Origin of the sequence: Candidatus Accumulibacter contiguus, from assembly GCF_012940005.1 — a bacterium.
Taxonomy (GTDB): domain Bacteria; phylum Pseudomonadota; class Gammaproteobacteria; order Burkholderiales; family Rhodocyclaceae; genus Accumulibacter; species Accumulibacter contiguus.
This window is the reverse complement of the sequence record NZ_SPMX01000057.1, coordinates 1-46,938: the sequence shown is the minus strand read 5'-3', so window position 1 is coordinate 46,938 and position 46,938 is coordinate 1. Positions and strand designations below refer to the sequence as shown.

Annotated in this window: 41 protein-coding genes and 6 pseudogenes; 16 read left to right on the top strand and 31 right to left on the bottom strand. The window is 60.5% G+C overall.

Going from position 1 to position 46,938, the window contains the following annotated elements; genetic code table 11:
- Window position 1: 1 nt before the first annotated feature.
- Window positions 2-328, top strand: a complete 327-nt coding sequence (locus E4Q08_RS24985) for a DUF6399 domain-containing protein (RefSeq protein WP_248594820.1) — start codon at window positions 2-4, stop codon at window positions 326-328.
- Between the two features lie 246 nt (window positions 329-574).
- Here E4Q08_RS24985 and E4Q08_RS17645 read toward each other — a convergent pair whose 3' ends face one another.
- The 10 genes and pseudogenes from E4Q08_RS17645 to E4Q08_RS17600 all read right to left on the bottom strand — a co-directional run bounded on the left by E4Q08_RS17645 (window position 575) and on the right by E4Q08_RS17600 (window position 8,635).
- Window positions 575-2,026 carry a metallophosphoesterase gene (locus E4Q08_RS17645; RefSeq protein WP_248594984.1) on the bottom strand — a complete coding sequence of 484 codons (1,452 nt, stop codon included), beginning with the start codon at window positions 2,024-2,026 and terminating at the stop codon, window positions 575-577.
- A gap of 5 nt (window positions 2,027-2,031) precedes the next feature.
- Window positions 2,032-2,265 (bottom strand): hypothetical protein, encoded by a 234-nt coding sequence (locus E4Q08_RS17640; RefSeq protein ID WP_169071322.1) that lies wholly within the window; start codon window positions 2,263-2,265, stop codon window positions 2,032-2,034.
- Window positions 2,258-2,647, bottom strand: a complete 390-nt coding sequence (locus E4Q08_RS17635; RefSeq protein WP_169071321.1) for a hypothetical protein — start codon at window positions 2,645-2,647, stop codon at window positions 2,258-2,260. Before E4Q08_RS17635 ends, E4Q08_RS17640 begins: the two co-directional genes overlap by 8 nt.
- A gap of 42 nt (window positions 2,648-2,689) precedes the next feature.
- The gene (locus tag E4Q08_RS17630; protein ID WP_169071320.1) at window positions 2,690-3,958 is read right to left on the bottom strand and encodes an inorganic phosphate transporter; all 1,269 of its coding nucleotides are present in this window, start codon (window positions 3,956-3,958) and stop codon (window positions 2,690-2,692) included.
- Window positions 3,959-4,080: 122 nt separating this feature from the next.
- Window positions 4,081-4,761 (bottom strand): TIGR00153 family protein, encoded by a 681-nt coding sequence (locus E4Q08_RS17625; protein WP_169071319.1) that lies wholly within the window; start codon window positions 4,759-4,761, stop codon window positions 4,081-4,083.
- Window positions 4,683-5,501, bottom strand: coding sequence for a DUF47 domain-containing protein (locus E4Q08_RS17620; RefSeq protein ID WP_169071318.1), 819 nt, complete (start codon window positions 5,499-5,501; stop codon window positions 4,683-4,685). The genes E4Q08_RS17625 and E4Q08_RS17620 overlap by 79 nt, the downstream gene beginning before the upstream one ends.
- An 84-nt stretch (window positions 5,502-5,585) precedes the next feature.
- Window positions 5,586-6,600: pseudogene (locus E4Q08_RS17615) on the bottom strand (inorganic phosphate transporter).
- A 13-nt stretch (window positions 6,601-6,613) separates the two neighbouring features.
- Window positions 6,614-7,060: a DUF47 domain-containing protein gene (locus tag E4Q08_RS17610; RefSeq protein ID WP_308240164.1), complete on the bottom strand. Its 447-nt coding sequence runs from the start codon at window positions 7,058-7,060 to the stop codon at window positions 6,614-6,616.
- A 376-nt stretch (window positions 7,061-7,436) separates the two neighbouring features.
- Complete coding sequence (locus E4Q08_RS17605) at window positions 7,437-8,081, bottom strand: hypothetical protein (protein ID WP_169071317.1); 645 nt, start codon at window positions 8,079-8,081, stop codon at window positions 7,437-7,439.
- Window positions 8,081-8,635 carry a ParA family partition ATPase gene (locus tag E4Q08_RS17600; RefSeq protein WP_248594981.1) on the bottom strand — a complete coding sequence of 185 codons (555 nt, stop codon included), beginning with the start codon at window positions 8,633-8,635 and terminating at the stop codon, window positions 8,081-8,083. The genes E4Q08_RS17605 and E4Q08_RS17600 overlap by 1 nt, the downstream gene beginning before the upstream one ends.
- A gap of 207 nt (window positions 8,636-8,842) precedes the next feature.
- On the opposite strand from E4Q08_RS17600, the gene E4Q08_RS17595 reads away from it, so the two are divergent.
- Entirely contained in the window at window positions 8,843-9,004 is a 162-nt protein-coding gene (locus E4Q08_RS17595) for a hypothetical protein (RefSeq protein WP_169071316.1), read from the top strand.
- Here the strand turns inward: E4Q08_RS17595 and E4Q08_RS17590 are convergent.
- From E4Q08_RS17590 to ylqF, 3 genes are all read right to left on the bottom strand, one after another.
- Entirely contained in the window at window positions 8,982-11,678 is a 2,697-nt protein-coding gene (locus tag E4Q08_RS17590) for a winged helix-turn-helix domain-containing protein (RefSeq protein WP_169071315.1), read from the bottom strand. The genes E4Q08_RS17595 and E4Q08_RS17590 overlap by 23 nt on opposite strands.
- Before the next feature lie 128 nt (window positions 11,679-11,806).
- A complete protein-coding gene (yihG, locus tag E4Q08_RS17585) occupies window positions 11,807-12,703 on the bottom strand; it encodes a 1-acylglycerol-3-phosphate O-acyltransferase, YihG family (RefSeq protein ID WP_169071314.1) in 897 nt (298 codons plus the stop codon).
- Window positions 12,704-12,706: 3 nt separating this feature from the next.
- Window positions 12,707-13,636 carry a ribosome biogenesis GTPase YlqF gene (gene ylqF, locus E4Q08_RS17580; protein WP_169071313.1) on the bottom strand — a complete coding sequence of 310 codons (930 nt, stop codon included), beginning with the start codon at window positions 13,634-13,636 and terminating at the stop codon, window positions 12,707-12,709.
- Window positions 13,637-13,762: 126 nt separating this feature from the next.
- Between ylqF and E4Q08_RS17575 the strand changes: the two genes are divergently transcribed.
- From E4Q08_RS17575 to nadB, 4 genes are all read left to right on the top strand, one after another.
- The gene (locus E4Q08_RS17575; protein WP_169071312.1) at window positions 13,763-14,584 is read left to right on the top strand and encodes a class I SAM-dependent methyltransferase; all 822 of its coding nucleotides are present in this window, start codon (window positions 13,763-13,765) and stop codon (window positions 14,582-14,584) included.
- Window positions 14,585-14,641: 57 nt separating this feature from the next.
- A complete protein-coding gene (locus E4Q08_RS17570) occupies window positions 14,642-14,959 on the top strand; it encodes a hypothetical protein (protein WP_034916705.1) in 318 nt (105 codons plus the stop codon).
- A gap of 133 nt (window positions 14,960-15,092) precedes the next feature.
- Window positions 15,093-16,037 (top strand): UTP--glucose-1-phosphate uridylyltransferase GalU, encoded by a 945-nt coding sequence (galU, locus tag E4Q08_RS17565; RefSeq protein WP_034916707.1) that lies wholly within the window; start codon window positions 15,093-15,095, stop codon window positions 16,035-16,037.
- A gap of 48 nt (window positions 16,038-16,085) precedes the next feature.
- Window positions 16,086-17,675, top strand: coding sequence for an L-aspartate oxidase (gene nadB / locus E4Q08_RS17560; RefSeq protein WP_034916709.1), 1,590 nt, complete (start codon window positions 16,086-16,088; stop codon window positions 17,673-17,675).
- On the opposite strand, the gene E4Q08_RS17555 is transcribed toward nadB, so the two are convergent.
- The 9 genes from E4Q08_RS17555 to E4Q08_RS17515 all read right to left on the bottom strand — a co-directional run bounded on the left by E4Q08_RS17555 (window position 17,641) and on the right by E4Q08_RS17515 (window position 24,239).
- Window positions 17,641-18,075: a protein YgfX gene (locus tag E4Q08_RS17555; protein WP_169071311.1), complete on the bottom strand. Its 435-nt coding sequence runs from the start codon at window positions 18,073-18,075 to the stop codon at window positions 17,641-17,643. The two genes, nadB and E4Q08_RS17555, sit on opposite strands and share 35 nt — an antisense overlap.
- Window positions 18,076-18,117: 42 nt before the next feature.
- A complete protein-coding gene (gene fabF / locus E4Q08_RS17550; RefSeq protein WP_034916728.1) occupies window positions 18,118-19,356 on the bottom strand; it encodes a beta-ketoacyl-ACP synthase II in 1,239 nt (412 codons plus the stop codon).
- Window positions 19,357-19,461: 105 nt separating this feature from the next.
- A complete protein-coding gene (gene acpP / locus E4Q08_RS17545; protein WP_034899680.1) occupies window positions 19,462-19,698 on the bottom strand; it encodes an acyl carrier protein in 237 nt (78 codons plus the stop codon).
- Window positions 19,699-19,815: 117 nt separating this feature from the next.
- On the bottom strand, window positions 19,816-20,556 hold the full coding sequence (fabG, locus tag E4Q08_RS17540; protein ID WP_034916713.1) for a 3-oxoacyl-ACP reductase FabG: 741 nt from the start codon (window positions 20,554-20,556) through the stop codon (window positions 19,816-19,818).
- Between the two features lie 5 nt (window positions 20,557-20,561).
- Complete coding sequence (fabD, locus tag E4Q08_RS17535; protein ID WP_169071310.1) at window positions 20,562-21,503, bottom strand: ACP S-malonyltransferase; 942 nt, start codon at window positions 21,501-21,503, stop codon at window positions 20,562-20,564.
- An 11-nt stretch (window positions 21,504-21,514) separates the two neighbouring features.
- Window positions 21,515-22,474: a beta-ketoacyl-ACP synthase III gene (locus E4Q08_RS17530; protein ID WP_034916717.1), complete on the bottom strand. Its 960-nt coding sequence runs from the start codon at window positions 22,472-22,474 to the stop codon at window positions 21,515-21,517.
- Window position 22,475: 1 nt separating this feature from the next.
- A complete protein-coding gene (plsX, locus tag E4Q08_RS17525; protein WP_034916719.1) occupies window positions 22,476-23,489 on the bottom strand; it encodes a phosphate acyltransferase PlsX in 1,014 nt (337 codons plus the stop codon).
- 63 nt (window positions 23,490-23,552) lie between these two features.
- Entirely contained in the window at window positions 23,553-23,732 is a 180-nt protein-coding gene (rpmF, locus tag E4Q08_RS17520) for a 50S ribosomal protein L32 (protein WP_034916721.1), read from the bottom strand.
- 15 nt (window positions 23,733-23,747) lie between these two features.
- Complete coding sequence (locus E4Q08_RS17515; protein ID WP_211203476.1) at window positions 23,748-24,239, bottom strand: YceD family protein; 492 nt, start codon at window positions 24,237-24,239, stop codon at window positions 23,748-23,750.
- Between the two features lie 140 nt (window positions 24,240-24,379).
- On the opposite strand from E4Q08_RS17515, the gene E4Q08_RS17510 reads away from it, so the two are divergent.
- Together E4Q08_RS17510 and E4Q08_RS17505 are read left to right on the top strand one after the other, a co-directional pair.
- Entirely contained in the window at window positions 24,380-24,958 is a 579-nt protein-coding gene (locus tag E4Q08_RS17510; RefSeq protein ID WP_034916731.1) for a Maf family protein, read from the top strand.
- Between the two features lie 33 nt (window positions 24,959-24,991).
- On the top strand, window positions 24,992-25,702 hold the full coding sequence (locus E4Q08_RS17505) for an SAM-dependent methyltransferase (RefSeq protein ID WP_169071309.1): 711 nt from the start codon (window positions 24,992-24,994) through the stop codon (window positions 25,700-25,702).
- Between the two features lie 15 nt (window positions 25,703-25,717).
- Here the strand turns inward: E4Q08_RS17505 and E4Q08_RS17500 are convergent, their stop codons facing one another.
- The 3 genes and pseudogenes from E4Q08_RS17500 to E4Q08_RS17490 all read right to left on the bottom strand — a co-directional run bounded on the left by E4Q08_RS17500 (window position 25,718) and on the right by E4Q08_RS17490 (window position 28,039).
- The gene (locus tag E4Q08_RS17500; RefSeq protein ID WP_169071308.1) at window positions 25,718-26,671 is read right to left on the bottom strand and encodes a S49 family peptidase; all 954 of its coding nucleotides are present in this window, start codon (window positions 26,669-26,671) and stop codon (window positions 25,718-25,720) included.
- A complete protein-coding gene (locus E4Q08_RS17495; protein ID WP_034916733.1) occupies window positions 26,668-27,027 on the bottom strand; it encodes a Rieske (2Fe-2S) protein in 360 nt (119 codons plus the stop codon). The genes E4Q08_RS17500 and E4Q08_RS17495 overlap by 4 nt, the downstream gene beginning before the upstream one ends.
- A gap of 18 nt (window positions 27,028-27,045) precedes the next feature.
- Window positions 27,046-28,039: pseudogene (locus tag E4Q08_RS17490) on the bottom strand (RluA family pseudouridine synthase).
- Window positions 28,040-28,443: 404 nt separating this feature from the next.
- Between E4Q08_RS17490 and E4Q08_RS17485 the strand changes: the two are divergent.
- A complete protein-coding gene (locus tag E4Q08_RS17485) occupies window positions 28,444-31,242 on the top strand; it encodes an Rne/Rng family ribonuclease (RefSeq protein ID WP_169071307.1) in 2,799 nt (932 codons plus the stop codon).
- Window positions 31,243-31,279: 37 nt separating this feature from the next.
- Here the strand turns inward: E4Q08_RS17485 and E4Q08_RS17480 are convergent, their stop codons facing one another.
- The 4 genes and pseudogenes from E4Q08_RS17480 to E4Q08_RS17465 all read right to left on the bottom strand — a co-directional run bounded on the left by E4Q08_RS17480 (window position 31,280) and on the right by E4Q08_RS17465 (window position 36,323).
- The gene (locus E4Q08_RS17480) at window positions 31,280-32,179 is read right to left on the bottom strand and encodes a hydrolase 1, exosortase A system-associated (protein ID WP_169071306.1); all 900 of its coding nucleotides are present in this window, start codon (window positions 32,177-32,179) and stop codon (window positions 31,280-31,282) included.
- Window positions 32,176-32,922 (bottom strand): annotated as a pseudogene (locus E4Q08_RS17475) (hydrolase 2, exosortase A system-associated); the annotation flags it as partial. The pseudogene E4Q08_RS17475 and the gene E4Q08_RS17480, both read right to left, overlap by 4 nt.
- Before the next feature lie 81 nt (window positions 32,923-33,003).
- Window positions 33,004-35,979 (bottom strand): VanZ family protein, encoded by a 2,976-nt coding sequence (locus E4Q08_RS17470; RefSeq protein WP_372703787.1) that lies wholly within the window; start codon window positions 35,977-35,979, stop codon window positions 33,004-33,006.
- Complete coding sequence (locus E4Q08_RS17465; protein ID WP_169071304.1) at window positions 35,925-36,323, bottom strand: hypothetical protein; 399 nt, start codon at window positions 36,321-36,323, stop codon at window positions 35,925-35,927. Before E4Q08_RS17465 ends, E4Q08_RS17470 begins: the two co-directional genes overlap by 55 nt.
- A 288-nt stretch (window positions 36,324-36,611) precedes the next feature.
- Here E4Q08_RS17465 and E4Q08_RS17460 point away from each other — a divergent pair, with 288 nt between their 5' ends.
- The 4 genes and pseudogenes from E4Q08_RS17460 to E4Q08_RS17450 all read left to right on the top strand — a co-directional run bounded on the left by E4Q08_RS17460 (window position 36,612) and on the right by E4Q08_RS17450 (window position 42,795).
- Window positions 36,612-38,405, top strand: a complete 1,794-nt coding sequence (locus tag E4Q08_RS17460) for an asparagine synthetase B family protein (RefSeq protein ID WP_169071303.1) — start codon at window positions 36,612-36,614, stop codon at window positions 38,403-38,405.
- Window positions 38,406-38,408: 3 nt separating this feature from the next.
- Window positions 38,409-39,023: pseudogene (locus E4Q08_RS24980) on the top strand (DegT/DnrJ/EryC1/StrS family aminotransferase); the annotation flags it as partial.
- 452 nt (window positions 39,024-39,475) lie between these two features.
- The gene (locus E4Q08_RS17455) at window positions 39,476-41,779 is read left to right on the top strand and encodes a GNAT family N-acetyltransferase (RefSeq protein WP_169071302.1); all 2,304 of its coding nucleotides are present in this window, start codon (window positions 39,476-39,478) and stop codon (window positions 41,777-41,779) included.
- The gene (locus tag E4Q08_RS17450; protein ID WP_169071301.1) at window positions 41,776-42,795 is read left to right on the top strand and encodes a class I SAM-dependent methyltransferase; all 1,020 of its coding nucleotides are present in this window, start codon (window positions 41,776-41,778) and stop codon (window positions 42,793-42,795) included. Before E4Q08_RS17455 ends, E4Q08_RS17450 begins: the two co-directional genes overlap by 4 nt.
- A gap of 308 nt (window positions 42,796-43,103) precedes the next feature.
- Here the strand turns inward: E4Q08_RS17450 and E4Q08_RS17445 are convergent, their stop codons facing one another.
- Window positions 43,104-43,766 carry a hypothetical protein gene (locus tag E4Q08_RS17445; protein ID WP_169071300.1) on the bottom strand — a complete coding sequence of 221 codons (663 nt, stop codon included), beginning with the start codon at window positions 43,764-43,766 and terminating at the stop codon, window positions 43,104-43,106.
- A 340-nt stretch (window positions 43,767-44,106) separates the two neighbouring features.
- On the opposite strand from E4Q08_RS17445, the gene E4Q08_RS17440 reads away from it, so the two are divergent.
- From E4Q08_RS17440 to E4Q08_RS17430, 3 genes and pseudogenes are all read left to right on the top strand, one after another.
- Entirely contained in the window at window positions 44,107-44,799 is a 693-nt protein-coding gene (locus E4Q08_RS17440) for a tetratricopeptide repeat protein (RefSeq protein ID WP_169071299.1), read from the top strand.
- Window positions 44,796-46,079, top strand: a complete 1,284-nt coding sequence (locus E4Q08_RS17435; RefSeq protein ID WP_308240163.1) for a glycosyltransferase — start codon at window positions 44,796-44,798, stop codon at window positions 46,077-46,079. The genes E4Q08_RS17440 and E4Q08_RS17435 overlap by 4 nt, the downstream gene beginning before the upstream one ends.
- A gap of 25 nt (window positions 46,080-46,104) precedes the next feature.
- Window positions 46,105-46,509, top strand: a pseudogene (locus E4Q08_RS17430) (IS1634 family transposase); the annotation flags it as partial.
- 90 nt (window positions 46,510-46,599) lie between these two features.
- On the opposite strand, the pseudogene E4Q08_RS17425 reads toward E4Q08_RS17430, so the two are convergent.
- Window positions 46,600-46,938: pseudogene (locus tag E4Q08_RS17425) on the bottom strand (IS1634 family transposase); the annotation flags it as partial.

The following is a 46,938-nucleotide window of genomic DNA, read 5'->3' as shown; positions in this document are numbered from 1 at the left end:
GTTGCAGCGCTGGCTAGAATGGGGGGAATGGATGGTGCGACAGTTCCATCGCAGCTCCTCCGCCGTCGAAGGGCGCAATGGCCGCTTGTCCCAGTTGTATCATAACGGGCGAGGTCTGACGAAATGCCGCCTGGCTGCGCTAACGGTTATCCACAACTATGGGGTGAGACGTAGTGACGGCACTATCGCAGCCGAACGTCTGTTTAGCACCTCTTTCCCTGATCTTTTCGATTGGCTGCTCAACCAGATGGGGGAACTTCCCTTACCGAGGAAGTCCCGCCACCGGGTTGTGCATAACCCATTGAAGTTAGAGATTGTCCCGGCTTAAGTGGGAAGCCAAACATTTCAAGTCATTTCTGCGCAGTGCCTAACGGTCATGACTTTTCCAGGCACCCCCGATCATGGAAGTCATGACCGTTTCCCTCTCCCCCAACCCCTCCCCCGCGAGTGGGGAGGGGAGGTTCGTGAGTCGCTGACGCGACTTTCATGGTAACGGTCATGACTTTTCCAGGCACCCCGATCATGATCATATTCAGCTCCGGATGCTGTTGCTGCCGCGGAGAGTCTTCGCGGCTCAGCCCGGCGCCTGATCGAGAGCGTTGATGATCGGCGTCAACGCGTCTACCGGGTAGACCAGGGGGATCATGGTACCGCCAACACGGGTGAAAACGCCGACCTGCTCGGGATTGGCGCTGAACAGCACATGATGATTGGCGATGCCATCGACGTCGAGCCACAGGGTGTTCTCCCGGTCGATCGGCGTGTGGCCAACGATCAAGGGCGTTTCCGGTTTCACTTGCAGGCATTGGCGAAAGCGTTTGACATCGCGCCGGTGATAGCCCTGTGGCCGGTTCGGCCGCTGCAGGCGGTTGCTGATCAACTCCATGACCAGCTTCGGGTGACGGTGGATTTGCACCAGCATCTCGATGCTGATCTTGCTTATCGGCGCCGCCGCATGGCAGGCCACGAAATTCTCGGAAGCCACCACGTAAGGCAACAGCTGGTAGAACTCTTGCATGGCTTTCAGGTAGGCCGTACCGCGTCGCTCGCCGAGTTCCCTGGCCCACAGCAGTCCCTGCGGAATTCCGTCCTTGGACATGTCCTCGGAAAACGAATCGTGGTTGCCGCGAAGATAGAACACCTGCTCCGGAAAGCGCAGTTTGAGCCGGAAAATGAGATCCATCATCAGCATCGAACTCTCCATCTCCCGCAACTGCCCATCCATTTCGGAATGCACGGCATCGCCAATAATCACCAGCGCCGCCGTACCCTGCTCCAGCGCGTCGAGAAAAGCGTTCTGGCTCAAAACCGTCAGCAGGTTATCGATCCGGGCATGCAGGTCGGCAACGATAATCGGGGTGAGCGTCGACGGTAGCCGCAGCAATCCACCCGGCATGCCCCGCTCATCGATTGGTCGATGGATCTCCTTCTGCAGCAGCCGATTGACGTCTTCGATGAGTTGCATCGCCTCATCCCTGGGCAACAGCGCAATCGAACCACCGAAAAGCGCACGCAACCGCCGCCAGAGTTTCTCGCGAAGCCAGCCATCTTCCGCAGGTGCCGGTCCGATCGCCGTACCGGCGTCGCTCAAATTGCGAAACACCAGCGCGTCGCGGCCATGGATCACCACCAGGTGCTCCTCATCGATGGCTGCGGGGTAATTGAACAGGGCCTGTTGGAGCATGTCCGCCGAACCCAGCGACAGCCAGCTCTTCGGGGTCAGGCGCAGAAAACCGCTGATGCGGCGACGATGAGCGCTGGGATCGACGATGATGAAGCTACCCAGCCTGAGCGGTTCACCGCGCGCATTGAGTCGCGTCTCCGGGTAGAGATGCAGGCGTTTGTCGTTGAGACCGAGCGAGATCTCGATCGGCAGACCACCAAGAGGAACCCGCACCTTGCTGCTGCCCAGTCGGTAGGAGTCGCCCAGTCTGAGGTCGCGCCCCCAGCCGAAGCCCAGTCTCGCCGCAACTCCTTTTAGCCACGCCAACAAGCTCGACAGCTTGAACGAGCGCCGGGCGGCCATCGTTCTCACGGCTGCGACTGCGGCTCATGGAAACGTCTCGGGTGGCCATCTGCCCCCTCACGGAGATACACCTTGAAGCCCTTGCGGTGCAGAAACTCGGCAACGCTGCGGAAAACTGCAAGCTGGGCAGTACAAATCTCGAGGCTCAGTTGCGCATCGACCGGATGGGTGCTGTGGCGAGCCCGCTCGACACGGCGCTCAAAGACCAGATCGGGAGGTGGCAGCAGGAATTCAAACACATAGCGCCGATACCAGTCGACCGAAAAAAAAATAACGCTTGCGAGGCGGCAGGACGATGCGATCGAAATCGACGGGTGGCAATGGGTCGCGATCGAGGAACTCGGCATCAAAGACCGACACCGCGTTGGCCAGGCCCTGAAACGGAAGTCCCAGATGGATCTCGCGCGGTCGCACCGACAGAATTTCCGATCGCCACCAATGCTTGCGGCCCAAATCCAGATAGCCCTCCTCCGACCAGCCGCCGAGACGCACGATCAAGGTGCTTTTGCCGGCACCGGGCGGGCCAGTCACCAGAATCTGGCCAAAGCGAATGTCCTCCGGGAAGTCGATCCCCTTGAAGTGCTGCAGCGATTCGATGGGCAGGGTAGGCAGTTCCGTCATGGCTGCAGTTTCAGTGGAAATATCCAGCAGGAAGAGGCATGATCATTCTATGGAAAATACTGCTCTCAGGAGATGGAAAATGCTGGCCCCCAGAAGAGCCCCGACCGGAACGGTAATGAACCAGGAAACGATGATGCCACCGACCACACGCAGGTCCAGGGCGCCGATACCGCGGGCAATGCCGACACCCATCACCGCACCAACCGCGATATGCGTGCTGGACACCGGCAGGCCCAGGCCGGAAGCGGCCACCGTCACGAACGCAGTGGCAACGGTGGCGCAATAGGCTCGGGTTGGCGTCAACTCGGTAATCTTGTGGCCCAGGGTGGCCATCACCTTGTAACCGTAGGTGGCCAGACCGGCAACCATGCCGAAGCTGCCGATCAACAACAGGAAGGGCGTGATTGGCGAGATGGCAGACACCTCCCTGGTCACCAGGATCTGAATCACCGCAGCCATCGGGCCAATCCCAATGGCCACTTCGTTTGAACCATGCGCGTAGGCCATCGCCGCGCCGGTGAACACCATCTGCGGAATGAACAGCCTCTCGACGCTGGCGTGCTGAAAAGCCCTGTCGAGATGCTCATCGAATTGCATGCGGTTCATCATCAGCCGGGCGGCAAGAGCCAGGACGACGCCGATCACGATCGCAAGGATCTGACCCGAGAACAGGCCGAAATGAATGTCCAGATGCTTGAGGCCCTTGCTGATGGTGACCAGAGAAACCATCCAGCCGACCAGGAAGACATACATCGGACCCCACTTGCGCGCCCGGGCGATCGGGTTGACGGTATTGAAAATCAGCTTGCGGATGCTCATGGTCAGCAGCAGGGCGACCGTACCGCCCAGGACCGGCGAGATGAACCAGCTAGCAACGATTTCGCCCATCATTTCCCAATGCACCGCATGCACGCCGAGGGCCGCAACGCCAACCCCGCACACGGCGCCGACGAGGGCATGCGTCGTCGCCACTGGCCAGCCGCGCATGCTGGCGACCATCAGCCAGACCCCCGCCGCCAGCAGCGCCCCGATCATGCCGAGCACCAACAGATGCGGCACCGGTTCGAAGAGCCTGCCGTCGATGATGCCTGTCGAAATCGTGTCGGCCACCTCTCCGCCGGCCAGATAAGCACCGCAGAACTCCATGATCGCGGCCAGGACGAGCGCCTGCCTGACGGTGATCGCACCCGAACCAACTGAAGTGCCCATGGCACTGGCGACGCCGTTGGCGCCGATTCCCCAGGTCATGTACAGACCACCGGCGAGGGCCAGGACATAAAACAAGGTTTGATACTGATCGATGATTTCCATACTACCGCCTTAGCTGGCGAATCCCCCCTTGCAGAACATGCGAACGGAGCAGCCGGAATTCGGATGGTTGAAGTCGAAAACGGGCAGGCCTTCTTCCTGGAATCTTCCTTGAATTGTGATCGTCAGCGGGTGATCAGCAAACGCAGCCGATCTCCGACCTTCTCCGCGTAATCGGCCAGATTGCCAACCCACTGGATCAACTGGTACCAGAACATCACCGACACCGGCTTGAGCTTGTCCTCCTCCGAGAACAAGGCTCGGGCCAGCGCCATTCCCATCAAATCGGTGTCGGATTCCATGTTCCCCAGTTCAGCAAGCATCTCATCCACCTGGCTGGCCTCGCGACCACGGAATCCGGCCTCCTGCAGCTCGCCAAGCTTCTCGACGACGATGTGCGCCTGCCGGCAGGTATCGATGCAGCGGGCCACGAGTCGCATCAGCGGTTCGGCCATGCCCGGGTATACCTCCATCCTACGTTCCACCAGCAAACCGGCGATGTCCTGCGCAGTGTCGGCAATGGCATCCTGCGCCGCCAGGAGTTCGAGCAGATCCTGCCGGCCCGCCGCCTGGCGCATGCTTCTCGGCAAATGCTCACAGAGCTCGTTCCGCATCGCGTCCGCCTCACGCTCCTTGACAAAGATGCGGTTCTTGCGTTCTTCAAGCTGCTCCTGATCGTCGTCAATCAGGGCCTGAAACAAGGGCTGCACTTCTTCGACGCATTCGATCACGATGCGCATGTGTTGCGGCAGCGGTTTGAACGGCGACTTGCCGAACAAGGCGGCCATCGGGTTGCTGGGTAACATGGGCGTTCTCCGCGTTCTCGGCTGAAGCAGGTGAAGAAATCTGGCGATTGCCAAAGGAAACGCCCCGTTGCCGGGGCGTTGCGCGCGCGGAGCAGGTCAGGTCTCAGGCATTCTGGAGCAGGATCTCTTCGACCATCTGGGCCGAGGCCTTGCAAGTGCGAAGCACTTTTTTCCTGCAAGGCATAGAATTCTTGCAAGGCCAGCGCCCGCAAGGCCGCCTGCTCATTTCCTTCGTTCGCATACAAGGCCTTGATCGCCCGCTGCATGACCCCATCGGATTTCTCTTCGATACGCTCGATTTCGACACAGAGGTTGACGGTCTCTTCGCTACGCTCATTCTTCTTCAGGGCGGCGATGGCGCGCGTCAGGCGTGAGCAGGCATCGACGGCCATCGACGCGAGTTCACGTGACTCGGCATTGGCCTCATGGATGTGGTAGATGCCGACCGCCTGCGCGACATCCTGCACCGCATTCATGATCCGGTCGATGTCCAGCGTCAGCTCGTAGACCTGGTCACGGTTGAGCGGGGTGACGAAGGACTTGTGCAGCATCAGCAGCAGGTCGGCCTTGATCTGGTCCGCACTCGCTTCGTTCATGTTGACTTCCTGGATCAGCGCGGCAACCTCCTGCCCGCTGACCCCGAGGTCGTTGATCAGGCGCAGCATGGAATTGGCACCGGCCAGAACCCGCTCGCTGTGTGCCTCGAGGAGCTCAAAAAACTGGGTTCGCTTGGGTAACATATATAACTCCCTTGATAATCATCTGTTGTTCTGCGACGCCCCGTTGCCGGGGCGCCCGTTCCGTCAAGCACCCACCTGTGTGGGTTACAGGAACTTGGTCCCTATGTACCAGAAGATCGCCGCAATCAGCCCGGCGGCAGGAATCGTCAGCACCCAGGCGACGAGCAGGTTCATGGTGATCGCCCAGCGCACCGCCTTGACGTCGGTGGCTGCCCCGACACCGATGATCGCGCCGGTGATGGTATGCGTCGTCGACACCGGAATGCCGCCGAGCGTCGCCAGCCCGAGCGTGATCGCACCACCCATCGAGGCGCACGAACCGCTGACCGCATTGAGCTTGGTGATCTTGGTGCCCATCGTCTTGACGATGCGCCAGCCACCCAGATAGGTTCCCCCAGGCGATCGCGAAGTAGCACGAGTAGATCACCCAGGTCGGCAACGTCGCCACGTCCTTGGTTGCCACGCCGGCAGTGATCAGCAACAGCCAGATGATGCCGATCGTCTTTTGCGCATCGTTGCCGCCGTGGCCCAGGCTGTACGCGGCGGCGGCGATCAATTGCCCGCTCTTGAAGTATTTCCCGGCCTGATACGGCGACTTGTTGCGGAAGATCCACGATACCAGCACCATCAGCAGACCGCCGATGATCACCCCGACCAGCGGCGAAATGATGATGAAGGCAAGGATCTTGCCGAAACCCTCCCAGACGATCGGCGCGCCCGAACCGGCCTTGGCAACCGTTGCACCGACCAGGCCACCGACCAGCGCGTGCGAGGACGAGGACGGAATGCCGTAATACCAGGTGATGATGTTCCAGGCGAGCGCCCCGACCAGAGCCCCGAAGATCACGTAATAATCGACGAAACTCGGGTCGACGGTGCCCTTGCCGATCGTCGCCGCCACCTTGAGCTGGAATACCCACAGTGCGGCGAAGTTGAAGAATGCGGCGAACAGCACCGCCTGCTTGGGGGTCAGGGCACCGGTGGCGACAATCGTCGAGATCGAGTTGGCACCGTCATGAAACCCGTTCATGAAGTCGAACGCCAGAGCCACTGCAATCAGCAGCCCCAGCGTCCAGATGCTCATATTTAGGCCTTCCATTTTGCGCTACCTCTCAGGAGTTCTCGATCAGGATCTCTTCGATCATTTTGGCCGCGTCCTGGCAGCAATCGAGGACGGATTCCTGCAGAGAGTAGAACTCCCGCATCTTCATCGTCTGCCAGACGTTGGCCCCCTCCTTGAAAAGCTCGGTGATCGCCTTCTGCTGTACCCGGTCGGCCTTGGTTTCGATTTCCTCGATTTCCTTGCACAGGTTCAGTGTTTCCTCACCACGCGCCTTGTCGCCCAAAGCCGCGACTGCACGGTTGAGGCGCATACAGGCATCGGCACTCAAGGAAGCCATTTCGCGGGCTTCGACCGTCGACTGCTTGATGCCGTACATGTCGATGGCGTTGGCCACCGATTGCAGGACATTGAGCGTCATGTCGAGATCGCTGATCAGCGAATGGATCTGATCCCGGTTGATCGGCGTGGTAAAGGATTGGTGCAGGCGACCAATCACCTTGGCCTTGATCTCATCGGCATTTTTTTTCGTTGAGATTGACTTCCGCGATCAGCGCCGCAGCGTTGCCACTGCCATCGCCCAGGCCATTGATCAGGCGCAAGGTTGCATTGGCCCCGGCAGCGACCTTTTCGGAATGCGCCGCGAGAAGTTCAAAAAAATTCCCGGCGTTGCGGCATCAGACTACTAAACATACGACCTCCCTTGGTTATCTGCTCGTCGGAGCAGTTCTCAGTCAAAACACGCCGATCGATTGTCGGCACCACTTATTCACTTATTCACAAACCCACTCGGGCAATGGCTCAGCATCGCGCAGGCTGGCCGCAGCGGGAAAGGAACTTCGGACGATCCATTCCCCCCACGCTCGATCAGTCGATCAGTCCTTCTTCTTGCCTTTCTCGGGAACGCTCACCGCGGCGAGCAAGGCTTTCATCTGCTCCATCTTCTGCTCGGCAAACAGACGCACCGCGGCGCGCAGGATGTCCGACTTGCTGGCCGCCCAACCCGCGGCCTTCGACAACTCGGCACGCACAGCCTCGATGGCCGCCTCTTCGCTCTTGAGCAATTCCACCGTGTAACGGACGAGTTTGTCGCCCTTTTCCTTGGCCGTCTTTTCGATCTTTTCCAGCGCTTCCTCCAGCCCGGCAGTCTTCTTGCCTGCCTCGGCGGCGGCCTCGACCTTGGCCTGCGGCTTGGCCGCGGCGGCGGCTTTCTTGCTGCCCGGCTTGGCCTTTGCCGCCGCAGCGGCTCCTTTTGCCGACTTGGTTTTTGCCGGTGCCGTATTTTTCGCGGCTTTGCCGGGAGCTTCCACAACGGCCGCCGGCTTCCCCTCGTCTGCAGGCTTGCTCAGCGGCGCCGCTGCGGCCTGGCTTACTGGCGCAACAGCGGCTTCGGGCTCCGGCGGGACGACCAGCGCAACGTCGGTTGCCACCAGACGCTCGGCGAGCGATTCGTCTTCCTTCTTGAGACTGGCGCGCAAAGCGGTCTTGTTGCTGCTGGTAGTACGTGTGGGTGTAGTCATCAGTTTTCTCCCAATTGTTTAAGAACGGCTGCGATCAGCTTGCGAACTTCATCCTGCGCTGCGTCGGCGCCAGAGGCCAGTTGAAAAACCGACGCGCCGACCACCGCACTTTGCGCATACGCGTTGCGCTGGCAGAGCATAGCATCGAGGATGGGTAAGGTAAATTCATGCAACAGTTCAAGTACATCCGTAGCCAGAGCGGTGTTTTGCACACGGTTGGGGAGAATGCAGCCGTGCAGGCGATGGCTTTGCTCCATGCGATTGAGAATCAGCCGCTCGACCGCCCGTGTCGACCACAGGTCGGTTGGACTCGGTACTGCCGGTACGATCGCCAGATGCGCCACCGCCAGCGCGGCCAGCGTAGACGGATGGTAGATCGACGGTGGGGTGTCGAGAACGACATAATCGGCCTCGCTCTGCAGTTCCACGACATGCTTGATCAATTCCAGGCCAGACATCTTGCGGACATCGAGTTGCAGGTCCGAGTCGAGCAAGGGCGCCGATTCTGCCCAGCGCAGCGCGCTTTCCTGCGGGTCCAGGTCGACCAGCAGCACCGAAGCGCCAATGGCATGAAACCCCCCCCCCGAGCTGCATGGCGACCGTGGTTTTGCCAGCCCCCCCCCTTTTGTGAAACCACAGCAATCACCCGACCTAATGACAAAGACATTTATCGTACCTTTGAAGGAACATTCTTATGGTGATCCGCATAACCCACGATTATGCCATCGCGAGAAAAACGGACAAGCCGAAATGGGCCCGCAATGGGCCATGAAATGGGCCATTTTTTGCAAAATGGCCCGCTGTCCTTGATTACGATCAAGGAAAATTCACTCACCAGCAGCCATGGCGGGCGAGCTGCACTTGCAAAACCCGATGTCGGCAGCCTCGGCAAGAAGGTGGTCAAGCGTCTGCGAGTAGGTTGAGTGTTCTGGCTCTGAAGACGGCTTCGCGGCGGCTCGATGCGCGCAGCTTGCGATAGATGTTCTGGGTATGCCGCTTGACCGTCGCCCGTGAAATGCACAACTCCTCCGAAATCTCGATGTTGCTCAACCGGACTGCGAGCAGTTTGAGGATCTTCAGTTCACGGCGGGTAAGGTCTGCACCCACCTGCTGGCGACCCGCACTGACCAGCCAGTCGTCGTTGAACGCGGCGAGAATCTGCCCGACGTAGCGGGCATTGGCCGCGTTGCCGACAATGCTCTGGCCGGTTTGCAGTCGTTTCAGCGGCGGCACGAGATCTTGCCCAAGATCGACGAACAGCCGGATGAAGCCACCAGGTTGCGCCAGCGCGACGGCACGGCCCAGCAGTTCGCACGCGACCGTCTCCTCGCCCTGGAGATGCCGCAGCAGCGCCTGCAGCGCCACGACCTCGATCAGGAAACGGACGTTGTGCCTGGCCATCATCTCGGTTTCCAGCAACTGCAGGAGGCGAGCCGCCTGCTCGTGGCTGTCGACGCTTCCCTCGGCAATCCACACGCGGGCCAGCGTCAGGTGGGGAGCGTTGCTGAAGCGGTAGACGAACTGGACCGGACCGGGATCGAAGTTGCGCGCCCATTCCCGAGCCGCGTCGGAGCGCCCCTGGCGCAGCGCCAGGTCGGCCTGGCAGGCTTGCGCACGAAACAAGGCCGGCGAATCGCCATTGCGCTGCAAGTGCTCGCAGACCGTATCGACGATCTCGCGTGCCAGGTTGGTCTGGCCGAGCGCCTGATAGACTGCCGCCAGAACGAAGGTGACTTCGGTTCGGTAGCCGGGGCGCGGCACCGGCTGCGGGGCGAGCGCCGGCAGCAGCGTGGCCTCCGCCAGCGCCAGATCGTTGCGCTGATACTGGACCAGACCATGAAAGTAGCGCCCGAGTACCGGGCTGCCTGCGCTGCGCAAACGATCCTCGCCGAGCGGGTAGTGCTGGTTGGCCGTCCACTGCAATGCCGACAGATCGGCAGCCATCCAGTCGATGAAGCACAAGGTCGCGAGCAGCGGCGCCTGGGAAACGTCGATCGGTCCCGACGCCCGCGCCAGCGCTGCATGCAGACTCTGGCGCGCGCCGACCAGGTCACCGCGCATTTGCCGGGTTCCGGCGATGACCGCCTGGGCCAGCACGCGGGCTTGCGCGCAGTCGATCGGTAAGCCCTGCAGCGCCTGCTCGGCAGAGCGGATAGCCATGTCGGCCCGCCCTTCGAGGTAATACTGCAGACTGCGCAGCGCCGACACACTGCCACAGAGCGCAGAGACAGCGGGCAGACCGCTGGCAGCGCTTTCGAGCAACACCTCGATCCGGTCGAGAACCGCCGGGGTCTCGACATGCCGCCCCTGGTGATACATCAGCCAGGCCTTCAGCAGCAGCAATTCGGGGTCTTCCGCGACGCTATCGGGCGGCAACAGACGCAGACAGCGTTCGAGCCGTTGTCGCTGCTCCTGGTTGAGAAGTCGCTGGCGATTGCGCGCCAGGAGATGTCCCGCCGCTACCGCGCCGCTTGCGGCCAGCGCATGCGGAATCGCTTCTTCGAGAAAATCCTGCGTTTCGAACCAGGCGGCCGCGCGTCGATGCAGTGCGGCAATCTCGCTCGCCGGATACTGCAGTTCGAGCTGCCGCTGCAGAAACTCCCGGAACAGACGCTGATGGCGATACCACTCCAGGCGATCGTCGATGGGAATGCAGAGCAGCGCGCCGCTCGACACCAATTGCATCAAGGCATGCCCGTTGCAAGCGTCCCCGAGAACGGCGTCGCACAAGGACGCGCAGAAACGGTCGAGAATCGAGGTCCTGAGCAGGCAGTCACGCGCGAGCACGCTCTGTTGGGCCAGCACTTCCTCGCAGAAATACTGCTCGACCTCGCGCGTACTGCCGCTGAAGCAGTGCTCGAGCGTGCCTAGCGCGTCAGCCGCATCCTTGTTTCGCAGCGCCAGTGCCGCCAGGCGAACACCAACCGGCCAGCCCTCGCTACAGGCCTGCAGTCTGGCCAATGCGGCTGCCGAAACGGTACGTCCGACGCAGCGTTCGAGCAGGATCGCCGCTTCACGCTCGCCAAATTGCAGGTCGCGCATCCGGATTTCGTTCATCTCCTCGCGAACGCGCAGCGCGCCCAGCGACAAGGGAGGATCATGGCGGGCGATCACCAGCAGATGCAGAGCACTCGCCGGATGCACCAGCAGGCGATCGAGCAGGGCATGGATCGGCGGCGAGTCGATGCGGTGATAATCGTCAAGAACCATCACCAGCGGCACCGGCAGCGCTGCCAGATCGTTGCTCAGACTGCCGGCAAGCACCGTCAGCGAGGTTTGCTGCCCGGCATCGAGATACGCCAGCGTCTCGGCGCAGGCATCGGGAATCGCCGTGCGCAATGCGGCAGCGAAGTAGCGGATGAACACGATCGGATCGCTGTCTTCGTGGTCGAGCGAGAGCCAGGCAGCCAGGCCGTCACGGCCAGCGAGCCAGTGCGTGACCAGCGCCGTCTTGCCATAACCCGCCGGCGCCACCAGCAGGGTCAGTGGCCGGTTGCTGCCGGCTTCGAGCCTTGCCAGCAACTCGCTGCGCGCGACGAAGTCGGCGCTAGCCCGGGGACGCTGCAGCTTGCTACGGACGATCTGAAGCAATGGCATTTCTGACCTGAAACGAAAGAATATGATGATACGTCAGGCGCTCGGCGCTGCGGGAACTGTGCACTCATTTCGCGGCCACCGAGAGCGGCGGCCACTGCCTGACGGAGGCACAAGCCCAGGGTCGGGGCTCATTGGTCGGCGAGCAATCCTTCGATCTGCGCGTCCTTGTCCTGCCAGATCTGCTGCATCCACTGCTGGAAAGCTTCTCGAATCGCCGGGTCATTGGCGTAGTCTCCGCTCGCCAGATGCCTCGGCACCGGCAGTGTCTGTACGCGAACCTGCACGCGATGCATCCGACCGCAAAGGAACTCCCAGAAATTCGGAGCGCCGGCGGGATAAACGATGGTTACATCGAGAATCGCGCGAAACTTGTCGCCCATCACATTCAGTGCCAGCGCAATTCCTCCGGCTTTCGGCTTCAGGAGGTGTCGATACGGTGACTGCTGCCGCTGATGTTTGTCCGGCGTGAAGCGCGTCCCCTCGCAAAAGTTCATCACGCTGGTCGGAATCAGCGAAAACTTCTCGCAGGCCAGGCGGGTCGCCTCCTGATCGCGGGCGCGCAATTCCGGGCGCGCCTTGAGAACTTCTTCACTATGGCGGCGCATGAACGGAAAATCGAGGGCCCACCAGGCCAATCCCATCACCGGCACCCAAAGCAATTGCTGCTTGAGGAAGAATTTGAGCAAGGGAATGCGCCGCGTCAGCAGATGTTGCAGGACGAGGATATCGGCCCACGATTGATGATTGCAGTTGACCAGGTACCAGCCGCGTGGGTCGAGCCCATCGATCCCCTGGACATCCCACTGCGCCTGCTGGGTCAGCGCCATCCAGCCGCTGTTGCACGCGATCCAGGCCTCGGCGATATGCACCAGAACCGGGTCGAGGCGCAGGCGAACCACCCGGAACGGCAGGAGCAGCTTGCAACCGGCCACGAACACCAGGATCGGCACCCAGAAGAACGAGTTGAGCGCCAGCAGTGAGAAAGCGATCAGGCCGATCAACGGCGCCGGCAGGAAATTCAGCATCGGTCAAGCGTGCGCGGCTGGCAGATCGTCGTCCAGTGCCGTTCCACGGATCACCGTCTGCGTCTGCTCAGCCGCCAGCATGGCGCTGCGCGTCAACGGAGTCTCCAGGCTGATGCGGCCGAGAACACCGTCCCGGTAATCCTGCAGCAGCATCTTCGCTGCCTTCTCGAGATCGGCTTCGCCGCCACGGACGCGCAGGCTACGGCGTCTGGCGATCTCTTCGATGACCGCCACGGCATCGAGATGCTCGATTGCATCGGCCGGGAAGCCGTAGCGCTTCGCCAGCAAAGTCGGGTAACGCGCCAGCAACAGCCCGGCGAGAAAGGTCGCCACTTCCTCGTCGATCATCGCATTGCGACCGACGGCATGGCTCGCAGCGAGCATCAGACCGTCGCTTGGATGTTCGATTTTCGGCCACAGCAGTCCGGGCGTATCGGTAATCGAATGCCGAACATCGAGCTGCGAGGTCTGCTGCGCGCGGGTCACTGCCGGTTCGTCACCGACCTTGGCCAGTTTGCGCTGGAGAACGACATTCATCAGCGTCGATTTGCCGACGTTCGGGATGCCCATGATCATCATCCGCAGCGGCTTGGTGTTTTCGCTGCGATGTGGCGCCAGAGCCTCGCACAGTCCGGGAAGGCGGGCCACGTCGCCGGGTTTCTTGCACGACAGTGCCACCGCGCGCACGCCCTCCTGCCGGTTGTAATAGGCGATCCACGCCTGCGTCACCTGCGGGTCGGCCAGGTCGGCCTTGTTCAGGACCTTCAGGCATGGACGCTGGCGATGCAGGCGAAGCTCGCGGACCAGAGGATTGGTGCTCGCCTCGGGCAGGCGCGCATCGAGCACCTCGATGACCACGTCGATCGACGCCATCGTCTCGGCCGCTTTCTTGCGCGCCGAGGTCATGTGACCGGGATACCACTGGATGGCCATGCAGAGTCCAACAATCTGAAAGAGTGTCATTATCCCACCGCTTCGGCCAGGCTGGCGCTTCCGCGGCGCTGGCAGCAGCGTAAACCGCTAAAATGAGATCTTTCCCATCCCTCGTCAGGAAACCGCTTGTCGGCGATCCCCGAAATCAGGCCCGGGCAGTCGATCGAACTGCTCAAGGCGTTGCACATCCTGACCCGCGACGGCAAGCTCAACCAGGACAGCCGGCGCAAGCTCAAGCAGGTCCATCACCTCTGCCATTTCATCGAACCGCTGCTCACCGAGATCGTCGCCAGTGGCAAGGGCCTGACGCTGGTCGATCACGGTGCGGGTAAATCCTACCTCGGCTTCCTCCTCTACGATCTGTTCTTCCACACCCGGGACGATGGCCACATTTACGGTGTCGAGGCGCGCGCAGAACTCGTCGAGCACGCGCGCAGCCTTGCCAGCCGACTCGCTTTCACGCGCATGTCCTTCCTGAACCTGCATGTCGAGAACGCCATCGAGTCGTCTGGGCTGCCCGCGCGGGTGGACATCGTCACCGCTCTGCACGCCTGTGACACCGCCACTGACGACGCGATTCGCTTCGCCCTCCACAAGCAGGCGAAATTCATCGTTCTCGTCCCCTGCTGTCAGGCCGAAGTCGCCGGCGTGCTGCGCCGCAGGAAAGGCGAATCCCTGGCGCAGACGCCGCTGTCGGAACTCTGGCGGCATCCCATCCACACCCGCGAATTCGGCAGCCAGCTGACCAATGCCCTGCGCTGCCTGCAGCTCGAAGCGCAGGGCTATCAGCTGACGGTGACCGAGCTCGTCGGCTGGGAACACTCACTGAAGAACGAGCTGATCATCGCCAGGCACACTGGTGTCGCGCGCAGCAACGCCACGACGCGGCTCGAACAGATCCTGCAGCAACTGAACCTCGACGAGTTGCGTGCGCGTTTCATCTACTGAGGATAGCAGCAGGCAAGCGTCTGCTGGTCAGCCACTGCCACCACTCAAGGACTGTCAATGGAAAAATGGATTATCCGCACCGTTGCCGCCATCTGCGCCGCCGGAAGTACCGCCCTGTTCTGGACCTTCGGCATATTCCTCTGCGTACCCTGGCGGGAAAGCCGCATGCTCTCGCTCAACAGGATCGAATTGCAAGTACTGGTGATCCCGCTGATCGCCGGTCTGGCCGTCGCCTGGGGTGCCCTGCACATCCTCGCGATGGCAGACCGTACCGGCAGCCCCGGCTTGTACCGCGCGCTCTGCGTCGCACTGCTGATCGCGTCGTTGCTGGCAGTATCCGGCGGCATGTCGTGGACCGCAGCGCGCCTCCCCTGACCCAGGCTCGCCGATTGGCCTTGGGCAAGCGGCCCGCAGTGGGAAGAACTGCGATGATTGTCAGAGGCCAGAGGCGTTCGGGGGTGCGAAAGCGATAGAATGATCAGTCAACCATACCCATCCGGATTTCATCATGACCAGTCTGAAAATTGATTTCGTGGTAAAGAAAGCGATCTTCCCGGTCGCGGGTCTCGGCACGCGCTTCCTGCCGGCCACCAAGGCCAGCCCGAAGGAAATGCTCGCCGTGGTGGACAAGCCCCTGATTCAGTACGCGGTTGAAGAAGCCTACGCGGCCGGGATTCGGCAAATGATCTTCGTCACCGGCCGCAACAAGCGCTCGATCGAAGACCACTTCGACACCGCCTACGAGCTGGAGGCGGAACTCGCCGCTACCGGCAAGGACGAGTTGATCGCGCTGGTGCACTCGATCAAGCCGGACGACATGGATTGCGTCTATGTACGCCAGCCGCGGGCGCTGGGCCTCGGGCACGCGATACTCTGCGCCGAGCGCCTGATCCAGGGTGAGGCCTTTGCCGTCCTGCTGGCCGACGACCTGATGATCGGCACGCCACCGATCATGCAACAAATGACCAAATTGTTCGCCGAGCACCATTGCAGCATCCTTGCCGTGCAGGAGGTGCCTGAGGATCAGACCAACCGCTACGGGATCGTCGAGGGTGAGCCACTATCGTCCGATCTGATGAACATCAAGGGCCTGATCGAGAAACCGCACCCAAGCGCTGCGCCATCGAATCTGGCGGTGGCGGGCCGTTATATCCTGACCCCGGCGGTATTTGAACTGATCCGCAAACAGCCGCGCGGTGCGGGTGGCGAAATTCAGCTCACCGATGGCATCGCCGCACTGCTGGCCAGTGAACCAGTGCTGGCCTACCGCTACCATGGCCAGCGTTACGACTGTGGCAGCAAACTCGGCCTGATGCAGGCCAGCGTCGTCCTCGGGGAAAGCCACCCTGAACTCGGGCACGAGTTCTCGGCCTGGCTGAAGAACCGGCAGGAATTGGCGTTGCCAATGATGGCCGGGATCCAGGAATCAACCCAGGCAGCAGGCTTGTCATAGCCTCTGCCCGTGCTATAGTTGCAGCCCTTTTCGACAGGATTCCCCCTTTTGCCGCTTCGCTTCGACGTTCTCATCATTGGCAGTGGTCTGGCCGGACAAGCCGCAGCACTCCGGCTGGCACCAACCCGCAGAGTGGCCCTGGTCAGCAAGCGCAGCCTCGAAGACAGCGCTTCGAGTTGGGCGCAGGGCGGCATTGCGGCCGTGCTCGATAACCGCGATTCGATCGAAGCGCACATTCGCGACACGATCACCGCTGGCGCTTTTCTCAATGACCCGCGGGCGACTCGCTTCGTCATCGAAAACGGTCGGCGCGCGGTCGATTGGCTGATTGCGCAGGGTGTTCCCTTCACTCGTGATGACGAAGGCTACCACCTGACCCGCGAGGGAGGTCACAGCGCCCGGCGCGTGATCCACGTCGCTGATGCGACCGGCCTCGCGGTTCAGAACACGCTGACCAGCCTGATTCGCCGGCAGCCGAACATTACCGTCCTCGAACAGCACATCGCCATCGATCTGATTACCGGCGACAAGTTGCGACTCGGAGAGCAGCGCTGTCACGGTGCCTATGTACTCGACAGCACCAGCGGTGAAGTCCTGACCGTGGGCGCCAGGAACACCCTGATCGCTGCCGGCGGCGCCGGTAAAGTCTATCTCTACACGACCAATCCGGACACCTCGACCGGCGACGGCATCGCCATGGCCTGGCGTGCCGGCTGCCGCGTGGCGAACATGGAGTTCATCCAGTTTCATCCGACCTGCCTCTACCATCCACAGGCCAAGTCCTTTCTGATTTCCGAAGCGGTGCGAGGCGAAGGCGGGCGCCTGCTGCTGCCTGACGGTACCCGCTTCATGCCCAGGCACGACGCGCGCGCCGAACTTGCACCCCGCGACGTGGTCGCCAGAGCAATCGACTTCGAGATGAAAAAGCGCGGCCTGGACTGCGTTTATCTGGACATCTCGCACAAGTCAGCCGAGTTTCTCGGCGAGCATTTCCCGAATATTCTGGCGCGCTGCCTTGATCTGGGAATCGACATGACCCGCCAGGCGATCCCGGTCGTTCCCGCCGCGCACTACACCTGTGGTGGCGTCGTCACCGACCTGCGGGCGCGCACCGACATCCCAGGCCTCTATGTCGCCGGCGAGGCTTCGTGCACCGGCTTGCACGGCGCCAATCGTCTGGCCAGCAATTCGCTGCTCGAATGCCTGGTTTTCGCCGAAGCCGCAGCCAAGGACATTCTCGAACAGCCTGCAGGGGATTTCCCGCAGCTACCTTCCTGGGACGCCAGCCGTGTCAGCGACCCGGATGAAGAAATCGTCATTTCCCACAACTGGGATGAACTGCGCCGCTTCATGTGGGACTATGTCGGCATCGTCCGCACCACCAAGCGCCTGCAGCGCGCGCAGAACCGGATTCACCTGCTGATGCGTGAAATCGATGATTTCTACTCGCAGTTCCGGGTCAGTCACGATTTGATCGAACTGCGCAACCTCGTGGTCACCGCAGACCTGATCATCCGCTGCGCGCTGCGGCGCCACGAAAGTCGGGGACTGCACTTCAGTCGCAATTATCCGGAAACGCTGCCGCGCGCGCGCAATACCGTGGTCAGACGCCGCCCACGGCCGAATCGCCAGGATTGACTCGCCAACGCAGCCATAGACGCAGTAGACGAAACTGCTCTGGCGGCATGCTGTCGGTCAGCAGGACCAGGCTCGAGAGCCGCCCAGCGTTCTCGTCATCGCGCACGCGCAGGACGATCAACTGACTGAATACTGCGGTGTCGGCCTGCACCGATCCGAAAAGGACATCGCCGGCGGCAAACAGAAGCGTCAGTTCGCCGCGCTCACCGAGGCGCAGCCCGACGATTGTCGACGGTCGCAGCGCGTCCGCCAAGGACAGCGCAACGATCAGCAGCAGCAGGCGCGCCTCCTCTGGCCAGGGCAGCACCCACAGGCAGCCCGCCGCCAGAGCGTGCAACAGGACCGTCAGGAAGGACAGCAGACGCGAGCGGCGCAGCTCGATAGTGATCGGGAATTGCACGGCACTGCCGCACTACCCGGGTAGCGCGCGCTGATTCCGGGACTAGATGCGTTTGAAGGCGACGGTGGCATTGGTACCGCCGAAGCCGAAAGAGTTCGAGATTCCGACCTCGATCTTCATCGGACGCGCGGTGTTGGCGCAATAATCGAGATCGCAGGATTCATCCTGGTTGAAAATGTTGATCGTCGGCGGCGAAACCTGATGATAGACCGCCAGTACAGTAAACAGGGCCTCGATGCCGCCCGCGGCGCCCAACAGATGGCCGGTCATCGACTTGGTCGAATTGACCACCAATTTGCGCGCATGCTCGCCGAAAGCCCGCTTGACGGCAATGGTCTCGGCCTTGTCACCCAGCGGGGTCGACGTGCCGTGCGCATTGACGTACTGCACCTCATCCATATTCAGCCCGGCGTTGCGCAAGGCGTTTGTCATGCAACGCGCCGCACCTTCACCGTCCTCGCATGGCGCAGTCATGTGGTGGGCGTCGGCACTCATGCCGAAGCCGGCGAGTTCACAGTATATCCGGGCGCCACGCGCTTTCGCATGCTCGTATTCCTCAAGCACCACGACACCAGCCCCTTCACTGAGCACAAAGCCATCGCGGTCCCGGTCCCACGGGCGGCTTGCCGTCTGCGGATCATCGTTGCGCGTCGAGAGGGCGCGCGGCGCACAGAAACCTCCCAGGCCGAGTTTCGAGATACAGCCTTCGGACCCTCCGGCGATCATGATGTCCACATCACCGTATTCGATCAGACGCCCGGCGTCACCGATGCTGTGCGTACCCGTCGAACAGGCACTGACCAGCGAGATGTTGGGACCTTTGTAACCGCACATGATCGACAGGTTACCGGAGATCATGTTGATGATCGAGCCGGGAACAAAAAACGGCGATACCTTGCGAACGCCACCCGCAGCGAAGTCGTCACAGGTGTTTTCAATCATCGGCAGACCGCCAATCCCCGAACCAATCGACACGCCAACCCGCTCCGGCGCCACCGGCTGCGCATCCAGACCGGCGTCCCGTATGGCTTGCAGTCCCGCCGCCATTCCGTAATGGATGAAGACATCCATCCGGCGCGCTTCTTTCGACGAGAGATACTGGCCAATATCAAAATTCCGAACCTCGCCAGCGATGTGCACGGGAAAGCCGGACACATCGAAACGGGTCACCCGGCCAATACCCGAACGCCCGGCAAGAATGTTCTGCCAGGCTTCTTCGACGGAATTTCCAACCGGAGAAACGATGCCTAGGCCTGTGATGACGACTCTGCGACGTGCCAACTTGGACTCCGACGATTGAAACATTCGGAAACGGATTTCCTTTACCCTCAAACGCACTGCCGAAGACAGCCGCTACCGCGAACTGTCGGCAAGGCTCCTGGTCGATTACTTCTTGTGAGCGGTCACGTAGTCGATGGCCTGCTGCACGGTGGTGATCTTCTCGGCTTCATCATCCGGAATCTCGCACTCGAACTCCTCTTCCAGAGCCATCACCAACTCCACCGTGTCCAGCGAATCAGCGCCAAGATCATCGACAAACGACGATTCGTTCTTGATGTCCGCTTCATTGACACCAAGCTGTTCTGCGACAATCTTCTTGACACGCTGTTCAATATTTTCCATCAAGGTCTTCCTTCTCAAGGTTCAAATGTAAAACAAAAACGCGCCATTCTAACAAAATGGCCGCAAGTTACCAATGCTCACAGCAGCCGGCTGCAAGTCTCCGGCGGCCGGCATTGCTCAGCCCATGAACATGCCACCGTTGACATGCAGTGTCGTACCGGTGACATAAGCAGCCCCCGCGGATGCCAGAAAAGCAACTGCAGCAGCGACATCCTGAGCAGATCCGAAGCGACCGAGTGGAATATTCCCGAGCAGCGCGGCCTTCTGCTTGTCGTCGAGGGCCTTCGTCATATCCGTATCGATCAGCCCGGGCGCCACACAATTGACGGTGATATTGCGACTGGCGAGTTCTCGGGCCAGCGCCCGGCTCATGCCGGCGACGCCAGCCTTGGCCGCGCAGTAATTCACCTGACCGGAATTGCCTGCATGAGCGACCACCGAGGTCACGTTGATGATCCGCCCATACCTGGCCTTGATCATGCCGCGCATGACCGCTCTGGAGAGTCGGAAAACGGCTTTCAGGTTGGTATCGAGGACCGTCTCCCACTCGTCGTCCTTGAGACGCAGCGCGAGGTTATCGCGGGTGATACCGGCGTTGTTGATCAGGATCGATACCGCACCGTAGGTCTTCTCGATATGGCTGACCAGCGCATCCACCTGTCCGGCATCGCGCACTTCGAGCAGCGCCCCCTCACCCTTGCTGTCTGCATCATTCAGGTACGCCGCGATATTCGCAGCACCCTCGGGACTCGTTGCGGTCCCGATCACGGTTGCTCCCAGGCGGCCCAGTTCGCGTGCGATCGCCTGACCGATACCACGCGAGGCACCGGTCACGAGTGCCACTTGCCCTTCGAGCATGATCCTTACTCCAGGTTCGCTACGGCAGCTTCGATCGCCGCCCGATCAGCCAGCGCGATACTCGTCAACGGCTCTGCACAGCGCTTGCTGAGGCCTGCCAGAACCTTGCCGGGTCCGCATTCGGCGATCGTCGTGATGTCCATGGCAGCCATTTTCCGGATCGTCTCGACCCAGCGCACCGGAGAGTACGCCTGCCGAACCAGAGCGTCCTTGATCCGAGCGGGGTCCGACTCGATGGCCACATCCACATTGTTGATCACCGGTATCTGGGCTGCGGCAAAGCTCAACTCGTCCAGACGGGCTGCCAGTTTGGCAGCCGCCGGCCGCATCAGCGAGGAGTGAAAGGGTGCGGAAACCGGCAGCAGCAGCGCGCGCTTGGCGCCATTCGCCTTGCACACGGCACAGGCACGTTCCACTGCCGCCTTGCTGCCAGCAATGACGGTCTGCCCGGGCCCGTTGTAATTGACCGGTTCAACCACCTCGGCAGTGCTGCCGGCCACCCTGGCTTCGGCACAGGCCGCGGCAATTCTATCGTCATCGATCCCGAGAATGGCGGCCATCGCCCCCGCGCCCGCGGGGACCGCTTCCTGCATCGCCGCCGCACGCAGGCGAACCAGCGGCACCGCATCCTTGAAGGCAATGACGCCGGCGACCACCAGCGCGGTGTACTCGCCGAGGCTGTGACCGGCGAGGAGCGTCGGCACCTCGCCACCCATGTCGAGCCATAGGCGATAGACCGCAATCCCGGCGCTCAGCATCACGGGCTGGGTATTGACGGTCTGTGCCAGGGCTTCGGCCGGGCCATCGGCAAGCAATTTCCAGAGATCCTGGTCGAGTGCCGCCGAAGCCTCGGCGAAAGTGGCACGCACCACCGCGGAATCGCCGTAGGCCGCCATCATTCCCACCGCTTGCGAGCCCTGACCGGGAAAAACAAAAGCGAACGCCATGCATACTTCCTTTAGAATTCGAACAGAACTGCGCCCCAGGTGAAACCACCACCAACGCCTTCGAGCATGATCTTCTGTCCGGCCTGCATGCGTCGATCGCGAATGGCCTCATCCAGAGCCAGAGGAACCGAGGCAGCCGACGTGTTGCCATGCCGGTCGACGGTGACAACCAGCTTGTCCATCGGCATTTTCATTCTTCTGGCCGTGGCTTCCAGGATGCGAATATTGGCCTGGTGCGGAATCAGCCAGTCGATATCGGAAGATGCGATGCCGGCCGCCTGGCAGCACTCCTCGCCAACTTCCGCGAGGACGCGCACAGCAAACTTGAACACCGCCTGCCCATCCATACGCAGGAAAGGATCGCCCGTCACCCGACCGCCGCTGACACCACCCGGCACCGACAGGATAGCGTGGTGCGCACCGTCGGCGTGCAGGGCGGTTGCCAGGATTCCCGGCTGATCGGACGTCTCCAGAACGACTGCACCGGCACCATCGCCGAACAGCACACAGGTGGCTCGATCATTCCAGTCGAGAATATGCGAGAAGACTTCGGCTCCGACCACCAAAGCGCGCCGATGACTCCCCGAACGGAGGAACTTGTCGGCAATCGCCAGCGCGTAGACGAAGCCGCTGCAAACCGCCTGCACGTCAAACGCCGTAGCTCCATGATTCCCGAGTTTGGCCTGCAGCAAGCAGGCGGTACTCGGAAAAATGAAATCCGGGGTCGAGGTCGCCACAATGATCAGATCCAGATCGGACGCCTCAAGACCAGCGGCGTTCAGTGCCCGACGGCTCGCCTCCAGGCCCAGATCACTGGAAGTCTCGCCCTGGTCCGCGAGATGACGGCAGCGAATGCCGGTACGACTGACGATCCAGTCATCGTTGGTTTCGATGCCACGGTGCACGAGATCATCGTTGCTGACTGGGGGGCCGGGCAGAAAACTGCCGGTCCCGGTAATGCGGGAGAACATGCTAGGCGGTCTCCTGAAGCGGTTGTTGCTGCGCAACGCGTTCGCTGATGCGTGCGAGAACGCCACTACTGGCCTCATCTGCAGCACGCTGCAGCGCGCGCGTAAAAGCAATGACATCGGCCGAGCCATGGCTCTTGACGACGATACCCTTCAAGCCGAGCAGGGTGGCGCCGTTGTACTGGCGATGGTCAACCCGCTTCTTGAACCTATTGAGCACCGGCATGGCGACCACAGCCGCCAGCCTGGTAAACAGATTGCGCCGGAATTCCTGCCGCAGGAAAGTAGCCAGCAGTTGTGCCAGACCTTCCGAAGCCTTGAGCGCGACATTGCCGACAAAGCCATCGCAAACAATGACGTCTGCCTCGCCTTTGTAGAGCCCGTCACCTTCGATATTACCGACGAAATTCAAACCCGACTCCCAAAGCAACTCGGCAGCCCGCTTGGCGACATCATTGCCCTTGATGTCCTCTTCGCCGATGTTCAGCATCCCGACCGTTGGTCGATCTCGATGCTCGATGGCAGAAACCAGCGAAGCGCCCATGATTCCGAACTGCAGCAGATGCCCTGGGCTGCAATCGACATTGGCGCCGAGATCGAGCACATGCGTGTGCCCGGTGAGCGTGGGCAGCACCGCACAGATCGCCGGTCGATCGATCCCCGGCAGCATCTTCAGGACGAATCGGGAAATGGCCATCAGCGCGCCGGTGTTCCCGGCCGAAACACAGGCATCCGCCTCGCCCTGCTTGACCAGGTTGATGGCGACACGCATCGACGAGTCTTTCTTGGTGCGCAGCGTCAGTGCCGGCGACTCATCCATCGCCACCACTTCCGTGGCATGACGTACGGCAACCCGGCCGATCGCAGCGTCGCCCAGAAAAGGGCGAATGCTCTCGGCGAGACCCACCAGAATGACGCGCACGTCAGAACGATCGCGTACAAACTGGAGTGCTGCCGGAACGGTCACGCAGGGACCGTGGTCCCCTCCCATGCAGTCGATGGCGACGGTAATGGTCATCCGATGACAGACCAGGACTGGCAACTCACCATCACGGAAAGGCGCTCACCCAAGCCAGCAGAATCACTCGCCGGCGCTTTTGACGACCTTCTTGCCCCGATAATAACCCGACGGGCTGACGTGGTGACGCAGGTGGACCTCGCCGGTCGTCGGCTCGATCGCCAGCGGCATGCCGCTCAGGGAATCGTGCGCACGATGCATGCCACGCTTGGAAGGGGATTTCTTGTTCTGTTGCACAGCCATCACGAACTCCTAGAATCAAACTTGCTCAGCCTTGCCCTGAAGGCCGGCCAACACTGAAAACGGTGACACATTTGCCGACCCCGGAGCAACCCCGGGCAGGGCGCAATGATCGTGGCGCGGAGCGAGGGGAAGCGCAAGCAGAATTTCATCCTCGATCAGTACGGCAACATCCAGTTCCTTCTGATCGGGAAGAAAGTCCCTGGAGTCATCCTCCAGTTCCTCCTGTGTCAGGTCACCGTCGCTATCGACAAATTCCAGCAGACTACGCACCTCGATCGGGTAGTCGATCGCCTCGAGGCAGCGTTGACAGCACAGGGACAAGACACCATCCACCTCCACCAGTAACTGTGGGCGCTTGCAAGGCCCCATTCGTCCCTGGATCCGGTACGTCAGAGAGCCATCTGAAGCAGTCAACAGATCAAGCAATCGAGTCAGTGCTGCGACGGGCAGCTCGCCTTGCAGCGAACCTCCTTCACGTGCAAATACCTGGCTGTCAATCACGTCCATCACGACTCGTCACGACACAAGGGGCGCATGATATTATCTTCGGCTTTTGAAGTCAAAGCAGCGACGCGGCAAATTGCGGCATTCCCTGGTTTTTTCCGCTTTGCCCCGGTCTTTGCGCAGAAGTTGACCCTCCGATGCCCATGCCACCGCTCATTCTCGCCTCGACCTCGCCGTATCGCCGTGAACTGCTGGCTCGCCTTGGTTTGCCGTTCGAGACCGCCAATCCCGCCGTTGACGAAGCCCTGCTGCTAGGCGAAACCCCTGAAGCTGGCGCCCTGCGCCTTTCGGAAGCCAAGGCCCGCGCCGTCGCCGGTTCGCACGGCGACGCCCTGATCATTGGCAGCGACCAGGTGGCCTGTCTGGACGGCCAGATTTTCGGGAAACCGGGAACCCATGACAATGCACTGCGCCAGTTGCAGGCCATGCGTGGCCACCGCGTGAACTTCTTCACCGGTCTCTGCCTTCTGAACGCAAGAACCGGCAAAGCACATCGGCGCGGCGTAGCGACGCTGGTCACTTTCAGAAACCTGCAAGACGAGGAAATCGAAAGCTACCTGCGCAAGGAACAACCGTACCACTGTGCCGGCAGTGCCAAATCGGAAGGGCTGGGAATCGCCCTGATTGCCAGAATCGACGGCGAAGACCCGAATGCACTGATCGGACTGCCGCTGATCGCGCTCTGCGACCTGCTGCGAATCGAGAACGTCTCGGTATTCTGATCGTCAGGGGATCGTTCGGAGGCCAGGCACTGCATGAAAACCGGCCGGCTTTATCTGATTCCGGTGCCACTCGGCCAAACTCCGGTAGCGGACGTACTGCCAGGGCCCGTTCTGGCCTGTGCGCAAAGACTCGTGCATTTCGTTGCCGAGAATGCCAAGACGGCGCGCGCCTTCCTCAAGTCGCTGCCTTCCGAGACGCCGCTGCAACAGATCGAGATACTGGAACTCAACGAACATACCGCGGCCAGCGCGCTACCACAACTTCTGGCGCCGGCACTGGCTGGCAATGACCTTGGACTGATCTCCGAGGCCGGCTGCCCCGCAGTGGCCGACCCTGGTGCCGCTCTGGTTGCGCTGGCCCATCAGCGAGGCGTCCAGGTCGTTCCCATGATCGGTCCCTCGTCGATCCTGCTCGCCTTGATGGCTTCAGGACTGAGCGGCCAAAGTTTCGCGTTTCACGGCTACCTGCCAAGCGGCCCCCAGGAACTCGGAACACGCTTGCGCGAGCTGGAAAGAGAATCACGGCAGCAACAGCGAACCCAAATCTTCATCGAAACGCCCTACCGCAACCGCCAGATGCTCGCAGCACTCGTCCAGACCTGTGCGCCGAGCACGCGCGTCTGTGTCGCGACCGACCTCTCGCTCGATGAGGAGCAGATCACGACTCGAACGGTTTCCGAATGGCGGCGCCAACAGCACCCCGAGATCAGTCGCCGACCGACGGTATTCCTTTTGCAGGCCTAGTGAACACCTACGCGGTCAATGAAACAGTGGCCTGCCGGCGCCAAGCAGCGAGCCCGCCACACCCTGCACGGCATCGGCACGCAGGCGCTTGGCAAAACGTTCGGCGATATTTTCCTTGATGGTGAACTCGACGATCCGCTCCGCCTTGATCACGTCACGCGCCACCGAACCGACGGTGCCAAAGCCATCGGCGAGACCCAGACCGACACTTTGACTGCCGGTCCACATCAGGCCGCTGAACATCTCCGGCGTTTCCTTGAGCCGCGTGCCGCGCCCTCGCCGGACGACCTCGATGAACTGCTTGTGGATCTCGCGCAGCAACACCCGCGCGTGTTCCTTCTGCTTCGCGTCCTGCGGCGAGAAAGGATCGAGGAAACCCTTGTTCTCCCCGGCGGTCAGCAGCCGACGTTCGACGCCAAGCTTTTCCATCGTCCCGGTGAAACCGAAACCGTCCATCAGCACACCGATCGACCCGACGATGCTGGCCTTGTCTACGAAAATCTTGTCAGCCGCCACAGCAACGTAGTAGCCGCCGGAAGCGCAGAGGTCTTCGACCACGGCATACAGCGGAATCTGCGGGTGCTTGGTACGCAAGCGACGAATTTCGTCGTGGACGATACCTGCCTGAACAGGGCTGCCACCCGGGCTGTTGACCCGCAGGATGACGCCCGCCGTTCCCTTGTCCGCGAAAGCGGCTTCCAGCGCGTCGTTGACATTCTGCGCACTGGCTTCGCCCTGTGCCTCGATCGTGCCATGCAGATGGATGACCGCCGTATGCCTGCCATCGGCAAGCTGCTCGGAGCCGCCCCAATCAACGACCAGCACCAGGACTGCGACCAGGTAGGCCAGGCCAGCCAGCTTGAAAAAAATACCCCAGCGCCGCTTCGCCCGCTGCTCGTGCAGCGACGCGAAGGCAACCTTCTCCAGTAACTGCCGTTCCCAGGGTGGTTCGTTTTCAGGGGTACTCAAGATATCTGCTCGCTGGGGGTGAAATAGATCGCGCCATCCCGTTCTTCGACGGGTAGCGGCGTCAGCCCTCTGCCGTTACAACGACCGCCCAGGCAGCGGCCGTCTTCCGGCGAGTAGAGCGCGCCATGCGTTGCGCAGATCAAGTATAACTTGGAATGATCGAAGAATTCCTTGGGCTGCCAGTCGAGTTCAACGGGAACATGCGCACAACGATTGCAGTAGGCAAAGACACGACCCTGAAATCGCACCGCAAATGCCGGCTCTTCGGTGCCATAGCGCCTGACCGTGAAGCGTACCCCCGGCCCGCCGTCCAGCAAATCACCGGAAAGACAGATCAGGCGTGCAGCCATGGCCACTCGGACAGTCCCGTCCACTCAGACCTTCTCGCCATAATCCTGCTTTTCCTTCGCCGAAATGCTGTGCACGAAGCTCTTCAGCGCCGCCGGCAGCGCCGCTTCCACCACCAATTCCCGCTCCTCCAGCGGGTGTGGCAGGCGCATCCGCCAAGCGTGCAGAAACATGCGCTTCAGCCCTTCCCTGGACAACGCCTTGTTCAGCGCAAAGTCGCCATATTTTTCGTCACCGGCGATCGGAAAGCCCAGATGCGCGAGATGGACTCGGATCTGGTGCGTTCGCCCGGTTTTCAGCTCGGCTTCCAGCAGGCTGAAACGTTCCCAGCGCGCCACGAGGCGGAAGAGGGTATGCGCAGTCTTGCCCTCCTCGGAAACGCGCACTCGACGCTCACCCGATGCCTGCAGATACTTGAGCAAGGGTAGCCGAACATTGCGCAGCGGATCCATCCAGCGACCGCAGACCAGGACCAGGTAACGTTTGTCGGCTCCCTGCCCCCCCCCCACCGAGACCGCCGCTACGGAACATCTGGTGCAAGGCCAGGAGCACCGAGCGTTTCTTGCCCAGCAAGAGGATTCCCGAGGTTTCGCGGTCAAGCCGATGCGCAAGTTCGAGAAAACGCGCCTGTGGCCGCTGCCGTCGCAGCGCCTCGATGACCCCGAAGCTCTCGCCACTGCCACCATGCACGGCGATGCCGGCTGGCTTGTCGACGACCAACAAGCCCTCGTCTTCGAAAACAATGGGCAGGTGCACCTTGAATTCGGCGCCGGCGACCACTTCCTGTTCGATGCTGGCGATTCGCAACGGCGGGATACGCAGCACATCGCCACTCTGCAGACGGTAGGAAACCTCCGCTCGCCGGCCGTTGACTCGCACCTGTCCGCTGCGCACGATGCTGTAGACGTGGCTCTTGGGCACCCCTTTGCACTTCTTCAGCAGCAAGTTATCGAGGCGCTGTCCATGCTCATTCTCGGTAATCAGCGTCTGGGAAACGGAGTTTTTGCTAACTTCGGCCATTTTGAATATACTTGACTTGATTTGCGTTTTGGGTTGAAAGAGGCGCTGACCCGTGAGACCGTCGAGCAGCGCCGATTGTAAAGCCATTGCGACGCACTTTCCGGCAGGCCTCAGCCGCCTCTCTTGCGCCAAGCTGCGCAAGATCACTCAACGCCAATCACCTGGTTAAGTACGCTCACCACGAAGTAGCGATACTACTTGAACTGCGCGCGCCTAGCACCTGTGGAGCGGCCCTGGCAGATTCCCGAGTCCTTGGCTTTCAAGGCCCGACGAGAAATCGAGTCGGCGAGATACCCCTATTAGTTGCACTACTGGAAAGTCTCTCAAGCATTCCCCCCCACAACTAATCCGTTACTGCCTGCACAAGGCCCTTGCCCCCGGCAAAGCGCGCGGGAGCCCAAATCATGAAACGCATGCTGTTTAACGCCACACAGGCCGAGGAACTCCGTGTTGCCATTGTCGACGGTCAGAAGCTCATTGACCTGGACATCGAATCGGCGAACAAGGAACAGAAAAAGAGCAACATTTATAAAGCAGTCATTACCCGCATCGAGCCCAGCCTCGAGGCGGCGTTCGTCGACTACGGATCGGAACGACACGGCTTTCTTCCCTTCAAGGAAGTCTCCCGCGCCTTCTTCCAGCCCGGAGTCGACGCGGGCCGCGCCAGTATCAGAGAAGCGCTGCGCGAAGGCCAGGAACTGATCGTCCAGGTGGACAAGGACGAACGCGGCAACAAGGGTGCCGCGCTGACGACCTTTGTCAGTCTCGCCGGCCGATACCTGGTGCTGATGCCGAACAATCCGCGCGGTGGCGGCGTCTCGCGCCGCGTCGAAGGCGACGAGCGTACGGAACTGCGGGAAGTGATGGATCAGCTACAGGTCGCACCGGGAATGAGTCTGATCGCCCGCACTGCCGCGATCGGCCGCAACGCCGAAGAACTGCAATGGGATCTCAATTACCTGCTGCAGTTGTGGAAAGCCATTGAAGCCGCCGCCCAGCAGCAGAAGGGTGCCTTCCTGATCTACCAGGAGGGCAGCCTGGTCATCCGCGCCATCCGTGACTACTTTCAGCCCGAAATCGGCGAAATCCTGATCGATACCGACGATGTTTTCGAACAGGCACAGCAATTCATGGAACATGTGATGCCGGGAACCGTCAATCGCATCAAGCGCTATCGCGACGATGTGCCGCTGTTCTCCCGCTTCCAGATCGAGCATCAGATCGAATCCGCCTACTCCCGCCAGGTCACCCTGCCGTCGGGTGGCGCGATCGTCATCGACCATACCGAAGCGCTGGTTTCCGTCGATGTGAACTCTGGCCGCTCGACCCGTGGTGCCGACATCGAGGAAACGGCGCTGAAGACCAACCTCGAAGCCGCCGAAGAAATGGCCCGCCAACTGCGCCTGCGCGATCTCGGCGGTCTGATCATCATCGACTTCATTGACATGGAGAATCAGCGCAATCAACGCGAGGTTGAAAATCGCGTCCGCGAGGCGCTGCGCTTCGATCGCGCCCGCGTGCAGACCGGCAAGATCAGCCGCTTCGGCCTGCTCGAGCTGTCGCGCCAGCGCCTGCGCCCAGCACTCGCCGAAACCAGCTACATCCCCTGCCCGCGTTGTTCGGGGACGGGCCACATCCGCAGCACGGAATCTGCAGCCCTGCACATCCTGCGTATTCTCGAAGAGGAAGCGATGAAGGACAACACTGCCGCCGTGCATGCGCAGGTGCCGGTCGATGTCGCCACCTTCCTGCTCAACGAAAAACGGGCCGACGTCCAGGCCATCGAACAGCGGCACAAGGTCACCATCCTGCTGATTCCCAACATTCATCTCGAAACGCCACAGCACACGTTCACGCGCCTGCGTCAGGATGAAGCAGGCCCGGAACTGCTGCAACAGGCCTCGTACCGCATGGTTGCCCTGCCGACCGAGGACGACAGCAAGAACGTCGCCGTGACCGGTGAAAGCAAAGCGCCCCGAGCGGAAGCGGCAATCAAGGGAGTGACCTCATCGCAGCCGGCACCGAACCTTGCCGAAAGGGCATCGGGGAATGTCGAAAAACCCGTCACGGCAGGCCAGCATTTCTGGAAAAAGATCATTTCCTGGTTCCGCCACCAGCCTGCTGCCGTTCCGGAACCTCCGCAACCGACACGCGTCAGCACCCCTGCGCGCGAGGGACCGCGCGACAATCGCCGGAGCGGTGTTCGCGGACCTCGCCGTGACGAGGCACGCGAACTCCCCGAGACACGCGTCAATCGGGATGCGAGGGAAACCCTGCCGCAATCGCCCGCGCCAGCACGAAGCGAAGCGCAGAAGCCGCGCGAACCGCGGGATCCGACGCTGGCACGCGAACCGCGCCGCCAGCGCAGCGAACGCAGGCCACAAACGCCTGCAGCGGTCACGGCAGGCAACGAAGTGGCGCCGGTCACGCCGCCGGCGCTTGCCACTCCAGTTCCAGAGCAAGCCAGCGACGACCCCGGCAGCGCCGCGCGTCGCCGTGGTCGGCGTGGCGGACGCCGCGAGCGCAGCGAACGAACCGAGAGTACGGTCGAAGCACCGGGAATCGCTGCCGCGAGTGCTGCAAGCAGCAGCACTGAAATGGCAAGCCTGACCGTCGAGCCAGTGGCTCCTGGCGAGGCAGTTGCAACGCGGGTTATGCCAGACACCGCGCAGCCATCTGCTCCCCTTGCCGAGACTCCTCCGGCAATTGCCGAAACCGTTTCAGCACCTGTGGCATCCCGCGAGGCACCCATTGCCGAGGCAGTTCCCGCAGCCCTGGTCGATGTACCCGGCACCGGCGAGGCGCCAGCAAACGTCGAGTCCCCGATGGTCGCGGTAGTCCCGGCAACCCTGGAAGCAGCCGCGGTGGTCGCCACGCCAGCAGCGAGCGAAGCCCAGCCGGTGGTCGTGGCGCCGCTCGGCATCGAAGCACCGTCGGTCGTCTTGGCCGCTGCAAACATCGACTTGCCTCCTGCAGCGGATGCGCTTGCATCGATCGAGCCGCTTGCCGCCATCCCACTCGCACCCACCATCCAGGAAGCGATCGCCGGCAGTGGCCTGATCATGGTGGAAACCAGCAAAAACCAGGTTCAGGGGTCGCCGCAGCAGAGCAGCCCGATTACCGCGTCCAGGCCGCCACGTCGCAGACGGGCTAGCGTGGTCGTTCCCGATGAGCCGCTGGTCATGATCGAAACCCGCAAGTAGACCTGCCGCAGACCCTTCGGGAGGGCCGGGAATTCCCTTATGGAGCGCGCGACCAAGCGCTTCGTGGAGGCCCGGCCCCGGATTCCACTTTCTGGAGCCAATCCGTAACCGCAGTGGCCACCGAATTGCGCCAGACTGCCGATGAAAAGGTGTGGTCGGCGTCCTCGATATCCACGAATGCCACATGCCCGCGCTGCAAGGATGCATGCCAGGCGCGATCGGTTTTCAAGGCCTCGGAAAATTCCTTCGCAGTCAAATCGTTGCCACTGAGGATCAGTAATGCAGCACCGCCAAAGCTCTCGAGGCCACGTGCCATTCTTTTCTGGAATGGAAGCATCTGATCGCTGCTTGTCGAGCGACTGTTCTGACCTGCGCTTCGAATGTTGGCCATGAGATCCTTGAGTGACCGGCCCAATCCAAGGTTTCCCGTGAGCAACTTACGCCAGAAGTCTGCCTGCAGGAGCCGTTGACCGTAGTAGTGCTTGAGGTGGGTCTTGGCCAGTCCAGCCTCGGTACGGACCCACGGGTTGAGCATCACCACCCCGGTCACCCGCGCATCCTGCGTCGCATCCCAATACAACAGGCTAGCCGACGCCGCATCGCACAATCCCCAGAGGACAATCTGCTCAAGCTGAGGACAGGAAGTGCCAAAGGCATCGATTGCCGCAGCAATATCCGCATTGATGTGCTCGAAATCGCGAATCCCACCGGTGCTGTCACCCATTCCCCGGCAGTCGAAACGCATCACCGGGAAGCCAGCCTCCGCCAAAGTACGCGACAAGAGCACGAACTGGCGATGGCTACCGACGCGATATTGCGGTCCACCCACAATAATGAGCACCCCTTTCCTTGCGGGCTCCCCGGCAGGAGAGGCAACGATGCCGACCAGGCTCTCGCCGGCACAAGAGAAGAGCAAGACCTGTTCTGTGTAATTCATTGCCAGGACTCCAGTACCGCTACCGTCGCCTCGATCAGTTCGGGTGCATCTTCGATTTCGCTGCTCTGCCAGAAGCCTGGGCCATGAATCATCCGGGCATCCAGTCTGTACCCACCCGCCGCTTCCCATTGCCCGATGCATTTCCTGGAAACCGGAGAAGGGCTTGCACCCTCGCGAGTCGAGAGTTCCAGCCACGCTACGCGTCCGCCCAGATCGATGGGAGGGTTGAGCTCCGCAGCCTCCAGACTCTCGACAAGCGCCGGAGAAAAGGTATAGCCGGCGATTTCAACAGACTGGCCGTTCGACAATTGCCGCCGCAATTGCTCGGAGACGGTTTTCGCCTGCCCTGAAGCCAGCTCTGAGGCCATCTTCAGGCGTATGAACTGTTGCCAATGTTGTTTTCCGGAGACCACCGGCTGCCAATAAATGAAATTGGCTGCTTCCTTGAGCGTGACTGCCGCACTCGCCGCCAGCAGACAGCCAGCACGCAAGCCCCAGAGGATCAAAGGCGCATCGCTCCTGGTGCGCAGCCAACGACAGGCCCTATGAACATCGTCTTGCCAGTCTCGCCAGCCGGCTTCTGCGAAATCCCCGGAGCTATCTCCACAGCCCAGCAGATCGATCTGCAGGACATCGTAGCCAAGTTTGGCCATTTCCCTCGCCTGCAGGGCGGCCATACGGCGAGATTTGTTCATTTCCTCGGCAAATGGATGCACATAAATGATCGCGCCACGCGCTGCACGGTTGACTGTCGGGTGATAGACGCAGAAGCGATATCCCCTCTCTGCTTGAAGAAAAAAATGGCTGCAAGGATAGGAGCCCCCTTAATAACGACTGGTTTGCGGAGTCGATAAGCGCATTGCCGGCACTCCGACGGTCTCGCTCCACATCCATCCGACTCGACAAAGCAAGAGCAAGAGCAACAGGAAGCGCGGGGAGTCTATGATGCTATCGACACTGCCGATGAACAATACCCCAAGCAGTGATGCCAGAAAGCACCCGGCCATGATGTCGCCTTGTCGAGCCCGACGCCCGGTCCGCCAGACTCCCAGCAACAACATGACCGCAAATGCCAACAGGCCGATCACGCCCTGCTCGAACAGAATGGCCACCGGCATGCTCCACACATGCCAGGGCAAGTCATCGTCAACACTGAAAAACCAGCGATCCAGAGCACGAGAAAAGCCACCGTTATCCGTCAGATCTGCGCCATCCTCGTTCAGCAGGCGTACGTTGTCGAGGTCCAGGCTGGCCGCAGAGGTGTTTTGCAGGGACAACTTGACCGGTGCGTGCAACAGCCCCGATCCAGCACCGACCTCGCCGCTGGCCAAACGAATTTGGTGTTCCTCCCATTGTCTTCCCTCGCTGGCCGCAGTACCGAATACGCAGCGCCCGGAAGTGAGCAGCCATTTCTCGCACAGGGATGCCGAGAGCGTCACCGGTTGAGAACTTCGCAGCGCCAAGTGCAGCACGTAGTCCCGATGCGGCTGCACCGTGACCAACTGCTCCATATACAGCGACAGGCCGGCACCAAGCCGCAGGAAGACATTGCCGGCCTCGCTTTCCAGGCGGTAGCTTGCCGCCCTGGGTTCGCTGCTGCGCCAGTAGTGCCTTTCCGGAAAGCGGCCAAACCCCATGCCGAACAGCGTAGAAGCCAGTCCGGAGTCGCGCATGGCCAAGGTATCTGCCCAGTGGGCCTGTCGAACCGCCAGGTCCGCACGCACCTGGGAGAGGCGCTCCTGGGCAAACGAACCGCTGTAGATCGGTAGCGCCACCACCACTGCCAGCGCAAGCAAACCCACCGGCAGCGCCCAGCGACTCAGCGCGAAGACTCCAAGCCCCTTGGCGTGGTTTGCATGGACTGGCGGCGCACCCGGCTCGGGTCCCTTGCGCGGCGACAGCAGGATCACCAGACAGGCACCTGCCAGGGCAATGCCATAGCCAGCATAGCCGGCGCGGGAGAAGGTCACCATTAGCGCGTAGGTCGCAGCGGGGAAAAGCAGGATACCGACGAGCCGGGCCCAAAGCGTACGGATCATTACCAGCAGCACGACAAAAGGCACAGCGGCGGTCAGGTAAACCTCGATGTCCGCCCCGCCGGTATGCATCTGAGAAAACGGCCCGGTCACACGGTAGACATCTGCAAAATTGAACAATCCGGGAAAAACGGCGCGCTCCCAGACCACGACAGCAACGATCCCGGCAAGCCCGACCACCATGCCGCCGGCGAACAAGCCGCGGATATCGCGTCCGTCGGCCTCGAAGCGTCGGATCAAACCGAACAGCAGCAGTGCCCACAGAGCACCCTTGCCGGCCCGCAGGGCATTGTAGGGGCTGTAGTAGTTGGTGAAGGCGTTGACATCCGGCAAGGACAAGGGAAGCAGCCCGCCCCGCAGGGCAGAGATAGTCAAAGTCAACGCCAGCAGTCCGGTCACCGCCAGAGCCCACCAATCGCGGTACACGCCTCGCTGGAGAGCGCGCGTGCGGACGTAGCCCAGCGCGAGGCTGACCATGACCAGGAAATCGAATTCATCGAGGAAGAAGCGTCCACTCCAGGGGGCAAGGTCAAGGAGCGGCAGGGCAGCCGGGATGACCATCCAGAGCAGTTGCGGTCGAAACCAGAGCAGCGCGGCATAGGCAAGCAAAAGTACTGCCAGCAGGAGTGAGTAAATGGGAAAATCAACGGCTACCCAGGCCGCAAGTGCCAAGGTTCCGGCCAGAGAAAACCAGGAGGAAACGGCGATCCGTGCCGGCTCGGCGGTCGTCGTGGCTACCTTCACAGGCCGTTCTTCGGGTTGCTGCACTTCATCTGCCACGGCGGAGTAGAATTGCCGGAGCAAGCTCGTAAGCGACCAGGCGGCGAATGCAGCGATCAACAGATTGGTCGGATCCGGGTGAAAGCCGGCGAGGAAAAGCTTGCTGGTCTCGATCATGCCGGCAACGAGCAGGGCAAGCCAGAACGCGACGGCCGGCGACAGTCGACGCAACCAGGCCAGTCCTCCGATCGGTGCATACATCAACGCCACCGCAGCAACACTGAGCAAAGCCGCTTGCTCGGTGGTGTAGTAGTGGTAATAGAAGGGCAGGAAGCGAGTCTCTGCAACCGTCTTGCCGGCCAGTTCCAGGCCATGCCACGAATGATCGAACCAGCCATTGACGGCGACCAGGGCTGGCAGGTAGAGCAGGCCGAGCCATGGCGCCAGCCGTTTGCCGACGCCGGAGTTGGGCAAATCCCGAAAGCGCCGCCGCTCCTGCCAGAAAAGAGCACCAAGATACATGCCGCCAATGCGCGTCAGCAACGATGCTCCCTGGCTGACGCCCGAGAACATCAGGAACTGGATGGCCTCGATGGCCAGCCCAAGCAGTCCGCCATAGAGCAGCGCATTGCCGGTCGCCGACCGCCCTCGCAACTGGTTGCGGCGCCCGAGCATGACACCGACAGGTACGACGGCGAGCATTTCGGCCAGCAGCTTGGCAGCCAGCACGATCGCTCCCCGTTCCGTGGTCTGACCCGCAAGAAACCAGCCCCATCCATCCGCATTCAGCTTGCCGGCAAATTCGCCTGCAGAAATCATAAAATCGAACGGAAACAGGCTGAATACCAGATAGCCGACCGCGTAGGCCTGCAACGCCCGGACCAGCAACTGGTCGAGCGTCCCGACCCAGGAGGCAAGCAATTGACTGAACCAGTCGGACCAGTTCGCCGCCAGGAGGATACCCACAAGACTGCCAATCACCTCGGCAATCACATCATTCCGTGAAAATGTTCGCTGTGGGAAGAACAACTGGGTAAACTCCACCGCCAGAGCAAGAGCGATGCAGAAGAGGGCGCGCCCGCCAGCCGGGGAAAACGCCGCCACAGCCCACCCTTCCCACCCCCCAGCACCACTACCGTCAGAAAGCCCGCCGGAACATAAAGGACTCCGTTGGCCACCCAATCGGCCCGGCCCTCGGCACCGATCTGCAGCATCGGCAGTTGTCTGAACTGTGCCCAAGCCTGATCGAGAGGCAGGGCATGGAAATCCAGGGGAACCAGGCTGCCATAAACAATGAAGACGAGATAGAGAAGCCAGCCGAGACGGAATGCGCCAGAGTCGGCAGCGGGGACAGGTGTGTGAAGGCTACCGATACGATGCTTGCTCATGCTCAGGATCCTGTTGGTGGCTGCCACTCGTTGTCAAGTATGCCTGATATAAGACGCGTACTGATCCTGCAATCTTAATGTGAAAGTCGCGTATGCGACTCACGAATCTCCCCTCCCCCTCGCGGGGGGAGGGGTTGGGGGGAGAGGGAAACGGTCATGACTTTCATGATCGGAGGTGCCTGGAAAAAGTCATGACCGTTGGCTTGAAAGGAAATTTCACACAGTAGAAGTCATGGCTTTAGCGTAGCATCGCGTCCGCCAATCAACCTGCAATCAACCAGACACTTTATGAAAGACAGACTTTCGGGCCAGCTTGACCTGACCAGCCTCCTGGATCCCAGCACTGCGCCCATGCTGATCCAGTCGCTTGTCCTGCAGGGCGACGAGGTTGCCCGCGACGCCGATAGCGCATGCGTGGTGATCGGCTCACCCTCCTTCCGGGACGAAAGTGTCGCCGGCGCTTCGCGATCGGCAGGATTTGCCACTGCGCTTCTCGAAGCCTGGCGGAAGAGCGGGGCAGAAGTCGCCGCGCGCATCCGTGGATCCTACGCTCTGGCGATTGTGGATACGACGCGTGCCTGCGTATTCCTGGCCGTTGACCGCTTTGCGATCGAGACGCTGTGTTATCGCACCGACGGCAAGACGCTGGCTTTCTCGGATCGTGCCGACTGCGTTCAGGGGCGTGGCGACGAACTCGACCCGCAGGCGATCTTCGACTACCTGTACTTCCACATGATCCCGGCACCACGCACGATTTTCCGCCAGGTGTGCCGGCTGCCGGCGGCACACGGCGTGCTGATCGACCGGAATGGGGTACACGAAGCCCGCCACTGGCCCCTGCTTTTCGACGAGCAACACCGCCAGCCCTTCGCCGCAGCGCGCGACACCTTCCGCAACCTGATCCGCGACAGCATCGCCGAAGAGGTCGCCGGCCACGAACGCGTCGGCGCCTTCCTGTCTGGCGGCACCGACAGCTCGACGGTGGCAGGCATGCTCTGCCAAGTGACCGGCAGAGCGGCACCCGCCTACTCGATCGGCTTCGACGCCGAAGGCTACGACGAAATGGAATACGCTCGTCTCGCCGCCAGGCACTTTGGCTGCGAACACCATGAATACTATGTGACACCGGCCGACCTGGTAGCCAGCATGCCAATGGTCGCACAGCATCACGATCAGCCCTTCGGCAACTCCTCGGCGCTGCCGGCCTATTACTGCGCCAAGATCGCGCAGGCCGACGGCTGCACCAAAATGCTGGCCGGCGATGGCGGCGACGAACTGTTCGGCGGCAACACCCGCTACGCTACGCAACAAGTGTTTGAGTTCTACCACCGCGTGCCGCATCGCCTCAGGCGATTGATCGAGCCAATTTGCACAGACGGCAGCCCCTTGCGGCGAATCCCCGGCCTCAGGCAGGCAACCGGCTATGTTCGCCATTCACGCGTTCCGATGCCCGATCGCCTGCAGAGCTTCAACCTGATCACGCAACTCGATCCGGAAAAAGTACTCACTGCTGATTTTCTCGCCCAGATCGATTCGAGCGAACCGTCCAGGCACATGCAGGGCACCTGGAACGAGTGTCAGGCGCCGAGCCTGATCAATCGCATGCTCGCTTACGACTGGCGCTACACGCTGGCCGACAGCGACCTGCCGAAAGTTCGCGGCGCCACCCAGATGGCCGGCATCCCGGTCGCCTATCCCTTGCTGACCGACCGCCTGACCGATTTCTCGATGGGCCTGCCGCCCGACTGGAAACTTCGCCGCTTCAAGCTGCGCTGGTTCTTCAAGGAGGCGCTGCGCGGTTTCCTTCCCGACGAAATCCTGACCAAGAAGAAAAAGGGCTTCGGACTGCCCTTTGGCGTGTGGACGACACGCACCCCGGCCCTGATGCAACTCGTCGAGGACTCACTGAGCACCCTCGCGACGCGCGGAATCGTACGTGCTGACTTCATTCAGAAGCTGATGAGCGAACATCTGCCCGAGCACCCTGGCTACTACGGGGAGATGGTGTGGGTCCTGACCATCCTGGAACAATGGCTGCGCGCCCAGGAGAGACCAAAAAGCGCGAGGGATGGCTGCGACTGAGAGATGAAGTTCATACGCTTTGACCCGAAACCCTGTGGTTTTCCAAAACCCCGGATATCCCCCTTACCAAACACACCCCTCCTCCCATCGCCCTCGGCCTGGCTCTGCAGATCGATTCCGCGTCGGGCAAGCAGGAACTTCCGGCATTTCTCGCGCGGGCGATACGCGCTGGGCGAGGCCTATCGGCTGGCTGGTCTGAATCGTGAGGGTGCTCTGCTGGCTCCAGCGTATCACTGCGTAACCATGCTGGACCCGGCCATGGCCCTGGAAGCGGAAGTCCATCTCTATCGCCTCCAGGCCGATCTATCACCCGACCTCGACGCTCTGGAGAAACTTCTTGCCAGCATCGAGAAACCGGTCAAGGCGCTGCTGGCGACGCATTACTTCGGTATCGCCAAGGATTTCAGCCGATTGAAAGCATTCTGCGTCAATCGCGAAATCACTTTGATCGAGGACTGTTCACATGTGCTGTTCACCGAGCACTTTCGCGCAGCCGGTACCGGCAGCTATGGTCACTTTGTCGTATCCAGCCCTTACAAATTCTTCGCTTGCGATGATGGAGGCTTGCTCTACACACCAGAGGATCACCTGCTCGATCGTGTGAAAACCGTACCAGCCACGCCAGTCGAGGAGTTGCGCGGCATCAAGCACGCCTGGGAAAGAAGCCGATCGGCACGGATCATGATTGGGGACATCTCTTCGATCGACTTGCGCCTGGAGTCCCTCAGTGCCTGTCCAGTAGTCCCCGGCAATGACGAGATCGAGGAACGCTCGGCTCCCTCCGCCCTTTTTTCCGGAGCCTTGGCCCATAGGGAATCACTGCGCTGCTCGCGCCTAATCGTCGACCAGTCTTCCATCACCGACAACATGCGTCGCCGCCGCGAGAACTACCATCGCTGGCTGGAAGCCGTCACCCGCATATCGAACTGCCAGACGCTGTTTTCTGACTTGCCGGAACACACTGCGCCATACATGTTCCCACTGTATATCGCCCATCCAGACCCACATTTCTACTGGCTGAAGCATCTCGGTGTTCCGATCTGGCGCTGGGATGAGATGGCCGACTCCAATTGCCGGATCTCGCAAGACTATCGGCTTCACCTCCTGCATTTGCCTTGCCATCAAGCGCTGACCAGCAATCAACTGGAGTGGATGATCACCGCCCTCGACAAGACGCTCAACCGTTCTTCCGCGAAAGGCTTTCAGTAATGGGATGGGAAATCCATGATGCAAAGACCGCCTTCCGACAGTTTGCCGACGAATGGGACCGCCTGAATGCCAGACTGTACGATCGCCACCCTTTTTTCGACAGTCGTTTCATTGAACCTTTGCTGGATCATTTCGGCGACGGTGGCGAACAGTTGTGCATTCACCGGACGGATGCAGGCATTGTGGGTGCGCTGATCCTTTGCTCGGGTGGTTTTGGCCGGTGGTCCTCATTTCGTCCTGCACAGGTACAAACAGGCGCCGTCCTGCTCGATGACGCCTGCCTGCTCGAAACCCTATGGACCGCACTGCCGGGTCTGGCGTGGACGATTGAACTGTACGCAGTAGATCCACGCTATCTCCCTGACTTCTCGCGTCTACCGTTGCCCAGGATCGTCCTCGCACAGGCACGCACGATCGGTATCCGGCAGGAGAATCATGATTTTCGTAGTTACTGGCAAGAACGCCCGAAAAAATTGCAGGGGAACCTTGCCCGATACTTCCGGCGCACGGAGACCGAGATCGGACCTACTGGACTGGCGGCGTTCGTTGAGGCGGCAGACATGGAAGCCTGCATTGGCAGGTACGGCGCACTGGAAACCGCTGGCTGGAAAGGACAGCGAGGGACTGCAATTTCGATCGGCAACCCGCAAGGCGCCTTCTATCGGGAAATCCTGCACCGTTTTGCGCTGAGCCACCAGGCAGCGGTCTATGAACTCCATCTCGGCGCGCATCTGGCATCCTCTCGCCTGGTGATTGCAAACGATCATCTGCTGATCTGTCTGAAAACGGCATACGACGAATCCCTGGCGCGTTTTGCTCCAGGCCGACTCCTGCTCTATCGCTTGATCGAGGAACAATTCTCCATGCCCTCCAGAAAAACGATCGAGTTCTACACCAATGCCACCAGCGATCAGAAGGAATGGGCGACATTTGCCTGCACTCTTCAGAACATTCAGATTTTCAGGGGTCCGCTGTACGCTGCTGCATTCTCTGTGCTGAGAGCTTTCCGGCGGAATCTTCGGAAGCTCCGGGCTGAAAGGCCAGAAAACGCCCGGCTGAAAGACGAAGTGAAGGACTGCAAGCGCATCGGGAACTTCAAGGATACACCGTACCACCTCGGCGAGTTCGCCAGCGCAGACCGTTTGGAAGCGTCCGCCGCCTGGTTCGAACTCCTGGAAAGCAATGTGTTCCCGAGCGATCCGGGTATTCGTTACTACTTCACTGCCGAGAAGCAATTCCCGGCAGTGCTTCTTCCAGTAAGGTTGAGAGCGAAAGGACCGGTCAAGAGCGTCGAATCCCTGAGCAACTACTACACCTCACTCTACGCTCCGCTGCTCAGTAAAGACGCCGACTTGCTGGATTTGAACGATCTGCTCGCAGCGGCCGATCGAGACCATGGAGGTGCCCATGTGATGCGTTTTGCCCCCATGGATCCGGACACCCCAGCATACCAATCCCTGTTCAACGCGCTGAAAGCGAACGACTGGATCCCGTTTCCGTTCTTCTGCTTTGGCAACTGGTTTCTTACTGTGAGGGGTACCTGGCAAGACTATCTTAAGAGCCGAAGTGCCAACCTGCGCAGTTCAATCCGTCGCAGTTGCAAGAAGTTCGCCGCTGCAGGTGGAACGCTTGAAATCGTAATGACGCCCGAGAACATTGAACCATCCATCGCCGAGTTCCAGCAGGTCTACGCAGCAAGCTGGAAGAAACCGGAACCTTATCCGGATTTCGTCCCCTCCCTGATCCGGAAGCTTGCTGGCATGGGCACGCTCCGTCTAGGAATTGCTCGGCTGCAAAACCGCGCGATTGCGGCACAACTCTGGTTCATAGACGGCAATAAGGCCAGCATCTACAAGGTGGCGTACGATGACAGTTTCGCATCGTACGCACCGGGAACCGTTCTTGCCGCACATCTCATGCAGCACGTTATCGACTGTGATCACGTTCACGAGGTGGACTACCTGATCGGCGATGATAGTTACAAGCAGAAGTGGATGAGTGACCGCCGCGAGCGCTGGGGAATCATCGCCTACAACCCCGGGACGATCATTGGCTTCACATTGTTGGTCAAGGAGGTTCTGGGTCGGGTGGTCAAAACCATCGCCGCAAGGATCAAGCTGGCTTGGCCGCAAGCAGGCTTTTTCCGCCCATTGCGGGAAAAATGAACACCGACCGGCAAGCACACACTTGGCAAGCCAATGTCATGTGCAGGCTTGAAATTGCACCAAAGCATTCAGCAGACCACCTTACAATAGTGAGCCTATTGCTCCGTAAGCGCCAAGGTTTCGTCTCGGAACAGGCTCCTTCGAGTCGTAACCTCGTCCCCGCCACACACCTTTCAAGGAATGCGCAGAAATGTCTACCGACAGAAGAGAAACGCAGCCCCCAGGATCATGGGATCATTCGACCAACGTCGGTTTTTTTTGACTACTACTCTCAGCAAAGCCTTTCGCCTGCGACCATAGAACGTTTCACCCGGGTACGTGACCAGGCCTTGGCGCTCCTCGCTACCACGGCTGGCCGCACGAGCAGACTGGAGGTATTGGACATCGGCTGTGGTGCTGGTACTCAGTGCCGCCTCTGGGCGCAACTGGGACACCATGTCCATGGTCTGGATGTCAACGCGTCACTGATCGAAGTGGCCAGGCAACGAGGGCGCGAGGAACAGTTCGAAATCGAGTTCAATATTGGATCAGCGACAGATCTGCCCTATGCCAACGAATCAATGGATGTCGCCCTGGTACCAGAACTTCTGGAACATGTCTGCGACTGGCAAAGTTGCCTCAATGAGGCGGTACGTGTGCTGAAACCCGGCGGCCTGCTGTATCTCAGCACCACCAACTGCCTGTGCCCGGTTCAGGAGGAGTTCGACTTGCCAATGTACAGTTGGTACCCCGGCTTCGTGAAGCGCAGGTTCGAGCACCTTGCGGTAACTACCAGACCGGAGATCGCCAACGATGCCAAGTACCCCGCGGTGAATTGGTTCAGCGTCTATTCTCTCTCCGCCTATCTGAAACCACGCGGCTTTCGCTGCCTGGATCGTTTCGATCTGATTGATACCGATCAGATGGGGACGCTGCAGAGGCTGACCGTCAACATGGCGCGGATGATTCCGCCGCTGCGCTTTGCCGGACAAGTGTTAACTCCCTGGACAGTGTTGTTCGCGATCAAAGAACGGTGAACTGGAGCGACAGACCAGTGGGGGCCCGCACCAGTCTCGGCCCCTCCAGTCGTCGGACCGGTATTTCCGGACGTATTTCTCCTTCCCGAGTCGGCAAAGTCAGCAACCGTTTTCGAACTCCAGCAAATCAACAGCAATGCATGAGACCATGAAAGTCTATCTGACCTTCGATATCGAGATCTGGTGCAACAACTGGGAAGAACTGGACGTCCGCTTTCCTCACAGTTTCCACCGTTATGTCTATGGCCACTCGCAAAGCGGTGACTATGCGCTGCCCAAAACTCTCGAGATTCTTGATCGCAATGCGCTCAAGGGGGTTTTTTTTCGTGGAGCCACTGTTTGCCGGACGCTTCGGAATCGAGCACCTGGCCGTCATCGTTGACATGATTCGTGCCGGGAATCACGATATCCAGTTGCACTTGCATCCGGAATGGACCGATGAAATCCGTCCCTTGCTCTTTCCTGGAGCGAATCGGAAGCGCCAACATCTTTCCTACTACACCCTGGAGGAACAGTGCACCCTGCTGGCCTACGGCCGCAATCTTCTGGCCGCTGCCGGACATGACCAGGTGACTGCCTTCCGGGCTGGGAGCTTTGCCTGTAACACCGACACCTACCGCGCTCTCCGGCAATGTGGGATCACTCTGGACAGCAGCCTCAACGCGGTGCATCCGGATTGTGGAATTGACCTTAGGAACACCCTGGATTTCTATCGGCCACAGGTATTCGAGGGAGTGCGCATCCTGCCTTTGACGATTTTTCGCGACGGCTTCGGTAAACCGAGGCCAGCCCAGCTCGGTGCCTGCAGCTTCCCTGAAATGCGCAATGCCCTGGAATCCGCGGCCGACAATGGAACCAGGCACTTCGTCATCCTTTCCCACAATTTCGAAATGCTGCGGCAGGGGCGCAGTGAGCCCGACGGTATCGTGGTCAGGCGTTTCGAAGCGCTTTGCGCGTTCCTGGCGGCACACCGGGACAAATTTGAAGTCAGTACGCTATCTCCTGCCCCAACGATCGATACCCAACTGCGGCAGGATTATCCATTTTGTCCATCCTATCCATATCCGGGAAAGGCGAGCCTTTCCTCGACATTCCTGCGTCACGGAGAGCAATTGGCACGAAGAATTTTCGGTTAGAAGAACTGGCCCATGATCCCTCGAGCCATGATCGCTTCCATCGATGACAGGACAGATCTTCATTCAGCAGTTGGACTAACAGCACATAGGAATCCCACGAATGTTCAGGTACACGAAACCGAGGAAATATCTGTCTCGAATCGCCGCGCGACATCTGGCACTCGCTCTGGCGCTGATGAGCACGGCGACCACCACCCTGGCAGAAAAGCCTCAGAACGTCACAGTGGAGGAAATGCGCCTGATTCCGGCTTACTGCCCCCATACCCAGAGCTGGGTGTATGGGAGCCCCGAGAGCAAAAGCTGGGAAGCTCGGATGGGCAAGTCGTTCTCGCACATGCACCATTATTGTTGGGGGCAGATCAACCTGCTGCGCGCCCTGAGCAGCGGTACCCCGGAAGCCACCAGAAAATCCATGCTCTCCAACGTACGCGCGGATTACCAATACGTTCTCCGTAACTCCACGCGCGATTTCATCCTGCTTCCGGAAATCCTCACTCGAACCGGCGAGGTGGAACTGCGCCTGTCCCTTTTCAAAGAGGCCAACAATTCATTTGCCCAGGCCCGAGCCCTGCGGCCTGAATACTGGCCGGCTTATTCACACTGGGCCGAGTTTCTGATAAAGGCTGGAAAGAAAGCTGAAGCAAAGCAGTTGGTGAAATCAGGCCTGGAATATAGTCCGGGTTCAAGGGTGCTGCGTGAGCAATATCGCCTGCTTGGTGGAAATCCATCCGAGATCGTGCCGATTGTCCAGAAACCTGCTCCGGAAAGCGCCGGCGAGACCGCTGCGCCAGAGCTCGCGGAACAGGCGACAGCCACCCGGGATGACGGCGAAGACCCCCCTGTCTCGGGTCCGGAGCAGCAGAAATGACTCTGACAACCGCAATACCCCAAATGGCCGACCACAGAAAGTTACTCATGATCGCCTACCACTTCCCGCCATTCCAGGCCAGTAGTGGCATACAGAGGACATTGAAGTTCTCTGCGTACCTTCGCGAGTACGGCTGGGAACCACTGGTTCTTACAGTCTCTCCCAGGGCCTACGACGCGACCAGTCCTCATCAACTCAAGGAGATCCCGGAGGATGCCATTGTTCGACGTGCTTTCGGGCTGGACACCTCTCGCCATTTCTCGATCGGAGGCAGGTATTTTCGCTGGATGGCGCAGCCCGATCGCTGGGTCAGCTGGTGGCCTGGGGCCGTCTGGACCGGTATGCGAATGATTCGCCGTTACCGCCCTGCAGCCATATTTTCCACGTCCCCCATTGTCACGGCTCACCTGATCGGGCTCAGCCTGTGCAAGCGAAGCAGGCTACCATGGATCGCAGACTTTCGCGATTCGATGACCGAGACGGGCTACCCGCGCGACCCGAGAACATGGAAAATTCATCGCAAGATCGAACATGAAACGGTTCATCACTGCTCAAAGGCGGTGTTCACCACCGAGCCGACGCGACAGATGTATGCCGAACGCTACCCCGAGATTCCGGCATCGCGCTGGGCAGTCATCGAAAACGGCTTCGACGAAGACAACTTCCGCAGTGCCGAGTCCGGTTTCACAAACACTCCCCTGGGACGGCCTGGGCAGATCACGCTCCTTCACAGCGGCATCCTTTACCCCACGGAAAGAGACCCGCGCCCTTTCTTCGCTGCATTGGCAATGCTGAAACATTCGGGAGACATTGATGGCTCGAAGCTTCAGGTTGTCCTTCGGGCAACCGGCAACGACGAATTGTACAAGCCGATGATCGCCGAACTGGGCATTGACGACATCGTCAGGCTGGCGCCAGTGGTCAGTTATCATGAGGCACTTCAGGAAATGCTGCGAGCCGATGGGCTATTGTTGTTCCAAGGCGCATGCTGCAACCATCAGATCCCGGCAAAGATTTACGAATACTACCGCTCCGGACGACCGATTCTCGGGCTCGTTGGTCCCGAGGGCATTTCCGCAAGTATGCTGTCGGAGGCCAGGGTGAACCATATTGCCAATATTGCCGACGCAGAAAACATCGCTGGTACACTTCGGTTATTCGTCAAGAAGCTGTCCGAGGGAGTCGATTCGGGCGTTTCCAGGGAGTTCGCCATGAGACACTCGCGCAAGGCAAGAACGAAGGAGCTTGCGGCGCTTCTGGATGGACTGGCAAGAACCTGAGCTACTGTGTATTCCATACCAAACTGGACAACTGGATGCCCAGGAGGCTGGTCAGACCCATCCGGGCAAGAAGCTATCGGACCCCGGCACGACAGCCCGTTTCTACCAAGCGGTCGCTGCGGCGCATCTGGCACACATCATCAAGGTCGATCTCTCCTCCGAGGTGTTCACCGACGCGATCGATGAACGTGCGCTGAAGCGCGCACGGCTGATGGACGGGAAGTGGATCCTCGTTTCCAATGTGCCGGATTGTCCCCCGTCCGAGATCGTGACGCGCTACCAAGCGCTGGCCGACATCGAACGAGGATTCCGAATTCTGAAGTCGGAGATCGAAATCGCGCCGGTCTTCCCTCGCCTTCCGGACCGAATCCAGGCGCATGCCTTGATCTGCTTCCTGGCACTGCTCTATCGGGTGCTGCGCCTGCGTCTGACGGATCTTCCTCCAGCCAGCAAGCGCAATTATGCTTTAAGTATCTGTTTTTGTTAAACAAATAGCCGATGCCGCGAAAGCGGCGCCTGCCTACGCGGCGAGCTTGTCGGCTTTGGCCTTGAGCGGGAAGGACAGACCGATGGCGCTGAGGATTTTGGCCTGTTGATCGTCCGGGCGTGGCAGATGCGTGTGACGCTGACCGTTGCGGTCGGTGGTGTAGAGATAGGTCAATCGTCCGAGGGCCACCAGGGCGTCGTCCGGAGTGATGGCGGCGGGGTCGTCTTCGGTGCTGCCGAAGGTCCGGTGCAGATCGGCTTCAAATCGCCGCGTGATCTTCAACGCGAGCATCGCCACGAAGACATGCGCCTTGGTACGCTCGGCCTTGCGCAGGAAGATCGGGCGAATTTCCAGGAAGGTGGTTTTCACGAT

Bases quoted from the DNA above. Each gene is read 5' to 3' on its own strand.
- E4Q08_RS17645 (WP_248594984.1), bottom strand. From the start codon at position 2,026: ATGGCCGCCCGGCGCTCGTTCAAGCTGTCGAGCTTGTTGGCGTGGCTA.
- E4Q08_RS17635 (WP_169071321.1), bottom strand. From the start codon at position 2,647: ATGACGGAACTGCCTACCCTGCCCATCGAATCGCTGCAGCACTTCAAG.
- E4Q08_RS17630 (WP_169071320.1), bottom strand. From the start codon at position 3,958: ATGGAAATCATCGATCAGTATCAAACCTTGTTTTATGTCCTGGCCCTC.
- E4Q08_RS17625 (WP_169071319.1), bottom strand. From the start codon at position 4,761: ATGTTACCCAGCAACCCGATGGCCGCCTTGTTCGGCAAGTCGCCGTTC.
- E4Q08_RS17620 (WP_169071318.1), bottom strand. From the start codon at position 5,501: ATGTTACCCAAGCGAACCCAGTTTTTTGAGCTCCTCGAGGCACACAGC.
- E4Q08_RS17605 (WP_169071317.1), bottom strand. From the start codon at position 8,081: ATGACTACACCCACACGTACTACCAGCAGCAACAAGACCGCTTTGCGC.
- E4Q08_RS17595 (WP_169071316.1), top strand. From the start codon at position 8,843: ATGGGCCATGAAATGGGCCATTTTTTGCAAAATGGCCCGCTGTCCTTG.
- E4Q08_RS17590 (WP_169071315.1), bottom strand. From the start codon at position 11,678: ATGCCATTGCTTCAGATCGTCCGTAGCAAGCTGCAGCGTCCCCGGGCT.
- yihG (WP_169071314.1), bottom strand. From the start codon at position 12,703: ATGCTGAATTTCCTGCCGGCGCCGTTGATCGGCCTGATCGCTTTCTCA.
- ylqF (WP_169071313.1), bottom strand. From the start codon at position 13,636: ATGGCCATCCAGTGGTATCCCGGTCACATGACCTCGGCGCGCAAGAAA.
- E4Q08_RS17570 (WP_034916705.1), top strand. From the start codon at position 14,642: ATGGAAAAATGGATTATCCGCACCGTTGCCGCCATCTGCGCCGCCGGA.
- galU (WP_034916707.1), top strand. From the start codon at position 15,093: ATGACCAGTCTGAAAATTGATTTCGTGGTAAAGAAAGCGATCTTCCCG.
- acpP (WP_034899680.1), bottom strand. From the start codon at position 19,698: ATGGAAAATATTGAACAGCGTGTCAAGAAGATTGTCGCAGAACAGCTT.
- fabG (WP_034916713.1), bottom strand. From the start codon at position 20,556: ATGCTCGAAGGGCAAGTGGCACTCGTGACCGGTGCCTCGCGTGGTATC.
- fabD (WP_169071310.1), bottom strand. From the start codon at position 21,503: ATGGCGTTCGCTTTTGTTTTTCCCGGTCAGGGCTCGCAAGCGGTGGGA.
- E4Q08_RS17530 (WP_034916717.1), bottom strand. From the start codon at position 22,474: ATGTTCTCCCGCATTACCGGGACCGGCAGTTTTCTGCCCGGCCCCCCA.
- plsX (WP_034916719.1), bottom strand. From the start codon at position 23,489: ATGACCATTACCGTCGCCATCGACTGCATGGGAGGGGACCACGGTCCC.
- rpmF (WP_034916721.1), bottom strand. From the start codon at position 23,732: ATGGCTGTGCAACAGAACAAGAAATCCCCTTCCAAGCGTGGCATGCAT.
- E4Q08_RS17515 (WP_211203476.1), bottom strand. From the start codon at position 24,239: ATGGACGTGATTGACAGCCAGGTATTTGCACGTGAAGGAGGTTCGCTG.
- E4Q08_RS17510 (WP_034916731.1), top strand. From the start codon at position 24,380: ATGCCACCGCTCATTCTCGCCTCGACCTCGCCGTATCGCCGTGAACTG.
- E4Q08_RS17505 (WP_169071309.1), top strand. From the start codon at position 24,992: ATGAAAACCGGCCGGCTTTATCTGATTCCGGTGCCACTCGGCCAAACT.
- E4Q08_RS17485 (WP_169071307.1), top strand. From the start codon at position 28,444: ATGAAACGCATGCTGTTTAACGCCACACAGGCCGAGGAACTCCGTGTT.
- E4Q08_RS17480 (WP_169071306.1), bottom strand. From the start codon at position 32,179: ATGAATTACACAGAACAGGTCTTGCTCTTCTCTTGTGCCGGCGAGAGC.
- E4Q08_RS17465 (WP_169071304.1), bottom strand. From the start codon at position 36,323: ATGAGCAAGCATCGTATCGGTAGCCTTCACACACCTGTCCCCGCTGCC.
- E4Q08_RS17460 (WP_169071303.1), top strand. From the start codon at position 36,612: ATGAAAGACAGACTTTCGGGCCAGCTTGACCTGACCAGCCTCCTGGAT.
- E4Q08_RS17450 (WP_169071301.1), top strand. From the start codon at position 41,776: ATGAACACCGACCGGCAAGCACACACTTGGCAAGCCAATGTCATGTGC.
- E4Q08_RS17440 (WP_169071299.1), top strand. From the start codon at position 44,107: ATGAGCACGGCGACCACCACCCTGGCAGAAAAGCCTCAGAACGTCACA.
- E4Q08_RS17435 (WP_308240163.1), top strand. From the start codon at position 44,796: ATGACTCTGACAACCGCAATACCCCAAATGGCCGACCACAGAAAGTTA.